General features: G+C 63.8%; 56 protein-coding genes (2 of these 56 cut by a window edge). 23 read left to right on the plus strand and 33 right to left on the minus strand.

The features are described from left to right. The 7 genes from DEM26_RS20335 to pyrH all read right to left on the minus strand — a co-directional run. On the minus strand, nt 1-173 hold the 5' portion of the coding sequence (locus DEM26_RS20335) for a hypothetical protein (protein ID WP_157771582.1). The gene continues 1 nt to the left of window position 1, outside the view; the window shows 173 of its 174 coding nt (coding positions 1-173); the start codon lies at nt 171-173; the stop codon is cut by the window's left edge — 2 of its three bases fall inside, at nt 1-2. Nucleotides 174-308: 135 nt separating this feature from the next. Beyond that, complete coding sequence (gene rseP, locus DEM26_RS06365) at nt 309-1649, minus strand: RIP metalloprotease RseP (RefSeq protein ID WP_233243035.1); 1341 nt, start codon at nt 1647-1649, stop codon at nt 309-311. 3 nt (nt 1650-1652) lie between these two features. Then, on the minus strand, nt 1653-2831 hold the full coding sequence (gene dxr / locus DEM26_RS06370; RefSeq protein WP_233243036.1) for a 1-deoxy-D-xylulose-5-phosphate reductoisomerase: 1179 nt from the start codon (nt 2829-2831) through the stop codon (nt 1653-1655). A gap of 3 nt (nt 2832-2834) precedes the next feature. Next, nucleotides 2835-3632 (minus strand): phosphatidate cytidylyltransferase, encoded by a 798-nt coding sequence (locus tag DEM26_RS06375; RefSeq protein WP_109171974.1) that lies wholly within the window; start codon nt 3630-3632, stop codon nt 2835-2837. Then, entirely contained in the window at nt 3629-4303 is a 675-nt protein-coding gene (gene uppS, locus DEM26_RS06380) for a polyprenyl diphosphate synthase (RefSeq protein WP_233243057.1), read from the minus strand. The genes DEM26_RS06375 and uppS overlap by 4 nt, the downstream gene beginning before the upstream one ends. A 137-nt stretch (nt 4304-4440) precedes the next feature. Continuing rightward, nucleotides 4441-5004, minus strand: a complete 564-nt coding sequence (gene frr, locus DEM26_RS06385; RefSeq protein ID WP_075774893.1) for a ribosome recycling factor — start codon at nt 5002-5004, stop codon at nt 4441-4443. Between the two features lie 89 nt (nt 5005-5093). Next, a complete protein-coding gene (gene pyrH / locus DEM26_RS06390; RefSeq protein ID WP_075774894.1) occupies nt 5094-5825 on the minus strand; it encodes a UMP kinase in 732 nt (243 codons plus the stop codon). Nucleotides 5826-5943: 118 nt separating this feature from the next. On the opposite strand from pyrH, the gene miaA reads away from it, so the two are divergent. Both miaA and DEM26_RS06400 read left to right on the plus strand, forming a co-directional pair. Beyond that, nucleotides 5944-6828, plus strand: a complete 885-nt coding sequence (gene miaA, locus DEM26_RS06395) for a tRNA (adenosine(37)-N6)-dimethylallyltransferase MiaA (protein ID WP_109171975.1) — start codon at nt 5944-5946, stop codon at nt 6826-6828. A 108-nt stretch (nt 6829-6936) separates the two neighbouring features. Continuing rightward, complete coding sequence (locus DEM26_RS06400) at nt 6937-7842, plus strand: AraC family transcriptional regulator (RefSeq protein ID WP_233243037.1); 906 nt, start codon at nt 6937-6939, stop codon at nt 7840-7842. 242 nt (nt 7843-8084) lie between these two features. Here the strand turns inward: DEM26_RS06400 and DEM26_RS06405 are convergent, their stop codons facing one another. From DEM26_RS06405 to DEM26_RS06455, 11 genes are all read right to left on the minus strand, one after another. Then, a complete protein-coding gene (locus DEM26_RS06405) occupies nt 8085-10277 on the minus strand; it encodes a methyl-accepting chemotaxis protein (protein ID WP_088724349.1) in 2193 nt (730 codons plus the stop codon). A 147-nt stretch (nt 10278-10424) separates the two neighbouring features. Continuing rightward, complete coding sequence (adh, locus tag DEM26_RS06410) at nt 10425-11951, minus strand: aldehyde dehydrogenase (RefSeq protein ID WP_088718557.1); 1527 nt, start codon at nt 11949-11951, stop codon at nt 10425-10427. Between the two features lie 350 nt (nt 11952-12301). Continuing rightward, nucleotides 12302-13198, minus strand: coding sequence for a CsgG/HfaB family protein (locus DEM26_RS06415; protein WP_088718556.1), 897 nt, complete (start codon nt 13196-13198; stop codon nt 12302-12304). A 57-nt stretch (nt 13199-13255) separates the two neighbouring features. After that, nucleotides 13256-13597 (minus strand): curli assembly protein CsgF, encoded by a 342-nt coding sequence (locus tag DEM26_RS06420; protein WP_109171976.1) that lies wholly within the window; start codon nt 13595-13597, stop codon nt 13256-13258. Nucleotides 13598-13756: 159 nt separating this feature from the next. Then, nucleotides 13757-14368: a hypothetical protein gene (locus DEM26_RS06425; protein ID WP_088724350.1), complete on the minus strand. Its 612-nt coding sequence runs from the start codon at nt 14366-14368 to the stop codon at nt 13757-13759. An 81-nt stretch (nt 14369-14449) separates the two neighbouring features. Beyond that, nucleotides 14450-15061 carry a hypothetical protein gene (locus DEM26_RS06430; RefSeq protein ID WP_109171977.1) on the minus strand — a complete coding sequence of 204 codons (612 nt, stop codon included), beginning with the start codon at nt 15059-15061 and terminating at the stop codon, nt 14450-14452. Between the two features lie 619 nt (nt 15062-15680). Beyond that, complete coding sequence (locus DEM26_RS06435; RefSeq protein ID WP_158275092.1) at nt 15681-16043, minus strand: hypothetical protein; 363 nt, start codon at nt 16041-16043, stop codon at nt 15681-15683. Between the two features lie 473 nt (nt 16044-16516). Further along, nucleotides 16517-17488, minus strand: a complete 972-nt coding sequence (locus tag DEM26_RS06440) for a GAF domain-containing protein (protein WP_075774898.1) — start codon at nt 17486-17488, stop codon at nt 16517-16519. A 125-nt stretch (nt 17489-17613) separates the two neighbouring features. After that, nucleotides 17614-18348, minus strand: coding sequence for an RlmE family RNA methyltransferase (locus DEM26_RS06445; RefSeq protein ID WP_075775117.1), 735 nt, complete (start codon nt 18346-18348; stop codon nt 17614-17616). Next, nucleotides 18348-19493 (minus strand): Ppx/GppA phosphatase family protein, encoded by a 1146-nt coding sequence (locus DEM26_RS06450; RefSeq protein ID WP_075775118.1) that lies wholly within the window; start codon nt 19491-19493, stop codon nt 18348-18350. The genes DEM26_RS06445 and DEM26_RS06450 overlap by 1 nt, the downstream gene beginning before the upstream one ends. A 131-nt stretch (nt 19494-19624) precedes the next feature. Then, entirely contained in the window at nt 19625-20683 is a 1059-nt protein-coding gene (locus tag DEM26_RS06455; protein ID WP_088718551.1) for a sensor histidine kinase, read from the minus strand. Between the two features lie 347 nt (nt 20684-21030). Here DEM26_RS06455 and DEM26_RS06460 point away from each other — a divergent pair, with 347 nt between their 5' ends. Continuing rightward, a complete protein-coding gene (locus DEM26_RS06460; RefSeq protein WP_088718550.1) occupies nt 21031-21333 on the plus strand; it encodes a hypothetical protein in 303 nt (100 codons plus the stop codon). On the opposite strand, the gene DEM26_RS06465 is transcribed toward DEM26_RS06460, so the two are convergent. Genes DEM26_RS06465 through DEM26_RS06475 form a run of 3 tightly spaced genes read right to left on the minus strand, consistent with a single transcriptional unit; the run spans nt 21330 to nt 23433 of the window. After that, nucleotides 21330-21851, minus strand: a complete 522-nt coding sequence (locus DEM26_RS06465; protein ID WP_088718549.1) for a gamma carbonic anhydrase family protein — start codon at nt 21849-21851, stop codon at nt 21330-21332. The two genes, DEM26_RS06460 and DEM26_RS06465, sit on opposite strands and share 4 nt — an antisense overlap. Beyond that, on the minus strand, nt 21848-22492 hold the full coding sequence (gmk, locus tag DEM26_RS06470; protein WP_075774902.1) for a guanylate kinase: 645 nt from the start codon (nt 22490-22492) through the stop codon (nt 21848-21850). The genes DEM26_RS06465 and gmk overlap by 4 nt, the downstream gene beginning before the upstream one ends. A gap of 5 nt (nt 22493-22497) precedes the next feature. Next, nucleotides 22498-23433: a YicC/YloC family endoribonuclease gene (locus tag DEM26_RS06475; RefSeq protein ID WP_233243038.1), complete on the minus strand. Its 936-nt coding sequence runs from the start codon at nt 23431-23433 to the stop codon at nt 22498-22500. 175 nt (nt 23434-23608) lie between these two features. Here DEM26_RS06475 and DEM26_RS06480 point away from each other — a divergent pair, with 175 nt between their 5' ends. Further along, nucleotides 23609-24391: a PAS domain-containing protein gene (locus DEM26_RS06480; protein ID WP_109171979.1), complete on the plus strand. Its 783-nt coding sequence runs from the start codon at nt 23609-23611 to the stop codon at nt 24389-24391. Nucleotides 24392-24495: 104 nt separating this feature from the next. On the opposite strand, the gene DEM26_RS06485 is transcribed toward DEM26_RS06480, so the two are convergent. After that, nucleotides 24496-25866 carry a class II 3-deoxy-7-phosphoheptulonate synthase gene (locus DEM26_RS06485; RefSeq protein ID WP_075775120.1) on the minus strand — a complete coding sequence of 457 codons (1371 nt, stop codon included), beginning with the start codon at nt 25864-25866 and terminating at the stop codon, nt 24496-24498. A gap of 220 nt (nt 25867-26086) precedes the next feature. On the opposite strand from DEM26_RS06485, the gene DEM26_RS06490 reads away from it, so the two are divergent. The 6 genes from DEM26_RS06490 to DEM26_RS06515 all read left to right on the plus strand — a co-directional run bounded on the left by DEM26_RS06490 (nt 26087) and on the right by DEM26_RS06515 (nt 32493). Then, nucleotides 26087-27115, plus strand: a complete 1029-nt coding sequence (locus DEM26_RS06490) for a GlxA family transcriptional regulator (protein ID WP_088718547.1) — start codon at nt 26087-26089, stop codon at nt 27113-27115. A gap of 191 nt (nt 27116-27306) precedes the next feature. Then, the gene (locus DEM26_RS06495) at nt 27307-28491 is read left to right on the plus strand and encodes an ABC transporter substrate-binding protein (protein WP_109171980.1); all 1185 of its coding nucleotides are present in this window, start codon (nt 27307-27309) and stop codon (nt 28489-28491) included. A gap of 104 nt (nt 28492-28595) precedes the next feature. Continuing rightward, on the plus strand, nt 28596-29456 hold the full coding sequence (locus DEM26_RS06500) for an ABC transporter ATP-binding protein (protein ID WP_088724355.1): 861 nt from the start codon (nt 28596-28598) through the stop codon (nt 29454-29456). Beyond that, a complete protein-coding gene (locus DEM26_RS06505) occupies nt 29453-30157 on the plus strand; it encodes an ABC transporter ATP-binding protein (protein WP_075774907.1) in 705 nt (234 codons plus the stop codon). The genes DEM26_RS06500 and DEM26_RS06505 overlap by 4 nt, the downstream gene beginning before the upstream one ends. Before the next feature lie 3 nt (nt 30158-30160). Then, on the plus strand, nt 30161-31168 hold the full coding sequence (locus DEM26_RS06510; RefSeq protein WP_075774908.1) for a branched-chain amino acid ABC transporter permease: 1008 nt from the start codon (nt 30161-30163) through the stop codon (nt 31166-31168). Next, on the plus strand, nt 31165-32493 hold the full coding sequence (locus tag DEM26_RS06515; RefSeq protein ID WP_088722827.1) for a branched-chain amino acid ABC transporter permease: 1329 nt from the start codon (nt 31165-31167) through the stop codon (nt 32491-32493). Before DEM26_RS06510 ends, DEM26_RS06515 begins: the two co-directional genes overlap by 4 nt. Nucleotides 32494-32597: 104 nt before the next feature. Here the strand turns inward: DEM26_RS06515 and ntrX are convergent, their stop codons facing one another. From ntrX to dusB, 5 genes are all read right to left on the minus strand, one after another. After that, complete coding sequence (ntrX, locus tag DEM26_RS06520; RefSeq protein WP_075774910.1) at nt 32598-33998, minus strand: nitrogen assimilation response regulator NtrX; 1401 nt, start codon at nt 33996-33998, stop codon at nt 32598-32600. Then, nucleotides 33995-36277, minus strand: coding sequence for a sensor histidine kinase NtrY-like (locus DEM26_RS06525; protein ID WP_088719364.1), 2283 nt, complete (start codon nt 36275-36277; stop codon nt 33995-33997). The genes ntrX and DEM26_RS06525 overlap by 4 nt, the downstream gene beginning before the upstream one ends. A gap of 72 nt (nt 36278-36349) precedes the next feature. Then, nucleotides 36350-37720 carry a response regulator gene (locus DEM26_RS06530; RefSeq protein ID WP_075774911.1) on the minus strand — a complete coding sequence of 457 codons (1371 nt, stop codon included), beginning with the start codon at nt 37718-37720 and terminating at the stop codon, nt 36350-36352. A gap of 3 nt (nt 37721-37723) precedes the next feature. After that, nucleotides 37724-38791, minus strand: a complete 1068-nt coding sequence (locus tag DEM26_RS06535) for a two-component system sensor histidine kinase NtrB (protein WP_109171981.1) — start codon at nt 38789-38791, stop codon at nt 37724-37726. Further along, nucleotides 38788-39708 (minus strand): tRNA dihydrouridine synthase DusB, encoded by a 921-nt coding sequence (gene dusB / locus DEM26_RS06540; RefSeq protein ID WP_088719363.1) that lies wholly within the window; start codon nt 39706-39708, stop codon nt 38788-38790. Before dusB ends, DEM26_RS06535 begins: the two co-directional genes overlap by 4 nt. 277 nt (nt 39709-39985) lie before the next feature. On the opposite strand from dusB, the gene DEM26_RS06545 reads away from it, so the two are divergent. The 4 genes from DEM26_RS06545 to DEM26_RS06560 all read left to right on the plus strand — a co-directional run bounded on the left by DEM26_RS06545 (nt 39986) and on the right by DEM26_RS06560 (nt 43456). Next, nucleotides 39986-41113: a bifunctional 2-C-methyl-D-erythritol 4-phosphate cytidylyltransferase/2-C-methyl-D-erythritol 2,4-cyclodiphosphate synthase gene (locus tag DEM26_RS06545; RefSeq protein ID WP_109171982.1), complete on the plus strand. Its 1128-nt coding sequence runs from the start codon at nt 39986-39988 to the stop codon at nt 41111-41113. 4 nt (nt 41114-41117) lie between these two features. Beyond that, a complete protein-coding gene (locus tag DEM26_RS06550; protein ID WP_109171983.1) occupies nt 41118-41627 on the plus strand; it encodes a phosphatidylglycerophosphatase A family protein in 510 nt (169 codons plus the stop codon). Beyond that, nucleotides 41624-42097 (plus strand): CinA family protein, encoded by a 474-nt coding sequence (locus DEM26_RS06555; RefSeq protein WP_109171984.1) that lies wholly within the window; start codon nt 41624-41626, stop codon nt 42095-42097. The genes DEM26_RS06550 and DEM26_RS06555 overlap by 4 nt, the downstream gene beginning before the upstream one ends. 180 nt (nt 42098-42277) lie before the next feature. Next, nucleotides 42278-43456, plus strand: a complete 1179-nt coding sequence (locus tag DEM26_RS06560; protein WP_075775123.1) for an ammonium transporter — start codon at nt 42278-42280, stop codon at nt 43454-43456. Between the two features lie 81 nt (nt 43457-43537). On the opposite strand, the gene DEM26_RS06565 is transcribed toward DEM26_RS06560, so the two are convergent. Beyond that, the gene (locus DEM26_RS06565; protein ID WP_088718543.1) at nt 43538-43996 is read right to left on the minus strand and encodes a type II toxin-antitoxin system RatA family toxin; all 459 of its coding nucleotides are present in this window, start codon (nt 43994-43996) and stop codon (nt 43538-43540) included. 84 nt (nt 43997-44080) lie between these two features. Here DEM26_RS06565 and hpt point away from each other — a divergent pair, with 84 nt between their 5' ends. Together hpt and DEM26_RS06575 are read left to right on the plus strand one after the other, a co-directional pair. Next, on the plus strand, nt 44081-44629 hold the full coding sequence (gene hpt, locus DEM26_RS06570) for a hypoxanthine phosphoribosyltransferase (RefSeq protein WP_088722830.1): 549 nt from the start codon (nt 44081-44083) through the stop codon (nt 44627-44629). Then, a complete protein-coding gene (locus tag DEM26_RS06575; protein WP_078550189.1) occupies nt 44626-44808 on the plus strand; it encodes a hypothetical protein in 183 nt (60 codons plus the stop codon). The genes hpt and DEM26_RS06575 overlap by 4 nt, the downstream gene beginning before the upstream one ends. A 146-nt stretch (nt 44809-44954) precedes the next feature. On the opposite strand, the gene DEM26_RS06580 is transcribed toward DEM26_RS06575, so the two are convergent. From DEM26_RS06580 to DEM26_RS06600, 5 genes are all read right to left on the minus strand, one after another. Next, on the minus strand, nt 44955-45875 hold the full coding sequence (locus DEM26_RS06580) for a branched-chain amino acid ABC transporter permease (protein WP_088719361.1): 921 nt from the start codon (nt 45873-45875) through the stop codon (nt 44955-44957). Nucleotides 45876-45969: 94 nt separating this feature from the next. Beyond that, the gene (locus tag DEM26_RS06585) at nt 45970-46875 is read right to left on the minus strand and encodes a branched-chain amino acid ABC transporter permease (RefSeq protein ID WP_075774919.1); all 906 of its coding nucleotides are present in this window, start codon (nt 46873-46875) and stop codon (nt 45970-45972) included. A gap of 54 nt (nt 46876-46929) precedes the next feature. Beyond that, a complete protein-coding gene (locus tag DEM26_RS06590; protein WP_199224642.1) occupies nt 46930-47637 on the minus strand; it encodes an ABC transporter ATP-binding protein in 708 nt (235 codons plus the stop codon). An 11-nt stretch (nt 47638-47648) separates the two neighbouring features. Further along, a complete protein-coding gene (locus DEM26_RS06595; RefSeq protein WP_075774921.1) occupies nt 47649-48422 on the minus strand; it encodes an ABC transporter ATP-binding protein in 774 nt (257 codons plus the stop codon). Between the two features lie 72 nt (nt 48423-48494). Continuing rightward, complete coding sequence (locus DEM26_RS06600) at nt 48495-49712, minus strand: ABC transporter substrate-binding protein (RefSeq protein ID WP_075774922.1); 1218 nt, start codon at nt 49710-49712, stop codon at nt 48495-48497. A gap of 373 nt (nt 49713-50085) precedes the next feature. Here DEM26_RS06600 and DEM26_RS06605 point away from each other — a divergent pair, with 373 nt between their 5' ends. The 7 genes from DEM26_RS06605 to DEM26_RS06630 form a co-directional block, all read left to right on the plus strand. Further along, nucleotides 50086-51000 carry a LysR family transcriptional regulator gene (locus tag DEM26_RS06605; protein WP_075774923.1) on the plus strand — a complete coding sequence of 305 codons (915 nt, stop codon included), beginning with the start codon at nt 50086-50088 and terminating at the stop codon, nt 50998-51000. 234 nt (nt 51001-51234) lie between these two features. Next, a complete protein-coding gene (locus DEM26_RS06610; RefSeq protein WP_075774924.1) occupies nt 51235-51546 on the plus strand; it encodes a virulence factor in 312 nt (103 codons plus the stop codon). 14 nt (nt 51547-51560) lie between these two features. Then, nucleotides 51561-52454 carry a 5,10-methylenetetrahydrofolate reductase gene (locus tag DEM26_RS06615; RefSeq protein ID WP_075774925.1) on the plus strand — a complete coding sequence of 298 codons (894 nt, stop codon included), beginning with the start codon at nt 51561-51563 and terminating at the stop codon, nt 52452-52454. Continuing rightward, on the plus strand, nt 52451-53437 hold the full coding sequence (locus DEM26_RS06620; protein WP_075774926.1) for a methyltetrahydrofolate cobalamin methyltransferase: 987 nt from the start codon (nt 52451-52453) through the stop codon (nt 53435-53437). Before DEM26_RS06615 ends, DEM26_RS06620 begins: the two co-directional genes overlap by 4 nt. Nucleotides 53438-53808: 371 nt before the next feature. Beyond that, the gene (locus DEM26_RS06625) at nt 53809-55299 is read left to right on the plus strand and encodes a DUF2927 domain-containing protein (RefSeq protein WP_109171985.1); all 1491 of its coding nucleotides are present in this window, start codon (nt 53809-53811) and stop codon (nt 55297-55299) included. A gap of 52 nt (nt 55300-55351) precedes the next feature. Then, complete coding sequence (locus tag DEM26_RS20560) at nt 55352-55519, plus strand: hypothetical protein (RefSeq protein ID WP_165756950.1); 168 nt, start codon at nt 55352-55354, stop codon at nt 55517-55519. Between the two features lie 13 nt (nt 55520-55532). After that, a protein-coding gene (locus DEM26_RS06630; protein WP_075774927.1) for a vWA domain-containing protein crosses the window boundary here: on the plus strand, nt 55533-55726 show its 5' portion. Its footprint extends 988 nt past the window's final position; only the first 194 of its 1182 coding nucleotides appear in the window; its start codon is at nt 55533-55535; the stop codon falls past the right edge of the window.

The following is a 55726-nucleotide window of genomic DNA, read 5'->3' on the forward strand; positions in this document are numbered from 1 at the left end:
CAGATGCGCTGGAAACTCGAAGCGTCGCCGCCGAGAATGTCGATCAGTTGAACACCGATCAGAGCCGCACCGAGAAGCGCGACCAGAACCGCCGCGATGAACAGCAGCCGGTCGCCGACAATATCCACCAAGGGGCGGAGTTCGCGATAGTGATGCGCGATGATCTCGGACATGGGTGGTCTCCTTCGCGCGAGTTGCGCCTAAAGGTTCCCTACCCAGCCTTCATGTCGGCATTGCGAGGCAAATGTGGCGAAACCGCGGCACCGCCCGCTCGCGCGCCCATCAGGCCCCGCTCAGTCGGGCCCCGCTCAGCAGGTCAGATCGTTCCACAGCCCGAAGACCATCAGCGTCAGCACCAGCGCCAGCCCGATCGACATGAAGACGTTCATCAACTGATCGGAGGGCGGCTTGCCCGTGATCGCTTCGTAGAGGTGGAACATCAGGTGGCCGCCATCGAGCACCGGGATCGGAAAGAGGTTCAGGAAACCCACAGCCGTCGACAGCACCGCGATGAACCAGATGAAGTCGAGCATCCCCGATTTCGCCGCCGCAGCCGAAGTCTCGGCAATGCGCAGCGCGCCGGTGAGATTACAGCTCGAAATCCGCTGCGCGATCATCGCCTGAATGCCCGAGACCGATTGCGTGATGATGCCCCAGGTCTGGGTCACGCCACCCACCAGCGCATCGACAGGGCCGACCGATTGGGTTACCGGCTCGAACATGAACGAGCCCGTGGCGCCGATCAGGAACCGGGTCTCGAATTGCCCGTCGCCCACCGGCAGATCGGTCCGGCGCGGCTCGAGCGTCACGGAGAACGTCTTGCCCGCATCCCCCTCGGGCCGCCAGATATCGAGCGCGACCGGCTTGCCCGCGCCCGCTTTCACCGCATCCTGCAGATCGATGAAACGATAGACCGGCTTGCCGTCGATCGCCGTGATCACGTCGCCGGCCCGCAGCCCGGCATCATAGGCGGCCGAGCCGGGTTGAACGCCCGCAAATCGCGCCGGGAAAAGCTGCGGTCCCGTGGCGTCGGTTTTGCTGCCGTCGCGGGTTACGGTGTAATCGAGCGTCGGCCCTGCGGGCAGTTGATCGACCACGTCGGAGAGCGCTTGATAATCCGGCGTCGGCTTGCCCGCCACCGCGTCGATCACGTCGCCCTGTTGCAGATCGCCTGACCCACCGGGTAGCGCCACGACAGTCTGGATCGCGGGCGTCTCGGTCGCCTTTCCGGCCCAGAGGCTCAATCCCGCAATCACGAGAATAGACAGAATGAAGTTGAAGACGGGCCCTGCCGCCACGGTCGCGGCCCGTGCCCAAAGAGGCGCGCCATGCATGGTGTGGCGGCGTTCCTCGGGGCTCAGGTGCTGCATCTCCTCGACATCGACCCCGGCCGAGGCCGCGTTCGCATCGCCCAGAAACTTGACGTAGCCGCCCAATGGCACCGCCGCGATCTGCCAGCGCGTGCCATGCTTGTCGACGCGGCTGATCAGCTTCGGCCCGAAGCCGAGCGAGAAGACCTCTGCCTTGATTCCGGAAATCCGTCCTATGATGTAATGGCCGTATTCATGCACCGCGACGATGATCGAGAGCGCGACGACGAAGGCCACCACGGTATAGAGCAGATTTCCGAATTGGGGCAGCAGGTCCAAAACTCAGATCCTTCCGTGTTCACAGATCGCCATTGCGCGCGCGCGCGCCTCGGCGTCGCAGCTCAGAACCATATCGAGGTCTTTCGCCGCGATTCCAAGCCCCTGATCCCGCGACATCTCGCCCAAGGTGGTCTCGACCAGCGCCGCCATGTCGAGAAATCCGATACGTCCCGCGATGAACAGATCGAGCGCCACCTCCTTGGCGGCGTTGAACACGGTGCCCGCCAGACCGCCCGTCTCCATCACCTCGCGCGCCAGCCGCAGCGCGGGGAACCGCTGCAGGTCGGGGGTGCGGAAATCGAGCTGTCCGATCTTCGCCAGATCGAGCTTCTCGACCGGAAGCGGCTTTCGCGCGGGCCAGTTGAGAGCATAGCCGATCGCATGGCGCATGTCGGGCACACCCATATGCGCCATCAGCCCGCCATCGTGGAACCCGACCAACGAATGGACGATGCTCTGAGGATGCACGAGGACTTCGATCTGCTCTGGTGCGAAGCCGAAGAACTCTTTCGCCTCAATAACTTCCAAGGCTTTGTTGAACATGGACGCGGAGTCGATCGTGATCCGCTGCCCCATGTCCCAATTCGGATGCGCCGAGGCCTCTGCCACGGTCGCATGGGCCAGCTTTTCGATCGGCCAGTCGCGGAATGCGCCGCCCGAGGCGGTGATGATAACCCTTTCGACCGCAGCGATATCCTCGCCCACGAGCCCTTGGAAAATCGCCGAATGCTCACTGTCCACCGGCAGGATCGTCGCGCCGTGGGTGCGCGCCTCGGCCATCAGGAGCGGCCCGGCGGTGACCAGCGACTCCTTGTTCGCCAGCGCCAGCGTCGCCCCTTGCGAGAGCGCCGCGAAGCCGGGTGCGAGCCCTGCCGCGCCGACGATCCCCGACAGAACCCAATCTGCGGGGCGATAGGCCGCCTCGATCAAAGCCTGCGGCCCGGCGGCCACCTCGATCCCGGTCCCGGCCAGCGCATCGCGCAAGGCGGGCAGGCAATCGTCGAATGCGGTTACGGCCAGATCGGCTTTCAGCGCCACGGCCTGCTCGGCCAGTCGCGCAACATTGCGGCCCGCACTCAGCGCCACGACGTCGTAGGCTTCCGCCCCGCCCTGTGCCATCAGCAGATCAAAGCAGCTTTCGCCGATCGAGCCGGTCGCCCCGAAGACCGAAACCTTCCGCATCGTTCAGCCTTCCGTCAGCGGCAGGGTCGTCACCTGCGAGATCACCATCAGGAACACGACGGCCCCGGTCAGCGCGTCGAACCGGTCGAGCACACCGCCATGGCCCGGGATCAGAGAGGAGCTGTCCTTCACCCCGGTCGCGCGCTTGATCGCGCTTTCGGCAATGTCGCCCAGCTGGCCCGCGAAGGCCAGAAGCGGCGAGATCCAGATCATCGCGAGACCGCCGCCCATCTGGGCAAAGACGAAGCCCACGAGCGCCGCGCCGACCCAGCCGCCGATCGTGCCCGACCATGTCTTCTTCGGGCTGACCTTGGGCCAGAATTTCGGCCCGCCGACCGTGCGGCCAACGAAATATCCCATGATATCAGAGACAACGACCACCGCGACGATCCATGTGATCGCACCCAGCCCCGCGCCCTCTCGCAGCGCGACCAGCCCGTATCCCGTCAGCATGATCGCCAGCGCATAGGCCGCGCCGATCCGGCGCCGCCCGGTGCAGATCACCGCCGCCATGATCGGTACGATCAGCAGGTAAATCAGCCCGTAAGGTTCGTGGATCACGAAGACGAAGGTCAGGGTCGCCGCCGCCACGAGCCCCAGACCCACGGCTTTGCCGGGGCGTTCGGGGCGCAGCATCTCGGTCAGCTCCCAGACCATCAGCCCGGTGACGAGCACCGAGAGCGCCGCGAAGACCGGCCCGCCCCACCAGATCGCGGCAAGCCCGATCGCCACCATTGCAAGCCCGGAGGCGAGCCGCGGGACGAGATCGCCCCATTTGCCGGTCCGCGGCTGACGGGTCACGAGGCGACCCCGCCGAAGCGCCGCTCGCGCCCGGCGAACCGCTCGAGGATGTCCGCAAGCTCGGCCGGGGTGAAATCGGGCCAGAGCGTGGGCGTGAATTCATATTCGGAATAGGCCGCCTGCCACGGCAGGAAATTCGAGGTCCGCGTCTCGCCCGAGCTGCGGATCACCAGATCGGGATCGGGCATCCCCGCGCTGTCTAGCCGGGCCGAGATCAGGGCCTCGTCGACCGCATCGACATCGATCTTGCCCGCGGCCACGTCACGCGCGATGGATTGCGCGGCGCGCTTCAGCTCGTCGCGCCCGCCGTAATTGATCGCAACCGCCAGCGTCAGCTTCGAATTGCCCTTGGTGCGGGCCTCGATCGCGTCCATCGTCTCGCGCAGAAGCGGGTCGAGCGGCGTCCGGTCCCCAATGAAGCGCAGCTCGACGCCCTGACGCGACAGCTCCGCCGCCTCGCGTTTGATCATCAGCCGGAACATCTTCATCAGACCAAGAACTTCCTGCGTCGAACGCTTCCAGTTCTCGGTCGAGAAGGCGTAGATCGTCATGTAGCGGATGCCGAGGTCGGGCGCGGCCTGCACGACCTTCTTGATCTGCTCCGCCCCCTTGCGGTGACCGGCGAGACGCGGCCAGCCCCGCTGGGTGGCCCACCGCCCATTGCCATCCATGATGATCGCGACATGCAGCGGCGCAGGCGCGCCGCCGTCATGCCCCTGCGGGGTTTGGGCGATATCGGGAATGCTAGGGGCCATCGGCGATGTGATCCTTCTCGCGCAGGACGCAATGCGGGGCTGAGGCGGAGGCCTCAGACCTGCATGATCTCGGCTTGCTTGTCTTCCAGCGCCTTGTCGACCTTCGCGATATGCGCGTCGGTCATTTCCTGGACTTCGCTCTCCCAGAGCTTCACGTCATCTTCGGACATGCCGTCGGCCTTGGCCTTCTTGATCTGGTCCATGCCATCGCGGCGCACGTTGCGGATCGCGACGCGGGCGTGCTCTGCATATTGGGCGGCGACCTTGGTCAGTTCGCGGCGGCGTTCCTCGTTGAGCTCGGGGATCGGCAGCATGATGATCGTCCCGTTGGTCTGCGGGTTGATGCCCAGACCCGATTCACGGATCGCCTTCTCGACCTTGCCGACGAGGCCCTTGTCCCAGACGTTGATCGTGACCATCCGCGGCTCGGGCACGTTGACGGTCCCGACCTGGTTGATCGGGGTCATCTGGCCATAGGCTTCGACCTGAACCGGCTCCACCATCGAAGCCGAGGCGCGGCCCGTGCGCAGCGACGCGAATTCATGCTTGAGCGAGCTCATCGCGCCATCCATACGGCGTGCCAGGTCATCGGTATCGATCTCGAAATCGTCGGACATTGGGTATTTCCCCGTTCTTGTTGAGCCTCGGGCCGAGCTTTAGCGCAGCTCGCAGGCGAAAACTAGCATTTGTGATCGTCGCGCGGCGCTCAGCCCTGCACTTTGGTGTAGGTGCCTTCGCCTGCCAGAATGCCGCGGAAGCCACCCGGCTCGTCAAGCGAGAACACGATGATCGGCTTGTTGTTGTCGCGTGCGAGCGCGATCGCCGAGGCATCCATCACTCCGAGATTCTTCTGAAGAACCTCGTCATAGCTGACGGTATCGTACCGCTTCGCATCGTCGAATTTCTTCGGGTCCTTGTCATAGACCCCGTCGACCTTGGTGCCCTTGAAGATCGCTTCGCAGGACATCTCGTTGGCGCGCAGCGTCGCGGCCGTGTCGGTGGTGAAATAGGGGTTGCCGGTGCCGGCGGCAAAGATGCAGACCCGCTTCTTCTCGAGGTGGCGTACGGCGCGGCGGCGGATATAGGGCTCGCAGACCTGATCCATCGGGATGGCGGAGATTACACGGGTGAAGACGCCCAGGCCTTCCAGCGCCGATTGCATCGCCAGCGCGTTCATCACGGTCGCGAGCATCCCCATGTAATCGGCCGTCGTGCGCTCCATCCCCTGAGCAGAGCCCGCAAGCCCGCGGAAAATGTTGCCGCCGCCGATTACCATGCAGATTTCGACACCGAGATCGCGCACCGACTTCACTTCATGCGCTATACGCGACACGGTCGGCGGATGCAGGCCGTAGCCCTGGTCCCCCATCAGCGCCTCGCCCGAGATTTTCAGTAGCACGCGATTGTATTTGGCCGCGGGATGCGTCTCGGCGCTCATCTGATCCTCCGATGGGCTGTTGTCATTGGCGCGCAAAATGATCCAAATAGAGCCGGGGTTCAACCTCTTGCAGAAGCGTTGTTCCCCGAGCCCGACAGAAAGCCTGCAAGAGCCGCCGATGCCGCCTGCCCTGCCCGATATATCGCCGCGAACGCCCGTGCTGATCGCGGGCGCCACGGCGAGCGGAAAATCGGCGCTGGCACTGTCGATCGCCGAAGCCGCGGGCGGCGTCGTGATCAATGCCGATGCGCTTCAGGTCTGGTCCTGCTGGCGGGTGCTGAGCGCGCGACCCTCGCCCGAGGAAGAGGCCCGCGCGCCGCATGCCCTCTACGGGCATCTCGATCCCGGCGCGGACTATTCCGTCGGCCATTGGCTGCGCGATGTCACGCCGCATCTGGAGGCATTTCACGCAGGCGGGCCGCGCCCGATCGTCGTTGGCGGCACCGGGCTCTATTTCACGGCGCTGACGCAGGGATTGGCGGAGATCCCTGTAACGCCAGCGGAAATTCGCGCCGAGGCCGATCATCGGCGGCTCACGGAAGGCCATGCGGGGATGCTGGGCGAGCTCGACGCGACGACCCGCGCGAAGATCGATCCGCAGAACCCGATGCGCGTCCAGCGCGCGTGGGAGGTGTTGCGCGCCACCGGCGAAGGCCTCGCCGTGTGGCAGGCCCGCACCCCGCCGCCGCTTCTGCCGCTCGAGACTGCGGCGCCCCTCCACCTCGATCCGGAGCGCGACTGGCTGGCCGAACGCATCGATCGCCGGTTCGATCTGATGCTTGAACAAGGCGCACTCGACGAGGTTCGCAGGGTGGAGCCAATCTGGGATCCGGATGCGCTTTGGGCGAAGGCGATCGGAGCGCCGGAATTGATCGCGCATTTGCATGGCCAACTCGATCTGAGTGAGGCGCGCAAACGCGCGCAGGCGGCAAGTCGCCAATATGCCAAGCGGCAACGCACATGGTTTCGTAGCCGTATGAAGGCGTGGCACAAGATCACGTAGACTGTGACCCAACGGCAACTGCGCGTCCGGGCTTCTGTGGAAAATTCCTTGGTCGCTAAGCGGGTTGCGGGCTATCCTCCCGCCGTCATCGCTTGGGATCAACGCATCGTGAAGCTCTTTTCCACTCCGCCCCTGTCGCAGCTGTCGCAGGCCAAGACCGTGAAGCCCGGGTCGCAGTCCATGTGCGGCCCGACGCGCGGTGACGTCGGCCAGCCTTCGGAACTGCACACCGTTCCGCGGGAGCCACGGCTGGTGCAGATCGCCCATCTGGCCAAGGGCGGGCGTTGGCGGGTCGAGGCAATGCGCGCCCATTCCGAACCTTGCCTTCTGTGGTTCTCTCGAGGGCAGGGCCGGATCACGCTGGCGGGCGTGACGCGCGGCTATGGGCCCAATAACGCGATTTTCATCCCGCCGGGCGTGATGCACGGCTTCGAGATTTCCAACCAGACCCACGGTCAGGCGCTGTTCTTCGGGCGCGACAGCGACATCGTCTTGCCGCCCGCCGCCCATCACCTGCGCATCCGGGAGGCGATCGCACAGGGCGAAATCGGCTCGATCTTGGAGGCGATCCAGCGCGAGAACGAGAGCACGCGGCCCGCCGCCGACCGGGCACTGCGCAGCCATCTGGGACTGCTCAGCGTTTGGCTCGAGCGACAGATCGCGAGCAATGCGAGCGAGGCGATCCGCCCGAGCGCGGCGCGCCGTCTGGTTACGCGCTACGCCGTTCTGGTCGAGCGCGAGTATCGCGCGGGAACGCCGGTCGCGGATATCGCGCGCGAACTGGGCGTAACACCGACCCATCTGTCGCGCGCCTGTCGCGACGCCTGCGGGAAATCGGCTCTGGAACTGATGCAGGAGCGGCGCCTTTACGAAGCCCGCCGCCTGCTGCGCGATACCCCCGTTCCGATCAAGGAGATCGCGCAGCTTCTGGGATATCGCAGCGCCGGATATTTCTCCCGCGCCTTTCAGGCCGGCACCGGCAGTACCCCGATCGCCTTCCGCCGCGCCACCTGAGCGGCGTCTCGCGCCGCGCGGAAGGGCCGGCGGGCTTGCTTTCCGAGCGGGCCCCGGGCCGATCGCCCCGGGGGACTGCGACCGGCCGAGGCGTGGGTCGCGTCTGGGCGAATTAGTCCCATCACGCCAAGGGCGACGATACCTCGCCGCCTCGATCCGTGCGCCGAGGCGGCGGGGAAATCGCCCTCGCGCGTTTGTCACACCGATGTGCGTCTTTGGAACGAGCCCATGGATCAGACGCATCATGCAGCGCTCGCGGTGCCATCGCGTTGCGGTAGGGTGAAACTCGAAACGGCGGCGATCAGCTGCGCGCTCTCGGACAGCATCGCGCGGCTGGCAGCGGCGCTGCGGTCGAACATCGCGGCCCCACGCTGCGTTGCCTGATCCAGTTGGTGCACCGCAGTGTTGATTTCGGCGATACCATTCGCCTGTTCCCCCGAAGAAGCCGCGATTTCCGAGACCCGGTCATGGATTTCGCGCACCGAGCCCACGATCCGCGCTAGAGCCGCACCGGTCTGGCCGACCAGACTCACGCCGGATTGCACCTGCCGGTCCGAGGAAGAGATCAGCTCTGAGATTTCCTTAGCGGCTTCGGAGGAGCGCTGCGCCAGCGCGCGCACTTCCGAAGCGACGACCGCGAAGCCCCGGCCTGCCTCGCCCGCCCGTGCGGCCTCGACCCCGGCGTTGAGCGCGAGCAGGTTGGTCTGGAAGGCAATATCGTCGATCACCGAAGTGATCCGCGAAATCGCCTTTGCAGAGGTCTCGATCTCCGCCATCGCGGCCACCGCGCTATCCACTACGTTGGAGCCGCTCTCGGCATGTCCGCGCGCGTCGCTGGCAAGATCGCGCGCCGACTGCGCCCCTTCCGCTGCCGATTGGACCGAGACCGTAAGCTCGTTGAGGGCCGCCGCAGTTTGTTCGAGCGTTGCGGCATTGCGCTCTGTCTGGGCGCTGAGTTCATCGGCGGAGTTTGCGATTGCGCGGGCCTCGCCGTCGATATGCCGTGCCCCGCTGTCGATCTGACTGAGCGAAGCGGCAAGCTGGGCCACGGCCGCGTTGAAATCGTGGCGGAGTTTTTCATACTCGCCGGGCAGTTCGTGATCGAGCGAAGCACCGAGATCGCCGCGCGCGAGCGCATCGAGCCCCGCAGCGAGCGTATTCACGATGGTCTTCTGATCCGCGAGAGCTTGCCGCGACTCTTCCTCGCGCTGGCGCAGGGCTGCCTGTTCCACGGCTTCGGCTTCGCGCTCCGCGCGTTGCGCGGCCTCTGCCTCAGCACGGCGAGCCTCCTCGGCCTGCGCGACCTCTTCCTGACGCGCGCGATCCGCCTTTCGGGCATTTTCCTCTTCGAGACGCAGGCTCTCCTGCATTTCGGCGTTCCGCTCGATATTCTCGGCGAAGACCTGAAGTGCCCGTGCCATCTCGCCCAGCTCATCGCGCCGCTTGGCGCCCGAAACCTTGACCTGCGTATCCCCTTTTGCAATCGCATCGGTCGCCCGCGCCAATGCGCCGATCGGGCGCGTGATCCGTCCACCCGCGATCCAGGCGATCACCCCGGAAACGACGAAGGCCGCGGCAATCAAGCCGAGCGAAATCTGCCAGATCATTCGCCGCAGAGCCGCCAGCTCATCGGCGCTCAGTTCCACAGTCGCGGCACCGACGACGTCGCCGGAGAAATCCCGCACCGGTGTCGCGCGCAGCACGTAGTCCGCCCCGTCATGGGAGATCCACTTGTCGACGGTCTCGCCTGCGCGCAATGCCGCGAAATCCGCGTCGTTCAGCGGGTTCCGCTCATCCACGGTGAATGCGAGCCGTTCTGGCTTCCCGTCCCCGAGGAGACCGAAATATTCATACTCGGAGCCGGTCTGGGCCTTGAGCGCGTCAAAGAAGGTTTGTCCGATATTTAGGCCGATCTCGACCGAACCGACCTGCTTGCCCTCGTGGAAGACCGGGGCGACGCCCCGCGCGCCGATCCCCGCCTTGCCCGATTCCAGCGCCGCGACCGGCTTGCCGGTCTCGTTCACCGTGACCACGGTCTTGCGAAACCCCGACAGATCGTCGCCGCGTTTTTCCAGTTTGTGGATACGGATCAGAGACGTTGCAGGCGCCAGATGGAACTGAAACTGCGCCACGCCGGTCTCGTCGCGCAAGACCGGCCAGTTCGGCGCGAAGATCGCTTCCAGCGCGGCATCGTCGCGCGCAGCCATTGCTGCCTGGACCTGCGGCAATCCTGCGATCAGCAGCGCCCGGTCGCGCGCACCGACACTCGCGGCCTCGATCGCGCTACGCATCCGTTCCTCGGCCGCATTCAGATTGCGCACGCGCGAGACATCCTCGAGCTTGCCACCGACCCAGAACATCCCCGCTGCCATCAGCGCGCAGGCGATGAGCGAGATCACGATTGGCAACAACAGGATTTGCCGGCGAATGGACATGTCGGACCCTTTCTCAAAGTCAGTCGGATCCGGACTAGAACGATTCTCCTAACATCTCGTTCACGCGATATCGGCGGCCCGCCGCGCCGCATAGAAATGGGCCGCGCCCTTTCAGGCGCGGCCCGGGTTTCGGGGAGGTAAACCCTATCAGAAGAACCCGAGCTTGTTCGGGTTGTAGCTGACCAGCATGTTCTTGGTCTGCTGGTAGTGATCGAGCATCATCTTGTGGGTCTCGCGACCGATGCCCGACTGCTTGTACCCGCCGAAGGCCGCGTGGGCCGGATAGGCGTGGTAGTTGTTGACCCAGACGCGGCCCGCCTCGATCCCGCGACCGAAGCGATAGGCACGCGAGCCATCACGGGTCCAAACGCCGGCGCCAAGGCCGTACATCGTGTCGTTGGCGATCTCGAGCGCCTCTGCCTCGTCCTTGAAGGTCGTGACCGACACCACGGGGCCGAAGATTTCCTCTTGGAAGACACGCATCTTGTTGTGGCCTTTCAGGATCGTCGGCTGGATGTAGAAGCCGTTCGCCAGATCGCCGTTGAAGCGCGCGGCGTCGCCCCCGGTCAGTACCTCGGCCCCTTCTTCGCGACCGATGCTCAGATAGGACATGATCTTGTCATGCTGCTCCTGGCTCGCTTGCGCGCCGACCATCGTCTCCATCACGCGAGGGTCGCCTTGCTTGATGGCTTCGACGCGGGCAATGCAACGCTCCATGAACTTCTCGTAAATGTCCTCCTGAATGAGCGCGCGGCTCGGACAGGTGCAGACTTCACCCTGATTGAAGGCAAACAGCACGAAGCCTTCGACCGCCTTGTCGAGGAATGCATCATCCTCGGCCATCACGTCGGAGAAGAAGATGTTGGGCGACTTGCCGCCAAGTTCCAAGGTGACCGGGATCAGGTTCTCCGTCGCGGCCTGCATGATCTTGCGGCCCGTCGCGGTGGAGCCGGTGAAGGCGATCTTGGCGATGCGCGAGGAGCGCGCCAGCGCCGCGCCGACTTCCGCGCCGTAGCCGTTGACGATGTTGAGAACGCCATCGGGTAGCAGGTCGGCGATGACTTCAGCCACGACCATGATCGCTGCCGGAGTCTGCTCGGCCGGTTTCAGCACCACGCAGTTGCCTGCCGCCAGCGCCGGCGCCAGCTTCCATGCCGCCATCAGAACCGAGAAGTTCCACGGAATGATCTGCCCGACGACGCCCAGAGGCTCGTGGAAGTGATAGGCGACGGTGTCGGCGTCGATTTCCGACATCGTGCCTTCCTGGCTGCGCAGAACGCCCGCGAAATAGCGGAAATGGTCGACGGCGAGCGGAATGTCGGCGGCCGTGGTCTCGCGGATCGGCTTGCCGTTATCCCAGGTTTCGGCGGCGGCGATCAAGTCGAGATTTTCCTCGATCCGGTCGGCGATCTTGAGAAGGACGTTCGAGCGCTCAGCAGCCGAGGTCTTGCCCCATGCGTCTTTCGCGGCATGGGCGGCATCAAGCGCGGCTTCGATATCCGCCTCGTTCGAATGGGCGACTTCGCAGACCTTGCCGCCAGTGATCGGTGTGATGTTGTCGAAATACTTGCCGCTTTTCGGGGGCACGAACTTGCCGCCGATGAAGTTGTCGTAGCGGTCGCGGAACGGCGACACGGAAACGCCTTTGAACTCGGGCGTCATATCATTGGCCATTGGTCTTCCTCCCAGTTTAGAGCGCAACCGACAGGGCCGCGCAGCATGGGGCTCAGCTTGCCTAATCGCGCACGCTGCGCATAGCCGGCCTGCGCTGGGGGAATACGTCATCTGTATCAGACCTGAGACAGGTGCAGGCGCAGCATTCAGAGGAAGGAGGGGCGCCGCCCCGCACTCGCGGAACCGCCGGAATATTTTCAGGACCGAAGGGGAGCATCGCTAGCTCCGTCTCCACGTTTTCGACAGATTGTGGCGGTGAATCTTGTGCATGCGAAGAGCAGACAGCGCACCAGAAGCCCTGTCGGCGCTCGCCGACCGACCGTGTCAGATACCGGCCTACGACCCGAATTTCACGGTTGCGACGAGGCGACTTTTATCGTCGCTACGGGGACCGTTTTCACGAGTTTATATTGCGCGTTATAGTCTTGAATGACCTTCTTGCCTGCGCTTTGGCTCGCGAAGCTCCATTGCCCGGTCTCGGCGCCCTTCACGATCAGGGAATACACAGCAAGCTCCATGGCACGCCGCACCGCGAAAGTCTTGGGCTCGTTCCGCGTGACGCCGGTCTCGAGTTCGAGAATCTTGTCTGTCGCGACGAAACGGAAGACATCGCCCTGCAATTGAACGGAATATATCGTCTTGGTCGTCGTGACCGAGGTCAAGACCCGCCCAGTGGAGACGCTGACGGCCCGAAGCGCGACCGTAACGACGTTCTTGCGATATTCGTGGGTTCCGCCGATCCCGAGGAAACGAGCGCCAAATCCACCGGTCTGGACGCTGCTATCGTAACCGACGATCGAGCCTTCCATGATGATCCCGGCGAAGCGCAGAGGCGGCAGCGCAGCCTTGCCGCCATAAGCCTTCTGCGTCTGCTCGATTATGCTTCTTTCCTTGAGAAGATCGTCGACATTGTTGCGTTCGACGACGTTGAACCACTTTCCGTTACCTACTGAAGTGAGAACATCGGTGAGGATGTCCGCGCCGCCTTGGGTCACGGCCCGAGAGAAATCGGCAAAATCACTGTTGGGTTTGTTCTGACCAGTGAGATCGGGGAAATCATAGACAGCGACATCGATCGGTCGCGCAGGGGGCGGAAGATAATCGAGGCTGATCTTCGTGCTCGAGTTTTCTTGGAGCACTGGCTTTTCCGCGAACATCATATCGCTTTGATGCGGAAAATTAGCCCCACAGCCTGACAAAGTGAAGCCAGCGACAACGGCGAACGCCAAACGTAATACTGATTTCATAACTTCCACTTTTTAGTTGCTCGCCCTGTTGGGGGCCTGCCGCACTGGAGTTTTCTTTTATTGGTTCGTCGTCGTCCCAGAGCCAATTCCTGCGGTCGGAGCCGTCGGCGTCCCCGTATTGATGGGGATGATGATCGTAGGACCGCCGATACTGCCACCAGTGGAACCTCCTCCACCGATCCCAGGGGTCGTCGTGCCGCCTCCGCTGCTCTGGTTCAAATCGGTGATGGTCGCGGTCTTCTGGGTATCGGCAAGTCCGAAGAGAAAGCTGCCGTAATTCGGATTCCCACCGAAATCGGGGTTCTTGAACTTGAAGATGAGTTCCTGCGCAGACGCAGATCCAGCCGCGAGAGTGATCGAGAGACCGAAAAGTCCCAATGCTGTCGAAAGTTTATTCATGCGTGCCTCACAGCAAAATTTTGCGTCACGTCAAAACCAATTGTTTCAGCAATGACATATTTTCGCAAAGAATTCCATTGCCGATCGCTTGAACCGGAAGCTTGGCGGGTCGTGTTGTTTTCGCGTCACGATCGAAAAACACCTCAAGATGAAACTCGATCATGGATTTATGACGATTGAGCCATCTGGCGCTCGCGCAATCGAGTAACTCGCCGGCGCGGATGAGCGTCCCTGGATCACACCGACCTTGAAGCGTCCGGTCGGCGACCGCGAATTCGTCGTCGGCGACGATGAAGAGCGAACCATCTGGTCAGAAACGTTAAGGGCTAGACGTTTTCCGACACCGAATTGTGACACGGATACGTCGGTGTCGTTCCCGGTGACGGTGACCGAAGACTGGTTCCAGACCCCTTGCTGGTAAAGACCGACCGTATTTCTGTGGCCGTTGATCCCGATAAAGGATGAATTCAGACCGCCGACCTGCACCGCCAGCGCCGCGTTCAGGCTTCCCTGGTTCACCGTGAGTGCCGAATTTTGGACACCCGCCTGAATAAGTGCGGAACTGTTTCGGCTGCCAGATGAGATCTGCGCGCCGACATTACGTTGACCGGCTTGGAAAACACTCTGCATGTGTTTTGCGCCAAAGGCGACGTTCGCAGCGCCATTGTGAGAGCCAATTTGCTGCAAGTAAGCTTCTTGAGCGACCGCGGACGAACTGCAGACTATCACGAATGCAGCCGTCATCAGCCACTGCGACGAGCGCGGCGGCATGATCCCCACCTCTCTTTTTCAAGACAGCAACCCTACGCCCGCACACACTTGGGCGGGCGTAGGAAAGAGTTTCAACTCAACTTAGTTGATGGTCGCGTGCGAGCCGTACGGGAAGCTCGCATGGGCAATCGGCGACGGCAGCGGAGCCGTACCAACCGACATACCGAAGGTCGGCGTCGAGATCGAACCGTAGGTCTGCCCCGCCATGCCGCCCTGGTTGTTGCCGTTATTCTGCTGCCAATTAACACCAGTATTGTTGTTACCTTCCTGGATCGTCTGCGCCCTGAAGTTGGCATTCTGCACGCCCGGAGCCTGGTTAGCCAACTGGACCGTTACAGCCTTGTTGTTGCCGTTCATAAAGCCCCGCCCGCTTTGAATGACCAGCGAGTTCATCTGCGCACCCAAACCCGAGCGGGTACGCGCGTTATTGTTTGCCTGCGTATCTTCAAGTGAATTGTCGAAACGCGTGTCGACCTGATAGGTCATCGCGGTATTGTTGGCACCCCGGCTCAAGTTGGCGGCGCGGAAGCCAATACCCTGTTGTGCAATGACCTGCCTCACATTCGTGCCATTGCTATATTCGGAATAGTTGAGACCGGTCAGGTTGTCGCCAAGCTGCGTGATGTATGCGTCTTGCGCATGCGCACCACCCGCGATGAGCAGCGCGGCTGCTGTTACTGCAAAAAGTTTCATGATCATCTTCCCCACTCAGTTAAAATTTGCCACTGGTCAAATCGTGATCAGAACAATGTCGCCAACCACAACGTACCGCGACGTCAGGTAGTAAACGCGCCGCATCTCAGTCTCGCAAGAGCAATGGTTAAAGAATGTGCCATTTTCTCGCCACATTCTAAACAAAATCATCAAATCAATTGAATTGTCGTCAATTATCGAATAGCGCCCCAGCTATATTTCAATTTCAGATTTAATTAGAATATATGTTTTCAACCAAAAATTGAATTTCGAATCTATGCTTTTTCGCGCATATAAGAATATTCGAGTCGACTGAGGCTTCGCATGCTTCGCAAACACCCACAACCAACGTGTTCGAAATAAGTTCGGCCCGGAAAGTTCGAGAGCGCGCAGCTTTGCTCGAAGATTACTTGAAACCGAAATCTGAAGGCAGCGCCACCTGTCAGTAGGATCTCCGACTGCGAGCGTGAGACGCCTCCAGGCGCCGACCTTGCCGGACGCCCGTCAATTGATAAGAAACCAAATTGGAGGTCGAGGCGTGCTCGTGCCGTGCACATGACCCCGCCGCATCGTTAGCGCGGCAGCCCGCTCGACGTCTCACAGGCAGCCGGATCGTCGCCTAGCGTTGAACAACCAAAGCCCGATTATAGCTACCGGTCTGGCTGACGGATGCCATGGCTCGGTTACCGGTTTGATAAATGGATGCGCCGTTCCTCGTGCCGCTTTGCACAAGCGACGCCATGTTGAAGTTGCCGGTCTGCTTAATCGAGCCCGCCTGGACGCCTACCTGATAGAGCATGCTGGTATTGGACGTCCCCGTGCTCTGCACGTCCGCGAGCGCACCGGATGCCGGAGGAGTCGCCACCGGAAAGCCGCTCAGGTCCACACTCGTTATGCTTGGCTCCAAATGGAGATTTGCGATCTGCAGCTGCACATCGGGGAGAGCCTGTACAATTTTCGGCTGTGGCACGGTCAGGGTCATCGGACCCGCAGACACTTGCGCCAAGTAAGCCTCGCCCGCCATACCCTGCACCGGGATGCTAAGAGCTAGCACCGCACTTGCAATTACCATTCTGTTCATCATTCGCCTCTGCCCTATGCTTTGCCTCAGGCACGCCGCGGGTATCGGAGCGATACGTGTCGGAGGATTCCGAAGTCTTCATGCCTCAAGGAATCATCGAACTGTGGCGTGTTTTGGACGTTCGGGCGGCGATTTTCGTATGATCTTTACAACTCTGGGGCGCAGATCGTGCCGATCGACACCGGACACGATCTATGTGGGAAACCGTTGCGAAAATGTGAGTGAAGCACTTTGCACAGCTATTTGGGCGCAGGACGCCTTGCAGCTGTTACGACAAGGCAGGCAGGGGGTGCCAGGCAAGAAACGGAGATCCGGAAACGCGATAGAATAGCGCCGTGATCGGTCGGCCAGCCCCCTGCCCGCCTCACCGCCACTCAAACGCCGAGGTTGAGCGCCTTGGCCTTGCGGTAGAAGGTCGCCCGACCGATGCCGAGATCGCGGGCGGCAGCCGAGACGTTGCCGCCGTTGCGGGCCAGTGCGCGGGCCATTTCGGCGCGTTGCGCTTCTTCGAGACCGTTGCGGATGCCATGCTCCAGCAGATCGGAAGCCGGAAGCTGGCCGATCTGCCCGGCCTCGATCCCGAGGTGCCGCCGAGCGGCGCGGGTGGCGCCGACGACGAGATCGTCGCGGTCGAGCGCCAGCAGCATCACGCCCTGCGCCCCGGTCTCGCCCGAGCCGGTCGAGAGGATGCGCGCGCCGTCATAGGAGGCGCGGAACAGGTCCGCCTCGATCCGGTGCGCTGCGTCCTGCACGGTCAGCGCCACGAGGCGCGCATAGCCCTCGGTCATGTCGGAGCGCGCGGAGCTGACGTCGATCACGCCGGCCAGATCGCCCTGCGCGCCGAAAATGGGCGAGCCCATGCAGGTCAGCACCGTGTTGCGGGTGCGGAAATGCTGATCGCGCCAGACGGTGACGGGGCGCGCCTCGGCCACGCAGGTACCGATGCCGTTCGTGCCCTCGACCCCTTCGGACCAGTCCGAGCCGGGCGCGAGGTTGGAGGAATGGAAATCATCCTTATCCGCGTCGCGCAAACGCTCGTCCAGCACGAGCCCGCCCGCGTCGGACAGAAGGACCGTGCAGCCCGCATCGCCTGCCGCCCGCGACAGACGGTCGAGCACCGGCGAGGCGATCCGCATCATCAGTTCCGCCCGCTCGCGCCGCTCGCGCATCTCGGCTTGGGTCAGGCGCTCGTTGCGCCCACCGGTTTCGGGGTCGATGCGGTGATGGATCATCGAGCGGCGCCAGCTCGCCGCGAACCCCGCCCGCGTGGCGGATTTCGGCGAAGAGACGACTTCGCGCACGATATCGGCATGTTGGCGCGGAACGCCCGTATGCAGTGACGGCATGCGAAAGCCTCCCTCTCTTGCGCAGCCTATGAAAGTCCACGCAGGTTAGGCCGATTCGAACCGTTCACAACGTAAATTCCCGCTGAGCGGGCAGGCACCTGTCTCGGGGTTGAGACAGTCTAGGCTCACGGCTCCTCGTGCCGCCGCCCGCGAAAACCTTGCGCCACCACGAATTTCTCCGAGCTGTCCGAGCGCGAGGCTGGCGGTTTCACATTGGCGACCTTGGTGAAGTTTTTCTTCAGGATCGTCATCAATCCCTGCTCCGCGCCGCCTGCGAGAACCTTGGCGACAAAGGTGCCGCCCTCTTCGAGCACGTCGAAGGCGAACTCTGCCGCCGCTTCGCACAGCGTGATGATGCGCAGGTGATCGGTGTTCTGGTGCCCCGAGGACGCGGCCGCCATATCCGACATCACCACATCCGCAGAGCCGCCAAGCCATTCCTTGACCTTGTCGTCGGCGCCTTCTTCGAGGAAATCGAGCACGTGGATTTCGGCTCCGGCGATCGGTGTGACCTCCTGCAGATCGACGCCCAGAACGGTGCCGACCTTCTTGCCGGATTTCTCGCCCAGGGCGTTCACGCGCTTGACCGCCACCTGACACCAGCCGCCAGGCGCACAACCCAGATCGACCACGCGCGCGCCGGGCACGAGGAAGCGATACTTGTCGTCCAGCTCGAGGATTTTGTAGGCGGCACGGCCTCGATAGCCCTCTTTCTTGGCACGCTGCACGTAAGGGTCGTTCAGCTGCCGCTCCAGCCAGAGGGTCGAGGACAGCTTGCGCCCCTTCGCCGTCTTCACGCGCACGCGCAGGTCGCGCTGCCCGCGTCCCGAAGTGTTCTTGCCGCTGGGTGTCTTCGCCATCATTTAATCTCTTCTAACACGCCGTCTCCGGCCATTTGCGCATAGAGGAGCCCCTCGCGCAGGCCACGGTCGGCAATGGACATCTGGTCGGTGGGCCAGACCCGCATAAGGGCCTGGAGAATTGCGGCGCCGGACATGATCAAGGTGTGTCGGTCGCGCCCGATCCGCGGGTCGGAGCGCCGCCCGGCGGGCCCGAGTTGCAGGAAAGAGCGGATCACAGCGTCGATCTCGCCCGATGTCATGGTCAGCCCGTCCACCCGGTTGCGGTCGTAGCGCTTCAGGTTGAGGTGGCAGGCCGCGACCGTCGTGACGGTGCCGGAGGTGCCGATGATCTGGAATCCGTCCTGCGGGCTGCCCGCCGCGTAGGGCGTGAAGTCCGCGAGCTTCTCCTCGAAGAACCAGCTCATAAGCGCAAAGCGTGCGGCATCGTCTTCGACATCGGCGAATTGATCCTTGAGCGTCGCGACCCCGAGCGGCACCGAAATCCAATCGACAACGCGCGCCGCCGGATCGGGCCCGTCGGGCTGGTTGAACCCTTGCGAGAGGCGCATGATCGCGCGGGCCCTGTCGCCGGGCGGCACGTCTTCGAGGTCGATCCAGACGAGCTCTGTCGAGCCGCCGCCGATATCGACCACCAGAACCTGCTCGGAATTGGGCGACACCAGCGAAGCGCAGGAGATCACGGCCAGCCGCGCCTCTTCCTCGGGCGCGATGATCTCCAGCGGCAGGCCGGTCTCGCGGCGTACATAGCGGATGAAGTCACGCGCATTCTTGGCGCGCCGGCAGGCTTCGGTCGCCACCAGACGCATCCGGGTGACCCCGTGCGTTTCGATCTTGCGGCGACAGATTTGCAAAGCCTGAACGGTGCGCGACATCGAGCTGCGCGACAACCGGCCATAGGTTTCGAGACCCTGACCCAGCTGGACCGCTTTCGAGAAGCTGTCCACGACCTGAAACTGAGAACCCTTGGGACGGGCAATCAGCATCCGGCAACTGTTGGTGCCAAGATCGAGAGCGGCATATAGCCCCTCGCCGGACTTGGCGGATTTGGTCGCGGGGGACTCGACCTGAGCCGGTTTCACCGCCCGCGCGGGCGATGCAGCTGTCGGGAGCGCGCCCGCCGACCGGGGACGCTTGGGCGTCATCATTACGCCCTCCGATTTGAAGTTGCCATAAAGCTATCGGTTTGCGCGTCCCGGTTCAAGGGAGCGCGACGCGGAAGTGACAGAACGTCAGCGCATCTCGTCTGCCGAAACCGAACCGTACCGGCGCGCTCTCAGGCCGCAGGCAGGATCACCGTGAAGCAGCTGCCCTCGCCCTTCTTGCTGTCGACGCGGAACCGGCCACGGTGGCGCGCCACGATATGCTTGACGATGGCGAGACCCAGCCCCGTTCCGCCCTTCTCGCGCGAGCGGTGGGTATCGACGCGGTAGAAGCGCTCGGTCAGGCGCGGCAGATGCTGTTCGTCGATGCCCTCGCCGCGGTCGATCACATCGACGCGATAGGCTTTGCCGCGCAACACCGGCTCATGCGGGATCAGTGAGACCCGCAGCCGCACCTCGCCGCCCTGCCCGCCATATTTGATCGCGTTCTCCACGAGGTTCGAGAAGACCTGCGTCAGCTGATCGGGATCGCCCTGGACGGGCAAGGCCCCGGTTTCGCCCTCGCAGATCAACTTGACGGACGCCGCTTCTGCCACGGGTTCGAGCGTCTGCGTGATCCCTTTGAGCACCAGCGCCAGATCGACCTTGCCAGTGGGACGCATCCGCTCTTCGCCCTCGACACGGCTGAGCGAGAGAAGATCGCCCACCAGACGGTTCATCCGCGCCGCCTCGCGCTCCATGATCGACAGGAACCGGTCGCGCGCCGCCGCATCGTCGCGCGCGCTCGAGCGGAGCGTCTCGATGAAGCCCATCAGAGCGGTCAGCGGCGTGCGCAACTCGTGGCTCACATTTGCAACGAAATCGCGCCGCATGGCTTCGGCAGATTCGAGAGCCGTGATGTCTTCGAAGCTTGCCAGAACCGAATTCGTCGCAAGCGGCCCTTCGGGCGCGGGCGGCAGCGGAGAGAAATGCACCAGCGTGATCGTCTCGGCCTGACCGGTGGGATGCAGCCGCAGGCGAACCGGATCGGGTCGCGCCCCGCGCAGCGCCGCGCTTACCGCCGCGCCGAAGCCGGGCTGGCGCAACACCGTCACATAGGGGCGCCCGAGAAACTGCGTGCCGAACAGCCGATTGGCTGCGAGATTGCCCTGCGCGATCCGCTCGTCGCGCCCGATCAGCAAAACCGCGCTCGGCAGCGCGTCGAGAACCTGTCCGATCGCCCCTTGGCTCATTGCCGCGCCTCCCCGCCTGCCATCTCGTTCGGAGCAAGGTTTGAGCGATGCGAGGCGAGCTGTAAAGGCTTGTCATAGACATGAAATCCAACCCCGCATCGGCATCGCAACTCACGCTTCGCGGTTCGCAATCAATGGGTTGTAGAATGGTCACCGAGACGTTAAACCTAGGCGTGTATTTAGCGGAGCCCGGTCGGGTTCCGTCGAATACATCATCGGGGGCGATGAGGTTATTACGAATTATGCCAAGAACCCCGAGTTCCCGCCTTGCGCTACAAGCTGTTCTATTTCAATGCGTGAAAACGTCCGAGAGCAGCAACCTTCTGCTTGTAGACCCGGGCGGAAAGTTGCCCCCGTCGCTCAACGAGATTTCGGGCCAGGCGATTCAGGTACTGCAATACGACCAGATCACCGCAAAAAAGATGGCGGCTCTGCGCCCCGAACTGGTGCTGGCGCCGCTGCTGACCACGCGGTTCGACATTCTCGATCTGGCAAAGCGTCTCGAACGGTTCGGGTTTACCGGCAAGCTGCGGGCCTATTCCACTCCGCTTCCGAATATCGACTTCATCCGGCAGGAGGTGCGCGCCGCGCATCCCCAGCTCGATTTCGATATATTCACCTTGCCGGTCGACAAGCGTCGCGACAATTAGCCGATCGCTTTCAACCCCTTGGCGAAACGCGCCGCATTCTCGCGGTAATGCGCGGCCGAGCCCAGAAGCGCCTTGCGCGCGCCCTCGTCGAGTTCGCGAACGATCTTGCCCGGCGCGCCCATCACGAGGCTGCCGTCGGGAATTTCCTTGCCCTCGGTGATCAGCGCACCGGCGCCGATCAGGCAGCCCTTGCCGATCTTCGCGCCATTCAGAACCGTCGCCCCCATCCCGATCAGCGAGCCGTCCCCGATCGTGCATCCATGCAGCATCGCCTTGTGGCCGATCGTGCAATTTTCGCCGATGGTCAGCGGAAAACCCATATCGGTATGGCAGACCACGTTTTCCTGCAGGTTCGAGCCACGTCCGACCCGGATTTCCTCGTTATCGCCGCGCAGGGTCGCGCAGAACCAAACCGAGGTTTCGGCTTCCAACACGACCTTGCCGATCACGTTGGCGTCGGCGGCGACCCATGCGTCTTCGGCGATTTGCGGGGCGATCCCGTCCAGTTCGTAAATCATCTTGCGTCGAACTCCCTGTTCAGTTTTCGCACGAATTCGCTGAGCCCGACCTGACGATCGCGGCGGTTACGCTCCGCAGTCAGAATGGTGCGCAGCATCTCCTCGGCGCGGTCGAGGTCGTCATTGACCAGAACATAGTCATATTCCGACCAATGGCTGATCTCGGCGAGCGATTTCTCCATCCGGCTGCGGATCACGTCGTCGCTGTCCTGCGCGCGGCTGCGCAGACGGTCTTCCAGCGCCGCGATCGAAGGCGGCAGAATGAAGATCGAGACCACGTCCTTGCCAAGCGTGGAGTTGCGGATCTGCTGACCGCCCTGCCAGTCGACGTCGAAGAGCGTATCGCGCCCCTCGCCCATCGCCGCCTCCACCGGGCCTTTCGGGGTGCCGTAGAAATTGCCGAACACCTCGGCATGTTCCAGCATGTCGCCCTGCACCACCATCGCTTCGAACTCTGCGCGGGTCTTGAAGAAATACTCGACACCATCGGTCTCGCCCGTGCGCGGATCGCGCGTCGTGGCCGAGACCGAGAAGCGCAGCGTCGGATCCCAGCTCATCAGCCGTTTGGCGAGCGTGGATTTTCCAGCGCCCGAGGGCGAGGACAGGATGATCAGAAGGCCGCGGCGGGCAGTGTCGGGCATTGGTATCACTCTACGTTCTGGATCTGCTCGCGCAGCTGGTCGATCGCGTATTTCAACGCCAGACCGATCCGCGTCAACTCCGCATCGCCCGATTTCGAGCACAGCGTATTGGCCTCGCGCACGAATTCCTGCGCCAGAAATTCGAATTTGCGGCCCACGGGCCCGGTCTCGGCGAGAAGCGCGCGCGCGGCCTCGACATGGACGCGGAGCCGTTCGATCTCTTCGGTGACATCCGCCTTGATCGCGATCAGCGCCAGTTCCTGCGCGACCCGGTCGGGATCGGCCTCGGTCGCTTCCATCACCCGCGCGAACGCCGCGCGCAGCGTCTCTGCAGCTTTCGGAGCGCGTGCTGCGGCGGCGATTTCCGCTTCATCGGTCAACGCCGCGATCTCGTCGATGCGGGAGGCCAGCAACGCGCCCGTCCGCGCGCCTTCCTCGCGGCGCATCGCGACGAAGCTTTCCAGAACGGGCGCAAAACTCTCCATCAAGGCGGCCAGCAGTGCGGCGGGATCCTCAATCGTGCTGCCCGAGTGGTCGATCACCCCGCGCATCGCCATCAGGTCGCTCGGCTTGAGCGGCGCCAGCGCCACGCCCTTGCGTTCGGCGGCGCGCTCGACCTTGTCGACGGCAGCAAGGGCCGCGTTCAGCACCTCCGGCTCGATCCGCATCGCGGCACTGCCTACGGCCTGCGTGAGCTTCAGGTTCAGCGTGACGTTACCCCGCGCGACCCGTTCGCCGACCGCCTTGCGCAGCGCCGGCTCCAGCCCCTCGATATCGGGCAGCCGCAACCGCAGGTCGAAGCCCTTGCCATTGACCGAGCGCAGATCCCAGCTCCAGTCATGCCCCGCGCCGCTCCCCTGTCCGGCGGCAAATCCGGTCATCGAGACGGTGGCGGCGGCGGGCGCCCCCTCCGGGCGCGGCTCTGGGGCGGGCTTAACCATTTAAGAGTTTCTTTCTCCATGTGACGAAAAAATGGCCTAACTTGGGGCCCGGTAAGAGTTCAGTAACGATTTCGTCCCGACGGTCAACCGCAAGGCGCCCCGCGCCACCGGCGCGCCGGGCGAGAGAAAGCGGCCCCGCGCCCGTGCCGCGCGGGACGAAACAAGGATGATAGAAATGGATCGCGAGACCGACAGCAACGCTGCATCCCCCGCCTCGGCCAAAGGTCGCCGGGTCGGCAACGAGCTGCATGCCTATTGGGAGGCGCTGCTCGACGGTCGCCCGATGCCCGCGCGCGCCGATATCGATCCGCGCGGCATCGACCGGGCACTGCAATTCGCCTTCATCCTCGAGCGCGTCGCGCCGGGCATGGCGCGGTTTCGCCTTGCCGGCCAGCATATCTGCGGCCTGATGGGAATGGAGGTGCGCGGCATGCCCCTGACCTCGCTCTTCGCGCCCGAAGCCCGCAAACAGATCGCCGATCTGACCGAGGCCGTCTTCGCGCGTCCCGCCATCGCCGAGGCGCAGCTGGCCTCGGCCGCAGGGCTCGGAAAACCGGAACTGACGGGCCATCTGCTGATGCTGCCGCTGACGGACGATTTCGAGGCGGTGACGCGCGCGCTTGGATGTTTCGTCGCGGAGCCTCTGCGCAATACGGACGCGGCGGACGGTAACCCCGACGCCGGACGCGCCCCGCGCCGCTTTACCGTGTCAGCCGCGCGGATCAAGCCTTTGGAGATGCCGCCCCTGCGCGAGCCGCAGCCTTCGCCCCGACCGACTGGGCGCAGGTCTCCTCCGGCGCACTCCTTCGAGCAGCCCGTGCCGACCGCCGCCACCTCCGGCTTCGCCGAAAGCCAGACGCCTTACACCCCGCGGCCGAAATTCCGCGCCGCACATCTGGCGGAAATGACCCCGGAAGAGCGCCGCGCGATGTTCCGGGTGGTGCGACAGGAGGGTTAAGACCCGTGATGGATGACCTCTGCACCGCCGACAGCAATAAATAGGCCCGGACGCAAAGGTCCGGGCCGATCCATTTCGTAAACTGTGCCGCGGCGCGCGGGGCCTTATTGCGACGCCGCTTTCGCGAGCTTGCGGCGGTCCTGCAGCTCCTCGGCCACGAGGAACGCCAGTTCCAGCGATTGCGAGGCGTTCAGGCGCGGGTCGCAGGCGGTGTGGTAGCGCGAGGAAAGATCGCCGTCGGTTACCGCGCGCACGCCGCCGGTGCATTCGGTCACGTCCTTGCCGGTCATCTCGAAATGCACGCCGCCGGGGATCGTGCCCTCGGCTTTGTGAATCGCGAAGAATTCCTTCACCTCGCGCAGCACGGAGTCGAACGGGCGGGTTTTGAAGCCCGACGCGGACTTGATCGTGTTGCCATGCATCGGATCGCAGGACCAGACGACATTCGCGCCCTCGGCCTCGACCGTGCGGATCAGGCGCGGCAGGTGATCGCCGACCTTGCCCGCGCCGAAGCGCGCGATCAGCGTCAGACGGCCCGCCTCGTTCTCCGGGTTCAGCTTCTCCATCAGCACCTTGAGGTCGTCCTCGGTGGTGGTGGGGCCGCATTTCAGACCGATCGGGTTCTGCACACCGCGTGCGAATTCGACATGTGCACCGTCGGGCTGACGGGTTCGATCACCGATCCAGAGCATGTGACCGGTGCCCGCAATCGGCAGGCCGGAGGTGGAATCGATGCGGCAGAGCGCCTCTTCGTATTCCAGCAGCAGCGCCTCGTGCGACGTGTAGAAATCGACCGAAGCCAGCTCATTCGCGGTTTCCGAGGTCACGCCCGCGGCCCGCATGAAGTCCATCGCCTCGCTGATATGGTTGGCGACTTCGCGGTATTTCTCGGCCTCGTCGGCATCGGTGAAGCCGGCGATCCAGCTCTGAACGCGGTGGATGTCGGCGAAACCGCCGGTCGAAAAGGCGCGCAGCAGGTTCAGCGACGCCGCCGCCTGCGTGTAGGCCTGCAGCATCCGGTTCGGATCGGGCAGACGCGCCTCCGAGGTGAATTCGAAGCCGTTGATGATGTCGCCGCGGTAGCTCGGCAGCTCGGTGCCGTCGATGGTCTCGGTCGGCGCCGAACGCGGCTTGGCGAACTGGCCCGCCATGCGGCCGACCTTGATGACCGGAACCTTCGCGCCCCAGGTGAGCACGACCGCCATCTGCAGCATCACCTTGAACGTGTCACGGATATTGTCGGCGGAGAATTCCCCGAAGGACTCGGCGCAGTCGCCGCCCTGAAGCAGGAACGCCTCGCCACGCGCAGCTTTCGCAAGCTCCGCCTTCAGCGTGCGCGCCTCGCCCGCGAAGACCAGCGGCGGCATCCGCGACAGCTGTGCCTCGACAGCGTTCAGCGCCCCCTGATCGGGATAGTCGGGCATCTGAACCCGCGGTTTCGCGCGCCAGTCCGATTTGCTCCAACCCTTGCCCATCTGATCCTCCAAAAGCGTGGTCGTGTTCATTCGGCGCCGCTTATAGACGGCGCGGGTCTGGGAAACAAACCCGAATTTGCATTTCGACAAGTCTGCAGCGCCCACCTTGCCCCCCTCTTGCGGCGCGCGCCAATTTCCTGTTTCGGTGATTCACCACAGATGACGGATTGACGACATGCCTGATCCCCGCCCCACCCGTCGGCCAGCCCCTTCGCAAGGAATGATCCGGATTGGCCCGGACGCACGCCAGCGTTCGGTCGTCTTCCTGCTTCTGGAGCGATTCACGATGATGGCCTTCGCAAGCGCGATCGAGCCGCTGCGCCTCGCCAACCAGGTATCCGGTCGCACGCTCTACACGTGGAAACTCGCCTCAGAGTCCGGCGCGGATGTCACCTGCTCGAACGGGACGACCTTCCGCACCGATATCGGTCTGGAGGAGCTGGGACGCGACACGATGGTGCTGGTCTGCGGCGGCATCGACGTGGCCGAGGCGGTCAGCAAGCCGCTGTTGAACTGGCTGCGGCGCGAGGCGCGGCGCGGCGCGGTGATGGGCGGCTTGTGCACCGGCTCTTACGCGCTGGCCCGCGCGGGTCTGCTCGACGGCAAGCGCGCGACGATCCACTGGGAGAATATCGACGCCTTCGCCGAGGATTTTCCCGATATCGAACTGACCAAGGGCGTGTTCGTGATCGACGGCAACCGGGTGACGACGGCGGGCGGCACCGCCTCGATCGACCTGATGCTGCGGCTGATCGCCCGCGATCACGGCGAGGAACTGGCCAATACCGTCGCCGATCAGCTGATCCATTCCTCGATCCGCTCGGACCGCGACACCCAGCGGCTATCGATTCCCACCCGGATCGGCGTGCGCCACCCCAAGCTCGCGCAGGTGATCGGCCGGATGGAGCGCAATATCGAAGACCCGATCAGCCCCGCGACGCTCGCCACCGAGGTCGGCATGTCGGCGCGCCAGCTGGAGCGGCTGTTCCGCCGCTACCTCAACCGCTCGCCCAAGCGCTATTACATGGAATTGCGGCTGCAGAAGGCGCGTAACCTGCTGATGCAGACCGAAATGAGCGTGATCAACGTCGCCATGGCCTGCGGCTTCGCCAGCCCCTCGCATTTCTCGAAATGCTACCGCGCGCATTACCAGACCACACCCTACCGTGAACGCGGCGCGAGCGCCGCGGGCGAGAAGGAGATCCCGGACGCCGCCTCCGAGGTTGGACCGGAAGACTCGCTCGACTGAAAATTGCGCAATCCGCCCCCTCGCCTTTCACGAATTTGCACAACGGCCCAAATTGCCGTTACGTCGCATTGCGCGATGCTTGACCTTCGGGTCGGTTTTTCGCGTCATCGCGCCACTCGCGGTTCTTCACATTTGACGCACCGCGCACTAACCTCGCGCAAGAACGCGAGTTCCAACACGGGAGTGAACACATGAAAAAACTGCTTCTGGCTTCGGCTGCGATCGCGCTTGGCGCGACCGGCGCATATGCCGATGACGTGAAGATGGGCGTCCTGCTGGGCTTCACCGGCCCGCTTGAATCGCTCGCCCCGCCGATGGCGCAGGGTGCCGAGATGGCGATCAAGGAAGTCTCCGACTCCGGCAAGCTGCTGGGTGGCGACACCGTGACCGCAGTCCGCGGCGACTCGACCTGCGTCGACGCAGCAGCCGCAACCGCGGCTGGCGAAACGCTCGTCACCACCGACAAGGTCGCTGGCATCATGGGCGCGATGTGCTCGGGCGCGACCACCGCTGTCCTGCAGAACGTCGCCATGCCGAACGGCGTCGTGATGATCTCGCCCTCGGCGACCTCGCCGGCGCTCTCGGATATCGAAGACGATGGCCTGTTCTTCCGCACCGCTCCGTCGGATGCGCGTCAGGGCGAAGTCATGGCCGATGAGCTGATCGAAAAAGGCATCAAGAACGCCGCCGTCACCTACACCAACAACGACTACGGCAAGGGTCTCGCGGACAGCTTCGAGAAAGCCTACAAGGCCAAGGGCGGCAACGTCACGATCTCGGCCGCGCATGAAGACGGCAAGGGCGACTACTCCGCAGAAGTCGCATCGCTCGCCTCCGCGGGTGGCGACGCGCTCGTCATCGTCGGCTATATCGACCAGGGCGGCTCGGGCATCCTGCGCGGCGCGCTCGACACCGGTGCCTTCGAGACCTTCGTCTTCCCCGACGGCATGGTCAGCCAGACGCTCGAAGACAATTTCGGCTCGGAAATCAACGGCTCCTTCGGTCAGCTTCCCGACTCCGCGGGCGACGGCATGAAGACCTATCTCGGCATGGCCGAGAAAGCCGGCTTCGACGGCTCGTCGGCCTATTCGGGCGGCGCCTATGACGCAGCGGCTCTGATGCTGCTCGCGATGCAGGCCGCCGACTCCACCGACCCGAAAGTCTACAAGGACAAGGTCATGGAAGTCGCGAACGGCCCCGGCGAGAAGATCTATCCCGGCGAGCTGGGCAAGGCGCTCGACCTGATCAAGGAAGGCAAGCCGGTCGATTACGAAGGCGCGACCGCCGTCAACCTGATCGGCAATGGCGAAGCCGCGGGCACCTTCCGCGAAATCGAGATCAAGGACGACAAGATCGAAACGGTGAAATACCGCTAAGCGATCATCAGACGCGAGACAGCCCGGAGCGATCCGGGCTGTTTTCAATTATAAAACAAAAAGATGCGGCGTGAAGCTAACATGCCTACAACTCAGGGGACCCTATGATCCGGGTTGAAAACCTAGTCAAATCCTTCGGCGGATTCCGGGCGGTCGATGGCGCGAGCCTCGAGATTGAAACCGGCTCTATCACCGGGCTGATCGGACCGAACGGCGCCGGCAAATCCACGCTCTTCAACGTCATCGCAGGCGTGCACGAACCCACCGCGGGCCGTGTAACGATGGATGGCGAGGACATCACCGGGCTTGCCCCGCACGAGCTGTTCCACAAGGGGCTGCTGCGCACCTTCCAGATCGCGCATGAGTTTCCTTCGCTCACCGTGCGCGAGAACCTGATGATGGTGCCCACCGGGCAAGCCGGCGAGACGCTCTGGAACACGTGGTTCGGGCGAAAACACATCCGCGAGGAAGAAGCGGCGCTTCTGAAGAAAGCCGATGAAGTGCTTGATTTCCTGACGATTTCGCATCTCAAGGATGAGAAGGCAGGGAACCTCTCGGGTGGTCAGAAGAAGCTTCTGGAACTGGGCCGCACGATGATGGTCGAAGCCAAGATCGTCTTCCTCGACGAGGTCGGCGCGGGCGTGAACCGGACGCTTCTGAACACGATCGGCGACGCCATCGTGCGACTGAACAAGGAGCGCGGCTACACCTTCTGCGTGATCGAACATGACATGGATTTCATCGGCCGCCTCTGCGACCCGGTCATCGTGATGGCCGAGGGCAAGGTGCTGGCCCAAGGGTCCGCCGATCACATCATGGAAAACGAGGCCGTCATCGAGGCCTATCTGGGGACCGGCCTGAAGAACAAGGTCAAGGCCGAGGAAACCGCCGAGACCGCCGCGCATGAAGACCACGGCGCGCAGCCCGGTCTGGGCGACGAAGCAGGCCATGGAGGCGACAAATGAGCTACCTCGACGCCTCACACATGACCGGCGGCTACGGCAAGGCCGACATCCTGCACGACTGCACCCTGACCGTCGAAAAAGGCGAGATCGCGGTGATCGTCGGCCCGAACGGCGCAGGCAAATCCACCGCGATGAAGGCGGTCTTCGGGATGCTCGGCCTGCGCGAAGGCAAGGTCACGCTCGACGGGCAGGACATCACCGGCCTCTCGCCGCAGGACCGTGTCAAGAAAGGCATGGGCTTCGTGCCGCAGGTGAACAACGTCTTCCCGACCATGACGGTCGAGGAAAACCTCGAGATGGGCGCCTTCATCCGCGACGACGATTTTCGGGGCACGATGGATCAGGTCTTCGACCTGTTCCCGATCCTGAAGGAAAAGCGTCGCCAGAATGCGGGCGAACTGTCAGGCGGGCAGCGTCAGCAGGTGGCCGTGGGCCGCGCGCTGATGACCCAGCCGAAGCTCCTGATGCTCGACGAGCCGACCGCAGGCGTCTCGCCCATCGTGATGGACGAGCTGTTCGACCGCATCATCGAGGTCGCGCGCACCGGCATCTCGATCCTGATGGTCGAACAGAACGCCCGCCAAGCGCTTGAGATCGCGGATAAAGGCTATGTGCTCGTGCAGGGCGCGAACAAGTACACCGACACTGGCGAGGCCCTTCTGGCCGACCCGGAAGTCCGCCGCACCTTCCTGGGGGGCTGAGCAATGGAACTCATCAACGCGCTCGTCGCGGTTACCAATTACGTCATCATCCCCGCCACCGCCTATGGCGCGCAGCTTGCGCTCGGCGCGCTCGGGGTCACGCTGATCTACTCGATCCTGCGATTTTCCAACTTCGCGCATGGCGATACGATGGCCTTCGGCACCGGGGTCGTGATCCTGATCACCTGGGGTTTCCAGGCGATGGGGATCAGCTTCGGGCCTCTGCCGACCGCCCTGCTCGCATTGCCCTTCGGCATCGTCATCACCTCGGCGCTGATGCTCGGGACCGACAAGGTCGTTTACCAGTATTACCGAAAAGTCAGGGCTGCGCCCGTGGTCATGGTCATGGTCTCGGTCGGCGTGATGTTCGTGATGAACGCGCTCACGCGCTTCCTGATCGGCGTCGACCAGATCAATTTCGACGACGGCACCCGCTTCGTCATCAACGCCCGGCAATGGCGCGACATGACGGGCCTCTCCGAGCCGCTGACGCTGCGCTCGACGCAGGTGATCACCGTCGTCACCGCGATCATCACCGTGGCCGCGCTGTTCTGGTTCCTCGGCAAGACGCGCACCGGCAAATCCATGCGCGCGTTTTCCGATAACGAGGATCTGGCGCTGCTGTCGGGCATCGACCCGAACAAGGTCGTGGCCGTGACCTGGATCATCACCGGCGCGCTCGCGACCATCGCAGGCACGCTCTACGGGCTCGACAAGTCGTTCAAAGCCTTCACCTATTTCCAGCTTCTGCTACCGATCTTCGCCTCGGCCATCGTCGGCGGCATCGGCAACCCGGTGGGCGCGATCGCGGGCGGCTTCGTGATCTCCTTCTCGGAGGTGGGCCTCACCTACGCTTGGAAGAAGGTGGCGACCTATCTGATCCCGAACTGGGAGCCGGACGGGCTCGTTCAGCTTCTCTCCACCGACTACAAATACGCAGTCAGCTTCACGATCCTGATCCTTGTCCTGATCTTCAAGCCGACCGGCCTCTTCAAGGGGAAAATCGTATGAGCAGCAATCGTCAGGCTGGTGAGACCAGCCGTCTCCGTGCGCCCCTCTTCTTCGCCATCATGGCCGCGCTCATCCTGCTCGAAGGTTTCACCTCGGGCTGGAACTCGGCGCTCGGCATTCTCAACATGGGACTGCTGTCGGCAATCATGGCGCTCGGCGTGAACATGCAATGGGGCTATGCGGGCCTGTTCAACGCGGGCGCGATGGGCTTCCTCGCGCTTGGCGGCCTCGCCCCGGTGCTGATCTCCATGCCGCCCACTCCCGGCGCTTTCTCGGGCGGCGGTCCGGGCATCATGGCGGCCTTCTTCGTGGCCATCGTCGCCGTGCTGGCGGCGGTCTGGATCTGGCGCAATCTGCGCGGAAAGACGCGCGGCCTCGCCGTGACGGCCGTGCTGATCGTCGGCTTCTTCACCTATCGCTGGCTCTTCGATCCGGCGGTCGAAGTGATCGAGGCGATCAACCCCTCGGCGCAGGGCAACCTCGGCGGACTTGGCCTTCCGACGCTGATCTCCTGGCCCGTGGGCGCGGTTCTCGCCGCAGGCGCGGCTTGGCTGGTCGGCAAGACCGCCCTCGGCCTGCGCTCGGATTACCTCGCGATCGCCACGCTGGGCATCGCGGAGATCATCGTTGCGATCCTGAAGAACGAACAGTGGCTCGACCGCGGCGTGCTGAACGTCAATGGCATCCCGCGCCCCTGGCCGGTGCCCTACGAGATCGACCTGCAGAACTCGCCCGACTTCGTCGCGCAAATGCAGAGCTGGGGCCTCGATCCGCAGCTTGGCTCGACCATCGTGGTGAAGCTGGCCTTCCTCGTGCTGTTCGTGATCGTCATCCTAGCGCTGATCTGGCTGACCGAGATGTCGCTGAAATCGCCCTGGGGCCGGATGATGCGCGCGATCCGCGACAACGAGATCTCGGCGGCGGCAATGGGCAAGAACGTCACGCGCCGCCATCTGCAGATCTTCGTGCTGGGCTCGGCGGTGATCGGGCTTGCGGGCGCGATGATGATCTCGCTCGACGGGCAGATGACGCCGACCTCCTACAACCCGCTGCGCTACACCTTCCTGATCCTCGTGATGGTGATCGTGGGCGGCTCGGGGAACAACTGGGGTTCGATCCTCGGTGGCGTGCTAATCTGGTATGTCTGGGTCAAGGCTGGCGACTGGGGCCCGGATATCATGGGCGCGCTGGCGGCTCCCTTCCCCGACGGCGGGTTCAAGGATCACCTGATCCAATCGGCCCCGCATATGCGGATGCTGGTGATGGGTATCATCCTGCTGATGGTGCTGCGCTTCAGCCCGCGCGGGCTCTTGCCGGAGAAATAAAAAAGGGGGGCTCTGCCCCTCGCCCGTTCCGGGCTCTCCCCGGGATATTTCTTCCAAGCCGAAGACAAGACGCGCGCCCCGCAAGGAGCGCGCGTTTTTTTGGGTTACTCCTCGCCGCCGTCAAACTGGGCGACGCGGGCGCCGGCCTTGTTCGTGGTGACGACGCCGAGCGATTTGAGCTTGCGGTGCAGCGCCGAGCGCTCCATGCCGACGAAATTCGCGGTGCGCGAGATGTTGCCCCCGAAACGGTTGATCTGGGTGAGCAGATATTCGCGCTCGAACAGCTCGCGCGCCTCGCGCAGTGGAAGCGTTGCAAGCGCGCCGCCCAGAACGATGCGCCCCTCATCCGCCGGGCCTTCCTGGCCGGGCAATTCGCGCGCCTCGATCACGCCCGTGCCTTCCCCGAGGATCAGCACCCGCTCGATCACGTTGCGCAGCTGGCGGACGTTGCCGGGCCACTCCATCGTCTGCATCAGCGCCGCCGCCTCTTCCGAGATTTCTCGCAGCGGCAGGCCTTGGGTCTCGTTGAAGCCGCGCAGGAAATGGTCGGCCAGAAGCGGCACGTCCTCGCGGCGCTCGGAGAGCGGCGGCACCTCGATGGGCACCACGTTGAGCCGGTCGTAGAGCTCCTGCCGGAAATGCCCCTCGCGGATCTGTGCCGTCAGATCGCGGGTCGTCGACGAGATAACCCGCAGGTCGACGCGGACCTTGTCGGCCCCGCCCACACGCAGAAATTGCTGCTCGGTCAAGACGCGCAGGATCTTCGACTGCGTGCCGAGCGGCATCTCCGCCACCTCGTCGAAATAGATCACGCCGCCATGGGCCTGCTCCAGCAAGCCCTTCTCGACGCCGCGCTCGGGCGTCTCGCGCCCGAAGAGGACCTCTTCCATCCGGTCGGGCTCGATCGAGGCGGAATTGACCGTGACGAAGGGCCCCGCCGCACGGGTCGAGAACTGGTGGATGTAGCGCGCGGCCATCTCCTTGCCCGAGCCCGGCTCGCCCGTCAGCATCACCCGGCCGTTGGACTTGGTCACCTTGTCGAGCTGATCCTTCAGCCGCCGGAACGCCGCCGAGTCGCCGATCATCTCGCCCGAGGACATGTCGCGGCGCTTGAGCGTCGAGTTCTCGCGCCGCAGCCGCGCCGTCTCCATCGCGCGGGAGATCACCACCATCAGCTGGTCGATGTTGAACGGCTTCTCGATGAAGTCGTAAGCGCCCTGCTTGATAGCCGCCACAGCGATCTCGATATTGCCGTGGCCCGAGATGATGATCACCGGCACGTCCGGATTGTCGCGCTTGACCGTCTTGAGGATGTCGATCCCGTCCATCTTGCTGTCCTTCAGCCAGATATCGAGGATCATCAGCGCCGGTTCCTGCGCGTTGATCTCGTCCATGCACTCGTTGGAATTCGCCGCGAGGCGTGTCTTGAAGCCTTCGTCGCGCAGGATGTCGGCGATCAGCTCGCGGATGTCTTTCTCGTCGTCGACGATCAGAATGTCGCTCATGTCACTTCCCCGGGGGCTTCGCCCCTCTCCTTGATGGCTCTGAGCGCTGCTCGGGCGCGTGGGAGCCTGATTTCGGCGAGCGCCCCGCGATGGGCGCCCTCTACGAAGGCGGGCGCGTCGCTCAGCGTCAACGTTCCACCATGTTCCTCGATGATCTTCTTGACGATGGGAAGACCCAGCCCGGTGCCTTTCTCGCGCGTCGTCACGTAAGGCTCGAACAGGCGCGAACGGTCCGGCGGCAGGCCGATCCCGTTATCCGCGATATGGATCGTCACGTGATCAGAGGCGACTTCCATATCGAGGCGTACCTCGGGCGCGTAGCCTTCCTCCACGTTCCCTTTTTCCGTATAGGATTCAATCGCTTCGCCCGCGTTCTTCACGAGGTTAGTCACCGCTTGCGAAATCATCGTCGCGTCCAGTTCGACGATCACCGGCTCGGTCGGGACATCCGTCACCAGTTTCGCGCCATGCAGGCTGTCTTGCTGCAAGGTCGCCGCATCGCGCACGAGCTGCGCAAGATCGTGATCGGCACGGTCGGGCTCGGGCATCCGGGCAAAGCGCGAGAACTCGTCCACGATGCGCCGCAAGTCATTGGTCTGGCGCACAATAACGCCGGTAAGCTGATTGAGCGTTTCTAGGTCTTCGCCCTCGGTCATCTTGCCGAACTTACGCTTGATCCGTTCGGCCGAGAGCTGGATCGGCGTGAGCGGGTTCTTGATCTCATGTGCGATGCGCCGCGCCACGTCGCCCCAGGCCGCCATCCGCTGCGCAGAGACCAGATCGGTCACATCCTCGAACGCGACCACATAGCCTTCGGGCGTGCCCAGATCGTTGCGTCGAACGGCCATGCGCACCAGCAGGCTCTCCAGCCGCCCGCCGCGCGAAATCCGGATTTCCTCCTGCGCAACTTCATTAAGACCGTCCTGCAACTTGTTGTAAATCGACAGAAACTCTGGAACGGCGGTTGCAAGGTCGCGGGAATGATCGCTCACGCTATTGAGCGCCAGCAACTGCATAGCTGCCCGGTTCATGAAATCGATCCGCCCGTCGGCATCGAGTCCGATCACCCCCGAAGTCACCGAGGACAGCACGGAATCGAACAGGCGACGGCGTTCTTCCGTCTCGCGGTGGTTCTCCATCAGGGCCATGCGCTGGCCCTTCAGTTGCCCGGTCATGCGGTTGAACGCCTCGCCAAGCGTCGCGATCTCGTCGTCGCCCTCGGCCTCGATCACCCGCGCGTCCAAATCACCCGCGCCGACCCGCTCCGCCGCGGCGGCGAGCCGCCCGATCGGCCGAGACAGGCGCTCCGCGAACCACAGCCCCATCCAGAGCGCGGCGAGGATCAGGATCAGCGCGAAGCCGAAATAGACCAGCCCGAATTCGAAGATGACGCGACCGCGGGCGCTCTCCAATTGCTGATAGAGCGTCACCGTCTCGCGCGTCTTGTCCAGCAGCGCGAGAATCTGCCCATCCACCTTGCGCGAGATATACAGATACCGATCCACGAAAGCGTCGAGCCGGATCAGCGCGCGCAGTTCCGAGTTCGGCCAATCCTCGATCAGCACCGTCTCGCCCTTCTGCGCCTCGACGATGTCACGCGGAGAAGGTTCTTCGTAATCAAAGAGATAAGAGCGATCGCCGCGCGCGATGATGCGCCCCGTACCGTCGATCACATAGGCCTCTTTCACGCCGCGCTGGATGCCCGCCTGCCCGGTAATGAGCAATTCGCGCAGCTCGCCATCCGACATGAAGGTCGACGCCTGCCGCCGCAGGTCGAGGAAATTCGCGAGCGCCCGGCTGTCCTGCACCAGATCGCGCTTGTGCTCGGACTGATAGGCCTCGGCGGCCTGAAGCGAGGTGCCGACGACCGAGCGCACGCGGTCGGAAAACCACCCCTCGAGGCCGATATTCACGGTAAGGAACGCGAAGACTGCGACGAGGATCGTCGGCACCAGCGCAATGCCCGCGAAAACGCCCGTCAGGCGCAGGGTGAGCCGCGAGCCGGCGGAATGGGCGCGCCGGGCTGCGATGATCTGCACCAGCCGCATCAAAATCAGACCGGCGAGCAGCAGAAAATAGACGAAATCGGCGAGCAGGATCAGGCGCAGCGCGGTGCTGTCCGCCCCCTGTCCCAGGGGGCCGAGGACGATAAAGGTCGCAATCGCGAGCGCCGGGCCAAGCACCACCAGGCCGAAGGTGAACAGGTTGCGGACCCGCTTCTGGCGGCGAAAGCGCGCCAAACGGTCCCAGCCTGAGCGATATGCCGTGCTGCCCTGCACCAATGCCCCCTCATTCCGGGCTGAAGCTCGCGAATCCGTTAGACGGAAAAGCCACAGGCCCCTGTTGCGGGTTTACATCAGTTTGCGGCGCCGTGTCACCTGAATATCCAGATCAGTGATCTTTTTCCGCAACGTATTGCGGTTGATGCCGAGCAAATCGGCACATCTGGCTTGATTGCCGCCGGTTGCATCCAAGGCGATTTCGATCAGCGGCGCCTCCATTTCCTTCAAAATCCGGTCATAGAGGCCCGGCGGTGGCAGCGTGCCGCCGTGAAGGTCGAAATAGCGCCGCAGGTGGCGTGCGATGGAGGAGGACAACTTCTCGCCCTCGCCGCCCTGACGTAGCGGCTCGATCGCGGGCTGGTTGCCCAGCACGAATTCCGCCTCGGCCCGGGTGATTTCCTCTTCGGGCGAGGTCACGGCAAGCCGGCGGATCGTGTTCTCCAGCTGGCGCACGTTGCCGGGCCAAGAATAGGCGCGCACGAGTTGCAGCGCCTCGGGCGTGAAACGGCGCAGCCCCAGCCCGTCACGCTCGGCGCGGGCAAGGAAATGCTCGGCCAGAAGCGGGATATCCTCGACCCGCTCGCGCAAGGACGGCACGTTCAGCGTCACGCCGCCGAGGCGATAGAACAGGTCCTGACGGAACTTGCCCGCCTCCATCAGCCCCGCGAGGTCGATCTGTGTCGTCGCCATGATACGCGGTGCGGGATCGGGCAGCGCGTCGAGCATACGCACGATCCGCGCCTGCGTCTCGTCGTCGTAATCGCCGACCTCGTCGAAAACGAGCGAGCCACCTTTGGCCTTCGCCACCAGTGCCGCGGGGCCGTCCGCGCCCTGCAGATCGCCTGCCTGCGCCACCACGAAGGGAAGCGTGCGGCGGTCGGAAAAGTCGTGAATAGCCTTCGCGATGAGGGACTTGCCGGTGCCGCTCTCACCCGCGATCAGCACCGCGAGATCGGCATTCATCACCCGCGCAACGAGCCGGTAAAGCTCTTGCATCGCAGGCGTGCGCCCGACCAGCGGAAGATCGCCCGCATCGGCGCGTCCGTCGATCTCGCGCGGCGCGGTCGGACTGCGGCGCTTCTGCTCCAGCGCCTTTTGCGCGCGCTTCATCAGGTCGGGCAGATCGAACGGTTTGGGCAGATAGTCGTAAGCCTCGGCCTCGGCCGCCTGAATCGCGGTCATTATCGTGTTCTGCGCCGAGATCACGATGACCGGCAGGCCGGGACGCTCCTCGGATATCTTCGGCAACGCCTCCAGCCCGTTCCCGTCGGGCATCATGACGTCGGAAATCACCAGATCACCCTTGCCCTCTTCGACCCACCGCATCAGCGTCACGAGCGAGGCCGTGGCGTGAACCTTGCAGCCCGCACGGGTCAGCGCCTGGGTCAGAACGGTGCGGATTGTGCGATCGTCATCCGCGACAAGTACGGTGCCGTCCATGGATCAGGCCTCCTTCGGCGCAACGGGAAGTGAAATGCGAAACCGGGTCTTGCCCGGGACCGAGTCGAGCGTGACCCAGCCGTCGTGATCATTGATGATCTTCGAGACAAGGGCGAGACCGAGCCCGGTCCCGTTCTCGCGACCCGAGACGAAGGGCTCGAAGATCTCGTTGGAGATTTCCGGCGGAATACCGGGGCCGTCGTCGATGATCTCGATCTGCAGCGGCAAGGGCTGCCCCGATCCATCGGCGCGACGCAGACGCAGGCTGTGTTCGTAGAAGGTACGGATCTTGATATTCCCAGCTCCTTCAGAGGCTTCTGCGGCGTTTTTCAACAGGTTCAGGAAGACTTGAGTCAACTGATCCGCATCGCCCAGCGTCGGCGGCAGCGAGGGATCGTAATCTTCCGTAATCGCCATATGCGCGCCGAAACCCACACCTGCGGATTTGCGTGCGCGGTCGAGCACGTCATGGATATTGACCGGCTTCTTCTCGGGCGCACGGACATTGCCGAACTGTTCGACCTGCTCGAGTAGCTTCACGATCCGGCGCGTCTCGTCGACGATCAGGTCCGTTAATTCAAGGTCTTCTCCGGACAAGTTCATGCCCAGAAGCTGGGCCGCCCCGGCGATCCCGGCGAGCGGGTTCTTGATCTCATGGGCCAACATCTCCGCCATACCGATGGCCGAGCGCGCCGCCGATTTCACGAGACTCGCGCGGCCCAGCCGGTCAGCCAGCTCGCGCGGCTCGATCAGCAGCAACACCCGGTCGGGGTCTTCGCCCACCGGCGCAGCCTGAAGGTTGCATTGCACTGGGGCTTTCTCGCCCGTCGTCAGCTCGACATCGTTAACGAAGAGAGAGGCGCGGTTCTTCCGAACCCGGTAGAAGATTTCCTCCAAAGGCGCCGAAATCGCGAGCCTTTCACCGATCGCCTTACCCCGCAGCGCCTTGGCAGAAAGGTTAAGGAACAGCTCGGCGGCCGGGTTCACCTCGTCGACAAGATCATCGCCGTCGATCAGCAAAGCCGGGGTCGGCAGCGAAGTCCAGATTATGCCGGGGGCCGGAAGGTTCATGCGGCGCACCTTTCGCCGAAAGCGCGCTCGATTAGCGCCAAGGTCGCCTCCGGCGTTTCGCTGACCATCATCTCGGCGCGCAGCGGCGCGTTCGCCGCCTCGCAATACCAGCCCAGATGCTTGCGCGCGAGACGCAACCCGAGATCACGGCCGTAGAAGCTCAAGATCGCCTCGTAATGTTCTGAAATATAATCGCAAAGAGCGTTTCCGTACGGAACCTGCGGCTTCGGCGATCCGAAGATTTCATGACCGATTTCAGCCAAGCGCCATGGTGCGCCCTGCGCCCCACGCCCGACCATCACACCCGCCGCGCCCGATTGTGCAAGCGCTGCGCGTGCGGAACTCGCATCGACCACGTCGCCATTGGCGATCACCGGGATCGAGACCGCCTCGACCGTCTCGGCAATCGCCTCCCAGTCGGCGTTGCCTTTGTAGAACTGCATCCGAGTGCGCCCATGCACGACGATCATCTTCACGCCCGCAGCCTCTGCCCGGCGCGCGATCTCGGCCGCGTTATGCGTATCGTCACACCAGCCCAGCCGCATCTTCAGTGTCACCGGCAGATCGACCGCGCCCACCGTCGCCTCGATCAGACGCAGCGCGTGATCTGGATCGCGCATCAGCGCCGAGCCCGAGGCCCCGCCCGTCACCTTCTTGGCCGGGCAGCCCATATTGATGTCGATGATCCGCGCCCCCATGCCGGCGACCATTTTCGCGGCTTCGGCCATCGGCTCGGGCTCACGGCCCGCCAATTGCACCGAGGTCGGCAGCTCCAGCCCCATCTCGACCCGCGCCTTCGCGCGCACGGAGGGCTTCGCCGTCAGCATCTCACCCGAGGCCACCATCTCGGACACGACGAGACCCGCGCCGAAGCGCGCCACCATCCGCCGGAACGGAAGGTCGGTGATCCCCGCCATCGGCGCGAGGAAAACCGGAGGGGTCAATGTGATATCGTCGAGAACCAAATTCTGCGGCACGGAGACTGTCCTGTTACGCGTCTTCCTTCGAATTAGGCGTTTGACCAAAGAATCACAATTGCGTCCAGCCTTTTTTAGGTGGGAAAATCAGCATCCGCCTATTTTTTAATCACCGGTCCGTGGCCAGTTGTCACATCCCGCAGCGTCTCGCGTCCAGCGGCACCGATTGCGCAAAGTCGCGTCTTCGCCTAAGCCCTTGGGCGATCAGGGAGGCGCCATGAGCAACGCCATCATCATCGTCGCCGCCGGGCGCGGCACCCGCGCCGGCGGAGAAACCCCGAAGCAATGGCAGAGCCTCGCGGGGCAGCCGGTGCTGGCCCATACCGTCGCCGCTTTCGAAGGCATCGGACGCATCGTCGTGGTGCTGCATCCCGAGGACATGGCGCGCGGCGTCGCGCTGTTTCAGGGCAAGGTCGCGCTGTGTGCGGGCGGTGCCAGCCGCGACGCCTCGGTGCGCAATGCGCTTGAGATGCTGGAAGGCTCGGGCGTCGAGAAGGTGCTGATCCATGACGGCGCGCGCCCGCTGGTGAGCCGCGCAGTGATCAACGGCGTGCTCGAGGCGCTGGACAGCACACAGGCGGCAGCTCCCGCCCTGCCCGTGTCGGATGCACTCTGGACCGGCGAGAACGGTCAGGTCACCGGCACGCAGGACCGCAACGGGCTCTACCGCGCGCAGACCCCGCAGGGCTTCGATTTCGACGCGATCCTCAGCGCGCACCGCGCCCATCCCGGCGGGTCCGCCGATGACGTGGAAGTGGCCCGCGCGGCGGGTCTATCGGTTGCGATCACGCGCGGCTCGGAGGACAATCTGAAGATCACCTACCCGGAGGATTTCGCCCGGGCCGAGAGACTGTTGGGAGACAAGATGGATATCCGTTTGGGTCATGGTTACGACGTGCACGCGTTCGAGCCGGGCGATCACGTGACGCTCTGCGGGGTCGCGGTGCCGCATGACAAGAAGCTCAAGGGCCATTCCGATGCCGATGTCGGCATGCACGCGCTGACCGATGCGATTTATGGTGCGCTGGCCGAGGGCGATATCGGGCGGCATTTCCCGCCATCGGACCCGCAATGGAAGGGCGCGGCGTCCGAGATTTTCCTCGACCACGCGGTGAAACTGGCCGAAGCACGAGGCTTCCGTCTGGGCAATGCCGATGTCACGCTGATCTGCGAGCGTCCCAAGATCGGCCCGCATGCCACTGAAATGGCACAGGTTCTGGCGCGCATCATCGGGATCGAGCCGGGCCGGATCTCGGTCAAGGCCACCACCTCCGAACGTCTGGGCTTCACCGGGCGCGAGGAAGGCATCGCCGCCATCGCCACTGCCACGCTGATCAAGGAGTAACGCCATGCTGCGCGCCATCAACACGGTCGGATTTGTCGGCTTGCTGAAACCCGCGCCGGGCACCTGGGGCTCGCTGGTGGCGGTGCTGGTCGGTTGGGCGATCGAGCATTGGCTCGGCTTTTTCCCGCTGGTGATCGCCACGGTCGCGGTCACCGCACTCGGCTTCTGGTCGGTGCGCGCGCAACTGGGCGACAGCAGCGACGACCCCTCCGAGATCGTCATCGACGAGGTGGCGGGCCAATGGGTGGCGCTCCTGTTCCCGGCCTTTGGCTTCTGGCAGCGCGGCCTCTCCACCGGCGTCGATCTGCATATGGTCTGGCCGGGCCCGGTCGCGGCCTTCCTGCTGTTCCGGCTGTTCGACATCTGGAAGCCGTGGCTCGTGGGCCGCGCCGATCGCCGCCATGACGCGACGGGCGTGATGCTGGACGATATCTGGGCGGGGGTCTTTGCCGGGATCGTGTCGATCATCCTCGCAGGGCTCTATCACATCGTCTTTCTGGGCATGATGGGATGAGCCGCGCCTCCGACGTTCTCGACGCCTGCAAGGCGCGCGGTCTTATGGTCGCCACCGCCGAGAGCTGCACCGGCGGCATGGTCGCCGCAGCCCTTACCGATATTCCGGGATCGTCGGCGGTGGTGGAGCGCGGCTTCGTCACCTACACCAATGACGCCAAACGCGAGATGCTGGGCGTCAGCGCGGAAAGCCTCGACGCCCATGGCGCGGTCTCCGAGGAGGTCGCGCGCGAGATGGCCGAGGGCGCGCTGCGCCACTCCCACGCCCAGCTCGCGGTCGCGATCACCGGGATCGCAGGCCCCGGCGGGTCGGAGTTCAAACCCGAGGGCCGCGTCTGCTTCGGCCTCGCCCGAAACGGCGCCGAAACGCAGGTCGAGACAGTCGAATTCGGCGCGCTCGGCCGCGACACCGTGCGCGAGGCGGCCCGCGATCATGCGCTGAGCCTGCTGCTGCGAGCCGCCAAAAGCTGACTCACTTCCGCCCATCAATCGCGCATACCGGGAAAAATCTGCCCAATTTGCGCGCAGTTTCCAAAGTGACGCGCATTTGAGCGGCCTGCGCGGAAATTGTCCCTTTATTGCGCGCGGCGCTTATGGCCCCTGCCCCTCCAGAGGGATTTCCGAGGAGGATGTGAGCAAATGGAAGCGGGGATGAACGCGGCCGATACCGCGTGGATCATGGTGGCGACGGCGCTGGTCTTGCTGATGACGCTGCCGGGGCTGGCGCTGTTCTACGGCGGGCTGGTGCGGGCGCGCAACGTGCTGTCGATCTTCATGCAGTGTTTCTCGATCGCCGCGCTGATGAGCGTGCTGTGGCTGCTGTTCGGCTATTCGATCGCCTTCGGGGACGCCAATGGCTACTGGGGCGGTCTGGGCAAATTTGCGCTGCTGGGCGTGACGCCCGACACGCTGTCGGGCTCGATCCCCGAGATCGTCTTCTTCGCTTTCCAGATGACCTTCGCGATCATCACGCCCGCCCTGATCGTCGGCGCCTTCGTGGAGCGCATCAACTATGCCTTCGTGATGGCCTTCACCGGGCTCTGGATGCTGCTGATCTACGCCCCGGTCACGCATTGGATCTGGGGGGGCGGCATGATGTCGGATGGCGGCATCTGGGGCGCGGTCGGCACCCGGGATTTCGCGGGCGGCATCGTGGTGCATGAAACCGCGGGTCTTGCAGCCCTCGTGCTGGCGCTGATGATCGGGCCGCGCGCCAAGCGCACCACCCCGCCGCACAATCCCGGCATGGTCGCGATGGGCGCAGGGCTCCTGTGGGTCGGCTGGTTCGGCTTCAACGGCGGCTCGGAGCTGGCGGCCGATGGCGTTGCCGGCATGGCGATCACCGTCACTCATATCTCCGCCGCCGCCGCCTCGCTCAGCTGGGCGCTGTGGGAGCGCATCAAGTTCGGTCGCGCCTCGATGGTGGGCCTCGTGACCGGCACGATCGCGGGGCTCGCCTCGATCACCCCGGCCTCGGGCTTCGTGGGTCCGATCGAGGCGCTGGTGATCGGCTTCGCCGCCGGGATCATCTGTCAGGAATTCGTCGTGCTGATCCGCGAGAGGCTTCATGTCGATGACAGTCTCGACGTCTTCGCGGTCCATGGCGTGGGCGGCATCTTCGGCACGATCATGATCGCGGTCTTCGGCCATGGCAGCTTTGTTGCCCAGCTTGGCGCGCTGGCGGTGGTGGGCGTCTTCACCGTCGCAGGCAGCTGGGCGCTGGCGATGCTGGTGCGGCTCGTCTTCCCGCTGCGCGTGAGCGAGGAGCACGAGACCAACGGGCTGGACCTTTCCACCCATGGCGAACGCGCCTACGACATGAATTCCTGATCGCGGGGCTTTGAACGGGAACGCAAAAAGGCCGCCCCGAGAGGCGGCCTTTTTCGTGGCGCGGAACGAACGGCGCGGCGCTCAGCCCTTCGGCCCGTACAACTCCTCTGCGCGCTTCTCGAAGGCACGCACGATCCGCTGCATCGCCTCGTTGAAGACGACCCCGATCACGCCCTGCAGGATCGCGTTCTTGAACTCGAAATCGACGTGGAAATCCACCTCGCAGGAGCCGTCCTCGCGATCGGTCATCCGCCAGTGGCTGTGCATGTATTTGAACGGACCGTCGATATATTCGGTCTCGATATGATGCTCCTCGGGATGAAGCACCACGCGCGAGCCGAACTTCTCGCGGAACACTTTGAACGAGATCACCAGATCGGCCAGCATCAGGATCGAGCCGTCCGGACGCTCCTCGCGCGAGCGCACGCGGGCGGCGGAATTCCACGGCAGGAATTTCGGATAGCTCTCCACATCGGCCACAAGATCGTAGATCTGCTGCGCGCTATAGGGCATGACCCTGTTCTCGTGATGCTTAGGCATGTCTCTCCCGTTTTCTTGCGCCTCTTGATGCGCTAAAGCTAAGCCCGAGTTCAAGCCCTACAACCCGTTTCGAGGCCCGACATCATGACGCAGCGCCCCTATGTGATCGACCAGATGATTTCGGCCAAGCAGATCGCGGCCCGAGTCGAGGAATTGGCGGCCGAGATCACCCGGACCTTCAAGGGCACCGACAAGCTGGTCGTGGTGGGGCTGCTGCGCGGTTCCTTCGTGTTCATCGCCGATCTGGTGCGCGAGATCGACCTGCCCGTCGAAGTCGACTTCCTCGAGGCTTCGAGCTACGGCGACGCGATGACCAGTTCGCGCGAGGTCCGCATCCTGAAAGATCTGCGCGCGGGCATCGAAGGCCGCGACGTGCTGGTGGTCGAGGATATCGTCGACACTGGCTTCACTCTGCACCACGTGATGGGAATGCTGCGGGCGCGCGAACCGGGGCGGATCGAATCCTGCGCGCTGCTCGACAAGCCGTCGCGGCGCGAGGTCGATGTGCGCGCCACCTGGACCGGGTTCGAGATCCCCGATGAATTCGTCGTGGGCTACGGGATCGACTTCGCGCAGCGGAACCGCAACCTGCCCTATATCGGCAAGGTGCGCTTCACCGGGGAAGCTTCGTGAATTACACGTGGCTGCTGCGCATGGCGCGGTGGGCACGGCGCCCTCCTTCGATGACGCAGGTGAAGATCGTGGCGGTCGTGGCGCTCGCCGTGATCGCGATCGTTGTCATTGAAAAGCTTGGATATTGGCCGGACTGGGCGACGGTGAACCCGCGCGCCTTGCGCGCTCCCAGACCCTGAGGCCGCGGTCCCTCTTCGGGCTTGTGAAATATCCCGGGGGGTGAGGCGGGAAAGGCGGCCTTCCAGTGGAAGAACGCCCCGCCGAACGCCCGACGCGCAAGCGACGGGCCGTGACGCGCGGGGGCAGCGCCCCCGCCACGCCAGTTTTACAGCGACGAAATGCGCAGCAGACGCGCGATCTCGCCGACGATGCCGCGGCGGAACAGCAGCACGCAGGCGATGAAGGTCGCGCCGATCACCACCTGCACCCACGAGCCGATGCCCGACAGGAAGTGCTGCAGCGTGACCACGATGAACGCGCCCACGACCGGGCCGAAGATCGTGCCCATGCCGCCCAGAAGCGTCATCAGGATCACCTCGCCCGACATCTGCCAATGCGCGTCGGTCAGCGAGGCAAACTGGAACACCAGCGCCTTGGTCGAGCCCGCAAGCCCTGCCAGACCCGCAGACAGCACGAAGGCCAGCAGCTTGAACCGGTCGACGTTGTAGCCCAGCGACAGCGCGCGCGGCTCGTTCTCGCGGATCGCCTGCAGCACCTGCCCGAAGGGCGAATGCACGATGCGGTAGATCGCGAGGAAGCCGACCAAGAAGATCACGGCCACGAAATAGTACATCGTGATCGGATCGCTGAGATTGAAAATCCCCAGCAGGTTGCCGCGCGGGATGCCTTGCAGGCCGTCCTCGCCGCCGGTGAAGGGCATTTGCAGCGCGAAGAAATACACGATCTGCGCGAGCGCGAGCGTGATCATCGCGAAGTAGATGCCCTGCCGGCGAATGGCGAGCGAGCCCACGACCCAGCCCATCGCAGCCGCTGCGAGCGTGCCAGCGATGATGCCCAGGATCGGCGGGAAGCCCCAGACCTTCAGCACATGGCCCGCGACATAGGCCGCACCGCCGAAGAAGGCGGCATGGCCGAAGCTCAAGAGGCCGGTGAAGCCGATCAGCAGGTTGAAGGCGGCCGCGAACAGCGCGAAGCACAGCAGCTGCATCACGAAGACCGGGTAGAGGAAGAAGGGTGCGATCGCGAGGAAGCCCAGCAACACCACCCAGAACACAGCCTGCACCATGCGGCCGCGCTTGTGGGTCTGGGGGCTGACGTCTTCCTGTTCGAATTCGCCGATTTCGCTCGTCGTGCTTGTCGTATTGCTCATGTCTTCACCCTCACCCTTGACGTCCGAAGAGGCCCGACGGGCGCACCAGAAGTACGATCACCATCAGCAGGAAGATCACCGTGTTCGCGGCGGGCGCGTAGAAGACCTTGGTCACGCCCTCGATCAGCCCCAGAGAGAAGCCGGTGATCACCGCCCCCGCAATCGAGCCCATGCCGCCGATCACGACGACCGCGAAGATCACGATGATCAGGTTCGCGCCCATCAGCGGGCTGACCGAGTAGATCGGCGCGGCCAGCACGCCTGCGAGCCCCGCGAGGCCGGTGCCGAAGCCGAAAGTCAGCATCACCATCAGCGGCACGTTGATCCCGAAGGCTTTCACCAGTTCGGGGTTCTCGGTGCCCGCGCGCAGCCGTGCGCCGATCCGGGTCCGCTCGATCACGTACCAGGTCACGAAGCAGACCACGATCGAGAAGATAATCACGAAGAGGCGGTATTTCGGGAACATCATGAAGCCGAGATTGGTCACGCCCTTCATGCTCTCGGGCATCCCCGGATAGGGCGTGCCGGAGGCGTTGAAGTAATTGATGAACAGGCCCTGCAGCACCAGCGTGATCCCGAAGGTCAGCAGCAGCGAGTAGATCGGGTCGAGCTTGTAGAGCCTGCGCAGCAGAAAGCGCTCAATCAGCATCCCGAAGCAGGCCACCAGGAGCGGCGCGAGGATCAGCGCCGGCCAGAAGCCGATATGCAGGTCCGCCATGCCGATCCACTGACCGACATAGGAATACAGGATCAGCGCGAGGAACGCGCCCAGCATGTAGAGCGCGCCATGCGCGAAATTGACCACGTTCAAGAGGCCGAAGATCACCGCGAGCCCGAGGCTCAGCATCGCGTAGAACACGCCGTTGTTTAGGCCCAGCATCCCCTGGGCAAGAATAAGTCGGATCATCGGATCCATCGGGGTTGTCCTCCCTGTCGGGTCTCGGGCGCCTGAGCCCGGCCCGGTTTCTCGTTACACGCTCAGGTAATGGTTCAGCCGGTCCATCGAGGCTTCGACCTGATCGGCTTCGATCACGTCGATCACCTCGCCATGTTCGATGACGTAATGGCGGTCGGCGAGCGGGGCTGCGAAGCGGAAGTTCTGCTCCACCAGAACGATCGTGTAGCCGCGCGATTTCAGATCGCGGATCACGCGACCCAGCGTTTTCACGATCACGGGCGCAAGCCCTTCGGTGATCTCATCGAGCAGCAGCAGCCGCGAACCGGTGCGCAGGATACGCGCGATGGCCAGCATCTGCTGTTCGCCGCCCGAAAGCCGCGTGCCCATCCGCTTGCGGACATTGGCGAGGTTCGGGAACATCTCGAAGAGTTCCTCCACCGACATGCCGCCCTCGCCCACGCTCGGCGGCAGCATCAGGTTTTCCTCGACATTGAGCGAGGCGAAGATGCCGCGCTCTTCGGGGCAATAGCCGATCCGTGCATCGGGCGAGATCTTGTGCGTGGGCTTCGTCAGAAACTCCTCGCCATTGATCTTGATCGAGCCTTCGCGGCGATCGACCATACCCATGATCGAACGCAGCGTGGTCGAACGGCCCGCGCCGTTGCGGCCCAGAAGGGTGATCAGCTGCCCCTCGCCCAGTTCGAGATTGATCCCGTGCAGGACGTGGCTCTCGCCATACCATGCGTGCAGATTCTCGATCTTGAGCATCGGTTTGGTCATGGTTGCGGTGCTCATGCGACCTCCTCCTGCTCGTCGGCGGAGACGCCCATGTAGGCCTCCATGACTTGCGGGTTCTTCGACACTTCGGAATAGGGCCCTTCGGCCAGCACTTCGCCGCGCGCCAGCACGGTGATCGTGTCGGCCAGTTCGGCCACGACGCCGAGGTTATGCTCCACCATCACGATGGTACGCCCCTCGCGGACACGACCGATCAGCTCGGTCACGGCGCCCACGTCCTCGGTGCCCATGCCCTGGGTCGGCTCGTCGAGCAGCATCAGCTCGGGCTCCAGCCCCAGCGTCGTCGCGATCTCGAGCGCGCGTTTGCGGCCGTAGGGCAGCTCCACCGCTTTGAGATGGGCGAAGTCCTTCAGCCCCACCTGATCGAGTGCGGCGACGGCTTTCGCGTCGAGGTCGTGCAGCACCGATTTGGAGCGCCAAAACTGATAGCTCACGCCCAGCGAGCGTTGCAGCGCGAGGCGCACGTTTTCCAGCGCCGTCAGGTGCGGAAAGACCGCGGAAATCTGGAACGACCGAACGATGCCCATATTGGCGATCTCGGCGGGTTTGCGATTGGTGATATCGCGGTCGTTGAAGAGGATCTTGCCCGACGTGGGCGTGATGAATTTCGTCAGCAGGTTGAACATCGTGGTCTTGCCCGCGCCGTTCGGGCCGATGATCGCGTGAATGGCGCCGCGCTTGATGCGCAGGTTCACGTCATTGACGGCCACGAAGCCGCCGAAACTCTTGGTCAGGTTCTTGGCCTCGAGAATGATATCGTCGCTCATGGTCTCGCTTTCGGACTGATACGCAGGCGCAGGGCGGTCGCGATGCCGCCCTGCGCCAAGGATTTGTTCAGATCACTTGTTGACCAGCTTGCAGCCGCCCGCTTCGAGCGAGGCATAGGCCTCTTTGCCCGGAATGGTGCGCGCCACGTCGGCCACGTCCCACGGATCTTCGCCGCCTTCCTTGACCTTCAGCAGATACATGTCGTGCTCCAGCAGGCCGTCGGGACGGATGGTGCCGCCCTTGGCGAAGAAGTCGTCGATCTTCATCTTGCCGAGCTGCTCACGCACCTTGTCGGAATCGTCGGTGCCAGCCGCCTTGATCGCCTCGAGATAGGCCATGGTCAGCGAGTAGTCCGCAGCGTGGACGAAGGTCGGCGCTTCGCCGCCCGAGAACTTCTCGTACTCTTCCTTCCACTTGCGGCTCTCGTCGTCCATGTTCCAGTACCAACCGGTGGTGAACTGGAGGCCCTTGGCGACGTCGGTGCCGAGCGACTTCACGTCCGAGATCAGCACCAGCATACCAGCGAGCTGCTGGCCACCGGCGACGATGCCGAATTCATGCGCCTGCTTGATCGAGTTCACGGTGTCCTGACCGGCATTGGCCAGACCGATCACTTTCGCGCCCGAGCTTTGCGCCTGCAGCAGGTACGAGGAGAAGTCGGTCGATGCCAGCGGCACGTCCGAGCTGCCCACGACCGAACCGCCGAGGTTCTTCACGACTTCCGAGGTGTTGTCCTGCAGCGCATGGCCGAAGGCGTAGTCAGCGGTGATGAAGTACCAGCTGTCGCCGCCGTTCTTCACGACCGCCGTCGCGGTGCCGACCGGCAGTGCGTGGGTGTCGTAGCCGTAGTGGATGCCATATTTCGAGCAGTTCTCGCCGGTCAGCGCCGCGGTGGCAGCGCCGGTTGCGAAGGTGATGGTCTTCTTCTCGGAAGCGAGTTGCTGCACGGCAAGCGCCACGGCCGAGTTGGTCAGGTCGGCGATCATGTCGACATGCTCTTGGTCGATCCACTCGCGTGCGGTGGCCGAACCGACATCCGCCTTGTTCTGGTGGTCAGCCGAGATCACTTCGATCGGCTTGCCGAGAACTTCGCCGCCGAAGTCGCGTACGGCCATTTTCACCGCGTCGACCGCGCCCTTACCCGAGAAACCGGTCGAGTAGACGCCGGACATATCGCCGAGCACACCGATCTTCACCGAGCCGTTCGAAATCGCGTCCTGCGCCATCGCGCCGCCTGCGGCAATGCTAAGCGCCGCGGCACTTACACCTGCGTAAATAGCTGATTTCATCAACATTCCTCCCATTGGTTGATAGATTTGGCTCTCTTGCGCATCGCGCCATGAGAACACGCCGACGGGACGCTTCTCTGGTCCCTGCCGGATTACGATCCTGTTTTTCTCCTCACACGGCCGTCCCTGCTCCTCGACGCGACCGCTGGCGAATTCAGCTTGGAAACGAGGGGACATTCAAGTGCTTGCGCCACCGCAGTTCCCTTCAAGCCGATAAATTCATTGTCAGCGCTCCCATCATAGGCAGAAACCGGCCATGTGCAAAAGGCTAGGTGGGAAAATACGCGCGGCCATGCCACGTATCGCCAAACGCATGTGCAAGAATACCCATATAGCCCGTTTTTACGACACACGACTGCAAAAAGGACCGGCAATGAGCTTCGATTGGGACGATCTGCGATTCTTTCTCTCGGTGGCCCGGGCCGGGCGCCTGACCGTCGCCGCCCGCGCGATGGGCACCGATCATGCAACGGTATCACGCCGGGTCAAATCTCTGGAGACCCAGCTTGGCGCGCAATTGTTCGAACGCAGCCCGCGCGGCTATGCGCTGTCGGAACATGGCGAGCGGCTTCTGGCGAAGGCCGAGCAGATCGAGAATGTCGCGGCACGCGTGCAGGACGAATTGTCGGGCACGCTCTATGCGCTGTCCGGCACGGTGCGGATCGGCGCGCCCGATGCGTTCGGCGCGTTCTTTCTCGCGCCGCGGCTGGCGGATTTCATCAAGGCCAATCCCGAGCTGGAGGCGCAGCTGGTCGCCACGCCGCGCCTGTTCTCGCTCTCGAAGCGCGAGGCGGATATCGCGATCACCCTGTCGCGCCCCGAAAAGGGGCGGCTCGTGTCGCGCAAGCTCACCGAATACACGCTGCATTTCTACGCCTCCCCCGACTACCTCGCCCGCAATTCGGCGATCAACCGCAAGGAGGACCTGCTGAAGCACCCGCTGGTCGGCTATATCCCGGAACTGATCTACACGCCGGAGCTGGATTACCTGTCGGTCATGCTGGGCGATCACACGCCGCGCCTGTCCTCGACCAATCTCTTCGCGCACAAGCAGGTAGCCGAGGCCGGACGCGGAATCGCGGTGCTGCCCGATTTCCTCGCCCGCCACTCGACGAAGCTGGTGCCGATCCTGCCCGACGAGATCGAGATTCGCCGCACCTTCTGGCTGGTCACTCATGAAGACCTGCACGAGATCGCCCGCGTCCGCGCCGCGATGCGCTTCATCGCCGAAGAGGTTTCCAAGAGCCGCGCCGAGTTCCTGCCCCGGATCACCGCCCTGTCGGATTGAACGGGGCGACGCGGCGGGCCGATGGGGTCAGCGATGGAGCGCGAACGATTGAGCCGCGCTCATGATCTTGGCGCGGATTATTCCGATGCGCAGCGCTGGCCCAGGCCCCTGCCCGCCTGCTATCACCTGCCCCACAGTCACCGGCACGTCGCTCACCCGCGACGGAATGTCGAAAATCCACCGCGCCCGGCGTCGCTTTCGGGCAATTCTGGCCCCACGAGGAGAGAGATTCGCATGGCACAGATCACCTTGGTCTATTGGCGCGACATCCCGGCCCAGATCATCGCGGGCAAGGGACGCCGTGGCGTCAAGAAACCACTGCCCGAACGGTTCGAGCAGGCGATCGACCGCGCGGCCATGAAGATCGGCGCCCGCGATAGCGACGCCTATCTGGCCGAGTGGCGCAAGGTGCCCGAGGGCGAGGAGCCCGGCGACGATGCCGAGGCGGCCGAGGCCGTGCTGGCGCGTATCCTCTCTGACTACGACGACGCGCGGTTGCGCGCGTTGATTGCCAATGACGGCTGGAACCCCCAGCCCGACGCGTAAGGGAGAATAGGCGCATGGCTCTTGTGAATTTCCGCCGCGAGGCTGCGAAACCGGTCCGCCCGCCGGTGAACGCCAATATGGTGGCCCTGCTGGACGGCGCCTCGGTCGAGGTCATGCCGCGCACCGCCGCGAAGGTGGAAAGCTTCGCGCCTTTGTTCGCGAAGGGCTCCCGCGTCTATATCGCCCATATCGACGGCACACCCTTCGAGGAAATGCTCGCCACGGCCAAGCGGCTGCGCGAAGAGGGTTTCGAGCCGATGCCGCACTTCCCGGCGCGCATCATCCGCGACGAAGCGCAGCTCAATGACTGGGTCTCACGCTACCGTGGCGAAGCAGGTGTCGAGCAGGCGCTGCTGCTGGGCGGCGGCGTGGCCGAGCCGAAGGGCGACTTCCACTGCGCCATGCAGATGATCGAGACCGGCGCCTTCGACGGCTTCGCCCGCCTTCATGTCGCCGGCCACCCCGAGGGCAACCGCGACATCGATCCCAATGGCGGCGAGGCAGAGGTGATGGCCGCGCTGAAGCTCAAGCAGGATTTCGCGAACCGCACCGATGCGGATATGGCGATCGCCACGCAATTCGCCTTCGAGGCCGGTCCGATCCGCGACTGGGCCAAGCGTCTCGAGGCCAACGGCATCGAAATGCCGGTCCATCTGGGCATCGCGGGCCCCGCGAAACTGCAGACGCTGCTGAAGTTCGCCATCGCCTGCGGCGTCGGCCCCTCGCTGAAAGTGCTGCAAAAGCGCGCCCGCGACGTGACGAAGCTGCTGCTGCCCTTCGAGCCGACCGAATTGCTGACCGATCTGGCCGCCGATCGCCCGTCGAATATCGAAGCCGTGCATTTCTTCCCGCTGGGCGGTATCACCGCCACAGCCAATTGGATCGCCGAACAGAGAGGCCATGAATGACCCGCACCGTCCTTGAGTCCAAAACCAAAACCGTCGTGATCGGCTTTGACGAGCCCTTCTGCGTCATCGGTGAGCGGATCAACCCCACCGGCCGCAAGAAGCTGGCCGCCGAGCTGGAGCAAGGCGATTTCTCGACGGTCGAGAAAGACGCGCTCGAGCAGGTCGCCTGCGGCGCCACGGTTCTGGACATCAACTCGGGCGCGGTGTTCTCGAACAAGATGGCCGAAGACCCGCGCTATGCGGATAACAACTTCGTCGAGCCCTCGCTGATGCGCGATCTGATCAACTGCGTGCAGGGCGTGATCGACGTGCCGCTGTGCATCGACAGCTCGGTTCCCGCCGCGCTCGAGGCGGGTCTGGAAGCCGCCGAAGGCCGTCCGCTTCTGAACTCGGTGACGGGCGAGGAAGAGCGTCTGGAACTGGTTCTGCCGCTGGTGAAGAAATACAACGTGCCGGTCGTCGCGATCTCGAACGACGACACCGGGATTTCCGAAGATCCCGACGTGCGTTTCGCCGTGGCCAAGAAGATCGTCGAGCGCGCCGCCGATTTCGGCATCCCCGCGCATGACATCGTCGTCGATCCGCTGGTGATGCCGGTAGGCGCGATGGCCTCCGCGGGCCGTCAGGTCTTCACGCTTGTCAACCGCCTGCGCGACGAGCTGGGCGTGAACACCACCTGCGGCGCGTCGAACATCTCCTTTGGCCTTCCGAACCGCCACGGGATCAACGGGGCCTATCTGCCGATGGCGATCGGCGCCGGCATGACCTCGGCGATCATGAACCCGGTGCGCAATCAGGAGATGGAGGCGATCCGCGCTGCCAACCTGCTGATGAACCACGACCCGAACGGGATGGAGTGGATCCGCCTGTCGAAGACGCTCGACGCGATGAAGGAGGGCGGCATCAGCTTCGCCGAAGCCTCGGCAGCCGCGGCCACCTCCTCCGCCGGTGGGCGTCGTGGCGGGCGCCGTCGCCGCGCCTGATCCGACCCACAAAGACAGTCGAACGCCCGGGGCTCGCTCCGGGCGTTTCGCATTTTGCGCATCGCGTTTCTTCCACTCCGGATTTGAGGCCTTTCCAGCGGCTATTGTTGCGCAAACCGGCACAAATCGTCCGCAACCTCACGACAATGGCGGTTATCACGGCGCGATTCGCGGAGTCGTAATCAATCAGAGCTCCCACGCACAGAAGCCGTCTCATTCAGCATATTGCAGCCTCAGCCGCGCTGCGGACCGGCGGGATATCGCCGCTTCGCGCCCCGAGGCTCGAAAATTCCGATTGTAAGGCAAAGATTTACTGGCAGGGCTTAAACCCGTATGTGTACCTTGCGGCATCGAACTGGGAACACGCTGCCATGCGCTTAGCATTCAAACTGCTCAGCGCGGCCTCTCTGGCGCCTGCGCACCTTGAGACGGCATCGCGCACCGGCTTGTTGAAAGCCTCGTCCCCCGGACGCGCTGCGGCGCGGGCGGGTACGCTCGCTGCGCTGATCGTCGCGGGCGGTCTCGCCGCCTGCTCGACCAACAGCCCCGAGGTGACGACGACCCGCGGCACGGCCCAACTTCTCGACCTCTCCGCGCCCGATCTGGCGCCAGGGCTCGAGACCGCTCCCTCGTCTGAGCGGCTGCCCGATAACAGCCATCTGGGCGCCGACTTCATGGAGCTCAGCTTTTTCCTCGAATCCGGGCGCGCGCTGCCGCGCTTCACCCGGTTCGAAGGTCCCGTCTCGATCACGCTCGCCGGCAACGCCCCGCCCGTCGCGCAGACCGAACTGGGTCATCTGGTCCACCGGCTGCAGACCGAGGCGGGGCTGAACGTGTCGACCGAACCGGGCAATGCCAACACGATCTCTGTGCAATTCGTTCCCCAACGGCAGATGCGGCGCGAGGTTCCGAATGTCGCCTGTTTCGTGGTGCCCAATGTCGAAAGCTGGACGGATTACCGCAACTCGCATGGCGACGAGGCCAGCGATTGGGCCAAGCTGACGCAGCGCCATTCCGCCACCGTGTTCATCCCCGCCGCCTCGACCCCGCAGGAGATCCGCGATTGCCTGCATGAGGAGGTCAGCCAGGCGCTCGGGCCGGTGAACGATCTCTACCGCCTGCCCGATACGGTCTGGAACGACGACAATTTCCACACCGTGCTGACCAAGTTCGACATGACGATCCTGCGGGCCTATTACGACCCGGCGCTGCATACCGGCATGAGCCCCGACGAAGTGCGCGCGGCCCTGCCCGCGATCCTGTCGAAGATCCACCCGTCGGGCGACCAGATGCGCACCCTGCCCGCCGATCCGACACCGCGCGCCTATGTGAAGGCGATCACCACAGCGCTCGGTCAAGGCGCGAGCGACAAGCGCCGTCGTGCCGCCGCCGAACGCGCCACGAAGATCGCCACCAGCCGGGGCTGGCATGACAGCCGCGCGGCGTTTGCGTGGTTCGCGGTCGGGCGGCTGACGATGAAGACCGATCCCGAGAAAGCCGTCGCGGCCTACAAGAAGGCAGGCCGGATCTACCGCGCAACGCCGGGCGCGGAAATTCAGGCCGCCCATATCGATATGCAGCTTGCGGCCTACGCACTTGGCACGGGCCGCGCGCAGGAGGCGGTGACGCTGGTGAACCGCGCGCTGGCCTCCGATGTCTCGACCGAGAACGCCTCGCTGATGGCCACGCTCTACATGATCCGCGCCGAAGCCTATGGCCAGCTTGGTGACGCTACGCAGGAACATCAGGCTCGTCTCGACATGCAGCAATGGGCGCGCTATGGATTTGGCTCGGACGCGGCGGTTACACGCCGCGCGAAAGAGGTGGCGGCCCTCGCCAATGCGGGCGCTCGCGTGAACTGACCGCAAAAGGCGGTCCGGGCGCGCCCGGACCAAGACCGCAAGGGGGCGCAGCATGTATGTTCTGGCAGGGGTGGTGATCGGGCTGATCTGGGGCGACTGGAAGGCCCGCAAACGCGGCGGCAACAAGCTCGACCGGGCGCAATATGCCGCCGTTCACGCGATCGGGCTGGCGCTGGTGGGCCTCTTCGTCACCGTGATCATCAACCGCATCTGGGCATAATCGGAGGGCGGAGATGTTCCTGCCATTCTTCGATGCTCTGCGGCGCGGCGGTGTCCCCGTCTCTCTGCGCGAATATCTGAGCTTTCTCGAAGGGCTGGCCGCGGGGCTTTGCACCTATGACATCGACGGGTTCTACTATTTCGCCCGCGCCGCGATGGTGAAGGACGAACGCTTCCTCGACCGGTTCGACCGCGCGTTCTCCGAGGC

The sequence above is a fragment of the Thioclava sp. NG1 genome (assembly GCF_003122275.1).
Taxonomy (GTDB): domain Bacteria; phylum Pseudomonadota; class Alphaproteobacteria; order Rhodobacterales; family Rhodobacteraceae; genus Thioclava; species Thioclava nitratireducens.

What these genes read in the sequence shown, in the direction of transcription:
- dxr (WP_233243036.1), bottom strand. Translation starts at nt 2,831, where the DNA reads ATGCGGAAGGTTTCGGTCTTCGGGGCGACCGGCTCGATCGGCGAAAGC.
- uppS (WP_233243057.1), bottom strand. Translation starts at nt 4,303, where the DNA reads ATGGATGGCAATGGGCGGTGGGCCACCCAGCGGGGCTGGCCGCGTCTC.
- frr (WP_075774893.1), bottom strand. Translation starts at nt 5,004, where the DNA reads ATGTCCGACGATTTCGAGATCGATACCGATGACCTGGCACGCCGTATG.
- pyrH (WP_075774894.1), bottom strand. Translation starts at nt 5,825, where the DNA reads ATGAGCGCCGAGACGCATCCCGCGGCCAAATACAATCGCGTGCTACTG.
- miaA (WP_109171975.1), top strand. Translation starts at nt 5,944, where the DNA reads ATGCCGCCTGCCCTGCCCGATATATCGCCGCGAACGCCCGTGCTGATC.
- DEM26_RS06405 (WP_088724349.1), bottom strand. Translation starts at nt 10,277, where the DNA reads ATGTCCATTCGCCGGCAAATCCTGTTGTTGCCAATCGTGATCTCGCTC.
- adh (WP_088718557.1), bottom strand. Translation starts at nt 11,951, where the DNA reads ATGGCCAATGATATGACGCCCGAGTTCAAAGGCGTTTCCGTGTCGCCG.
- DEM26_RS06415 (WP_088718556.1), bottom strand. Translation starts at nt 13,198, where the DNA reads ATGAAATCAGTATTACGTTTGGCGTTCGCCGTTGTCGCTGGCTTCACT.
- DEM26_RS06420 (WP_109171976.1), bottom strand. Translation starts at nt 13,597, where the DNA reads ATGAATAAACTTTCGACAGCATTGGGACTTTTCGGTCTCTCGATCACT.
- DEM26_RS06425 (WP_088724350.1), bottom strand. Translation starts at nt 14,368, where the DNA reads ATGCCGCCGCGCTCGTCGCAGTGGCTGATGACGGCTGCATTCGTGATA.
- DEM26_RS06430 (WP_109171977.1), bottom strand. Translation starts at nt 15,061, where the DNA reads ATGAAACTTTTTGCAGTAACAGCAGCCGCGCTGCTCATCGCGGGTGGT.
- DEM26_RS06435 (WP_158275092.1), bottom strand. Translation starts at nt 16,043, where the DNA reads ATGACCCTGACCGTGCCACAGCCGAAAATTGTACAGGCTCTCCCCGAT.
- DEM26_RS06440 (WP_075774898.1), bottom strand. Translation starts at nt 17,488, where the DNA reads ATGCCGTCACTGCATACGGGCGTTCCGCGCCAACATGCCGATATCGTG.
- DEM26_RS06445 (WP_075775117.1), bottom strand. Translation starts at nt 18,348, where the DNA reads ATGGCGAAGACACCCAGCGGCAAGAACACTTCGGGACGCGGGCAGCGC.
- DEM26_RS06450 (WP_075775118.1), bottom strand. Translation starts at nt 19,493, where the DNA reads ATGACGCCCAAGCGTCCCCGGTCGGCGGGCGCGCTCCCGACAGCTGCA.
- DEM26_RS06455 (WP_088718551.1), bottom strand. Translation starts at nt 20,683, where the DNA reads ATGAGCCAAGGGGCGATCGGACAGGTTCTCGACGCGCTGCCGAGCGCG.
- DEM26_RS06465 (WP_088718549.1), bottom strand. Translation starts at nt 21,851, where the DNA reads ATGATTTACGAACTGGACGGGATCGCCCCGCAAATCGCCGAAGACGCA.
- gmk (WP_075774902.1), bottom strand. Translation starts at nt 22,492, where the DNA reads ATGCCCGACACTGCCCGCCGCGGCCTTCTGATCATCCTGTCCTCGCCC.
- DEM26_RS06475 (WP_233243038.1), bottom strand. Translation starts at nt 23,433, where the DNA reads ATGGTTAAGCCCGCCCCAGAGCCGCGCCCGGAGGGGGCGCCCGCCGCC.
- DEM26_RS06480 (WP_109171979.1), top strand. Translation starts at nt 23,609, where the DNA reads ATGGATCGCGAGACCGACAGCAACGCTGCATCCCCCGCCTCGGCCAAA.
- DEM26_RS06485 (WP_075775120.1), bottom strand. Translation starts at nt 25,866, where the DNA reads ATGGGCAAGGGTTGGAGCAAATCGGACTGGCGCGCGAAACCGCGGGTT.
- DEM26_RS06490 (WP_088718547.1), top strand. Translation starts at nt 26,087, where the DNA reads ATGATCCGGATTGGCCCGGACGCACGCCAGCGTTCGGTCGTCTTCCTG.
- DEM26_RS06495 (WP_109171980.1), top strand. Translation starts at nt 27,307, where the DNA reads ATGAAAAAACTGCTTCTGGCTTCGGCTGCGATCGCGCTTGGCGCGACC.
- DEM26_RS06500 (WP_088724355.1), top strand. Translation starts at nt 28,596, where the DNA reads ATGATCCGGGTTGAAAACCTAGTCAAATCCTTCGGCGGATTCCGGGCG.
- DEM26_RS06505 (WP_075774907.1), top strand. Translation starts at nt 29,453, where the DNA reads ATGAGCTACCTCGACGCCTCACACATGACCGGCGGCTACGGCAAGGCC.
- DEM26_RS06510 (WP_075774908.1), top strand. Translation starts at nt 30,161, where the DNA reads ATGGAACTCATCAACGCGCTCGTCGCGGTTACCAATTACGTCATCATC.
- DEM26_RS06515 (WP_088722827.1), top strand. Translation starts at nt 31,165, where the DNA reads ATGAGCAGCAATCGTCAGGCTGGTGAGACCAGCCGTCTCCGTGCGCCC.
- ntrX (WP_075774910.1), bottom strand. Translation starts at nt 33,998, where the DNA reads ATGAGCGACATTCTGATCGTCGACGACGAGAAAGACATCCGCGAGCTG.
- DEM26_RS06530 (WP_075774911.1), bottom strand. Translation starts at nt 37,720, where the DNA reads ATGGACGGCACCGTACTTGTCGCGGATGACGATCGCACAATCCGCACC.
- DEM26_RS06535 (WP_109171981.1), bottom strand. Translation starts at nt 38,791, where the DNA reads ATGAACCTTCCGGCCCCCGGCATAATCTGGACTTCGCTGCCGACCCCG.
- dusB (WP_088719363.1), bottom strand. Translation starts at nt 39,708, where the DNA reads ATGGCGGGGATCACCGACCTTCCGTTCCGGCGGATGGTGGCGCGCTTC.
- DEM26_RS06545 (WP_109171982.1), top strand. Translation starts at nt 39,986, where the DNA reads ATGAGCAACGCCATCATCATCGTCGCCGCCGGGCGCGGCACCCGCGCC.
- DEM26_RS06550 (WP_109171983.1), top strand. Translation starts at nt 41,118, where the DNA reads ATGCTGCGCGCCATCAACACGGTCGGATTTGTCGGCTTGCTGAAACCC.
- DEM26_RS06555 (WP_109171984.1), top strand. Translation starts at nt 41,624, where the DNA reads ATGAGCCGCGCCTCCGACGTTCTCGACGCCTGCAAGGCGCGCGGTCTT.
- DEM26_RS06560 (WP_075775123.1), top strand. Translation starts at nt 42,278, where the DNA reads ATGAACGCGGCCGATACCGCGTGGATCATGGTGGCGACGGCGCTGGTC.
- DEM26_RS06565 (WP_088718543.1), bottom strand. Translation starts at nt 43,996, where the DNA reads ATGCCTAAGCATCACGAGAACAGGGTCATGCCCTATAGCGCGCAGCAG.
- hpt (WP_088722830.1), top strand. Translation starts at nt 44,081, where the DNA reads ATGACGCAGCGCCCCTATGTGATCGACCAGATGATTTCGGCCAAGCAG.
- DEM26_RS06580 (WP_088719361.1), bottom strand. Translation starts at nt 45,875, where the DNA reads ATGGTGCAGGCTGTGTTCTGGGTGGTGTTGCTGGGCTTCCTCGCGATC.
- DEM26_RS06585 (WP_075774919.1), bottom strand. Translation starts at nt 46,875, where the DNA reads ATGGATCCGATGATCCGACTTATTCTTGCCCAGGGGATGCTGGGCCTA.
- DEM26_RS06590 (WP_199224642.1), bottom strand. Translation starts at nt 47,637, where the DNA reads ATGACCAAACCGATGCTCAAGATCGAGAATCTGCACGCATGGTATGGC.
- DEM26_RS06595 (WP_075774921.1), bottom strand. Translation starts at nt 48,422, where the DNA reads ATGAGCGACGATATCATTCTCGAGGCCAAGAACCTGACCAAGAGTTTC.
- DEM26_RS06600 (WP_075774922.1), bottom strand. Translation starts at nt 49,712, where the DNA reads ATGAAATCAGCTATTTACGCAGGTGTAAGTGCCGCGGCGCTTAGCATT.
- DEM26_RS06605 (WP_075774923.1), top strand. Translation starts at nt 50,086, where the DNA reads ATGAGCTTCGATTGGGACGATCTGCGATTCTTTCTCTCGGTGGCCCGG.
- DEM26_RS06610 (WP_075774924.1), top strand. Translation starts at nt 51,235, where the DNA reads ATGGCACAGATCACCTTGGTCTATTGGCGCGACATCCCGGCCCAGATC.
- DEM26_RS06615 (WP_075774925.1), top strand. Translation starts at nt 51,561, where the DNA reads ATGGCTCTTGTGAATTTCCGCCGCGAGGCTGCGAAACCGGTCCGCCCG.
- DEM26_RS06620 (WP_075774926.1), top strand. Translation starts at nt 52,451, where the DNA reads ATGACCCGCACCGTCCTTGAGTCCAAAACCAAAACCGTCGTGATCGGC.
- DEM26_RS06625 (WP_109171985.1), top strand. Translation starts at nt 53,809, where the DNA reads ATGCGCTTAGCATTCAAACTGCTCAGCGCGGCCTCTCTGGCGCCTGCG.
- DEM26_RS20560 (WP_165756950.1), top strand. Translation starts at nt 55,352, where the DNA reads ATGTATGTTCTGGCAGGGGTGGTGATCGGGCTGATCTGGGGCGACTGG.